Here is a 57,671-nt window from a genome sequence, read left to right on the forward strand (position 1 = left end):
AACGTGCCGAGTCGTTTATCTATGAAATCCAGGTGCGGAATAACCGTAAGGTTGGCGTTTCTATAAGGATTCAGGACCAGCTTCCCATTTCCCAGGAAAAGGATATCGTAGTGGAAGCTTCTGATGTATCCGGGGCCAATCTTGATGCACCTTCGGGGAGGTTGCAGTGGTTAAAGTCGCTGGCCCCTGGCGAAACGGCGCGGTATCGTATAGCGTTTGAGGTTAAGTATCCCAAAAATAAGTCGGTTCAGATTCGTAAGAACCGCGTGGTGCGGACGCCCCGATATCGTCGCTAAAAAGCCTCAGTAGAAAATACTGAGGCTTATATCCGGGTTACTCAATCGTAGTCTTAATTGTTCCCAGAAAAGAGATTGACGTCTCGACGAAGTCTCCTGGTTTGAGGTATTTATCTTCGCGTATCTGTTCTTTCAAATGCTCTTGCATGACGTAGGGGAGGAGTTGATGCGAAAAAAATCTGAAGGTGAGAAAGTATTTAGATGCAGTCTTTACTTTAAACCCCGTGGTTGGTTTTTTAAAGATTACTCCGGCTGGAGTGCCTGTGATGATAATGCTGTTTGCAGGGATGCAGTTATTCTCGAGCAATCCTACGTTTTTATTGTGACAAGGCCATGTCCGGTTTTTTGAGGCAAGTGTTTCTTCTATTATTTTGTTGATACTCCAGACCATGTCCTTTGCAGATCCGCTTTGCCGTATCACGCCATTGACGTGGAGGTCTAATTTTAATTCTGCTACGAACGATTGCCAATCTTTGGGAACAACAATATAGGGCCCTGTAGGCAGGAAACCTTTCATGCTTTTTGCATTGGGAAAGCCTTTGCCATTCTTAACGTTTTTAACATCCAGCTCCCGCATGAGTGTTGCCCGTTCGGAGTAGTCGTTTACAACCAGGAAACCAATTCGTTGGTCGGGAAGATTCGAGGTGGAGCAAACTGCATCCGGGAACACGAGCCCCAGCTCTACTTCATGATCCAGAAGCCATCCGCGGGTATATTTCAGGTGATGAATGGCTGGATCGGTATCCACTATTTTGGGAAACAAAAACGGCGCATCTACACTTGTTTCTTCACCGTGTTCGTCATAGTTTATACCGATCGCGATGTGTTTATCGCCCTCGATGGCGGGAAGCAGTGCCTCGTATGGAATCGTAACCCTGTCTTTACTTGCGCGGATGATCGCCACAACCTCATCATACGTTAATGTTTGAATTACTTCGAGCGCGGGCTGGTCAAACCGGTTTAATTCAACGCTTAAATCAATTCCGGTGAGCGTTTTTCCGTCATCATCCAGCACGGCAAGAATATGTGCCTGCCCGTTTTTAGTAAACCTGCTCAGTGTCAGTGCTTCCTCCGGGGCTTTTAGGTTTTGTATTTTTCCTGTTTTGGCTGCGTAAACATCCGAAAAGCATAGAATAGCACAGGTGATCAGGCTCATGAATGTTTGATTCATCATGTTTATGTTTGAAGAGTTGTAATTGAAAAATCTAAATAGATGCGGGCCAATGGCGGTTAGTTGTCCAACTACCGGAATACACGGTAGCTGAGCGCAAGCTTGAAATTGGCTCCTTTTGAAAACTCAGGATTTAACGGATCGGGCTCGTAGCCAATAGGAACGAAGTCAACTTTAAGGTCTGTCTTATCCCGTTGATGATTAATGTCCTCATGGCGTATAAAGCTGTAGCTTACCGTTGCGCGCAAGGCGAGCGAAGGGGTGAGGTATCGTTCGAAGAATAATCCTGGCTGGGCCGTATTGTGTGATAGATATTGCCGGTTCTTTAGTTTGTAGCTTGTGTTTACCGCTTCCAGTGTAAATCCTGCATAATTCTTTTGATTTAGCCTGTAGGCTATCGTCAGATCGCGGGGAGCATCTCCGAATATTCGCCACTTCTCGTTTACCGTCCAATCCAGGCCTACCAGGGCGATGATCTGTGGGCCGTACCATTGATCCCGGAATCCCAGGGTGGCCCTCCAGGTCAATCCGGGTCTTTTGGAATAGGCTGCCTGTACAATGCCGCCTAATTTGATATCCGTAAAGGATACATCGTCAAAATCGGAATTGAGCGCTGGTAGAAATAGGTAGCGCATGGTAAGCTTGCTATTGACTTTCTGCGTAAGTCCGATCGTTGGCTGTATGCCGTACACATTTTTAATGGCAAACGCCGGGTGCATTCCGCTGAAATTTAATACTTCGAAGCCTGCCCCGATGATCAGGTACTTTGATTTGTCTTTCGCGAGAAACACCGGGAAGCCCGTGTTAAACCGCCATGTATTGAGTGTGAACGACTCGTCGGGATCAACATCTTTAACGGTTACGGGTGAGCGCTCATAATTGATATTCATTCCTTCGATATATCCCTGTGCGGATGCTAATTCCGGTATGAGCAGGAGTATCATAAAGATCATGGATAGGTAGGTTTTATGCCGGGGAAGCAGGTTGGTACTCCCCGGGAGAGGCCCGGAATTTCGTTTCTTAATTTTCATGGATAAATGATTAAATTATTATCTGGAACAAAAGTATCTCCCCGGTTTCCAGAAGTGATTGATAATTATCAATAACCACATTGGGGCACGGCTATTTACCAGCGGCGCAGTCGTCTGGAGGTGGGTTGCGGGTATTGCTTATGATTTTTTTCTTATACCTTTGCCATAGATGACCAATCAGGAATCCATTTCATTGATCGAAGGTTACGTTCGACAAGTTGTCTCGCCGAATGCCGAGGAATGGGAGGCATTTCGTGGCATTCTTAGCCCCAGGCGAATACGCAAGAAGGAGCTGATATTAAAACAAGGGCAGGTTTGCACATTCATTGCCTTTGTCACAGAGGGTTTCTTACGGGAGTATAATTTTCTGCACGACAAGGATGTGACCGTTGACTTTATTTCTCCCAGTCATTTTGTGACGGACTATCCCAGCTTTCTTTTGCAATCACCCTCCGTCCAATATATTGAAGCGCTGACGGATGTGGAATGTCTCGTCTTTAAGAGAGACGATATACATCGTTTATATGATCAGTACAAGACCTGGGAACGTTTTGGTCGGCTAATAGCCGAACGGATATTTTGTAATGCAGAGGCCAGGCGAAAGAACATTATTAGTAAGAGCGCGGAGGATCTATATCATGACTTTGTGCGGGAGTACCCGCATGTCGTCCAGCACGTTCCTCAGTATTATATTGCGTCTTATTTAGGATTGTCGCCAGAGCATTTGAGCAGGATACGGAGGAAGGTGTAGGGAACAAGGTCATATTCAAAGCGTATAATTTAATGCACAAAATTCATTTAGTTAAATCGTTGCTGATATCCGACTTTCCTTCCGGATCATCCATCAACTATTACGAGGGAAAATTCTATCTTATTGGTGACGACTCCCGGAATGTCCTTGTGATGAATAGCGACTATGCCCCCCTTGGCGCCATTCATTTATTTGACTATGCGGAGCAAAGAATCGCGAAGCGGGAAAAAGTCGACCTGGAAGGCTCTGCGATTGTTCGCGTGGGTGACACGGATAATTTGCTGATTGTAGGATCGGGCTCAAGGAAAAACAGGAAGCGGATCATACTGATACCCCTTACTCAAGCTGGTTTAGAAATTGGCAGTATGCAGCATGCCATTTATAAGACAAAAGATTTCTTAAAACGGATTGAAGCCGCCGGCGTTGCAGAGATCAATCTGGAAGGCGTTACCCTGGTACATAACAACCTCGTACTGGGAAACCGCGGTAATCGATCAACTCAGGATAATCATTTGATCGTGACCGATACGAACTTTTGGGAAAATCAAGGCAATGCAAATCTGCTCATCAAACGGCTGATAATGCCGGTCAATCATACAAACGTTGTATTGGGCGTATCGGAACTATGCTACATCCGGGAAAACGATACTTTACTGATTTCGTTTACGAGTGAGAATACGGACAATGCCTACGATGATGGGGAAATTGGCGATAGCTACATCGCCTGGATCTCACATGCTTCAGCCCAGCTTCACAAAAATGAGATCATAGTAGACGAGCTGCTCAACTTGTCCACAATAGCGGACGCATTTAAGCGTCAAAAGGTTGAAGGCATGTGTTATCAAATGTCGGGTGCTGATTTCATGCTTCATTTGGTTTCAGACAACGACAACGGTGAGAGTAGGCTGTTTCAAATACTGCTGAATTTTTAACGCGGCGTTGACGTTTTGATCCCCCCATTTTGCCATCCACGGAACATTTAGAGACACGGGAAACTTCTATTTTGTTTTTTGTGAATAACTGAATGATTTTTCGGGTCATGAGTACCCGACACAATCTACCTGCGGCAATCGCCGCCGTATTTTTACTTCAAATAGTCATCTTCCCATCGATGGCACAGATAACCTGGCCATCGGGTCAGCTTCTCCCTTCTTTTCCGAAGAGCGCACAGACGCAGGACTTTATTATCCTTCGCGAAACGCGGGCGAAGCGAAAGGTAGGGGACTCGGTAGGCATTCAGCAAAACGGTTCTTCTGCCGAGATGTATTTATTTGCTTCTTTAAAAGGTATCGTGAACCGGACACAGCCGCGAATCTTCTCATACGAGGGGAATGCGGATGCTGAAGGTCCTTATACCTGGCTACAGTCTCTGGGGCTTCGCTGGACCGAACCAGCGGATAAGTGGACATTGATAACGAAATACCGGAGCGAGCTGGCGGGCCTGATCGTTTATGACCCTTCCCAGATCCATACTGTTAACCTGGCAACTGTGCTCGCGAAAGATCGTCGCGCGCTGATCGCTTCGCCGTCGTTGATTTCACGGTTAACGGCAGCGCCGTATAACTTGCCGATCTTGCTGGATTTGCGTGGGAAATTCACCGGTAAGCTGCACGTATACCAAACACTCTTCGATACCTATTGGTCCGGTCTTGACCATCGTCTGCTGATCGGGCTCAACCCGGAGGTTCATAAGGCCTCCTTACGTGAATATGCCACGGCGCTGGGCGCGGCCGTGATCTGGCTTGATCCGAAGGTAGCCGACGAAAGTACCTTGCTCAACAGCTTCCTGTCGTCTATGGCACCGGGAGCGTGCTTTATGGGTTGGTGGCCCGAAGAAGAACCCGGCGTAACCCGGGCTTCTACGTACGGTATCGCCACCGTTGCCAGTGACTTTGCGACCAACCTCACTGTGCACAGTGGCATGCCCAGGACTGTTAACATAAAACCCATACCGGCCAAGCCTGCGCTGCAAAACAAGCTTTATGTGGCCTTTATACTGAGCGATGGCGACAACCTACAATATGTCGAGCACCACATGCGAAAGCTTTGGAGCAGTCCTGACCGTGGTACTGTGCCGATCGGATGGACGTTATCGCCCGCGATGCTCGATGCCATGCCCGGTGCGCTGAACTACTACTGGCAAAGCGCTACGGCCAACGACAACCTGATCTCCGGTCCTTCGGGCTATGGTTATGCGTATCCCAACAACTGGCCTGCCCATTCCTTAGACCAATTCGTCGCCAAAAGCGAAGATTACAATCGCCGCGCTGGTCTGCGGGTTACAACGATTTGGAACACCATTAAAGGCCCCATAAATCAGAACGTAGGTGAGAGCTTTGCCCGCCACGCACCGACGCTACTCGGCTTAACCGGACAGAACACCGGGGGCGGGCTTACTGTATACAATCAAAGCCTGCCCGGCATGGCCCTCTCGTGTAACTATTGCACGAATGAACAGGCTATGAAGGACCACATAGCGTCAGCGTCCTCCGGATGGAATGGAACTTCGCCTCGCTTCATTATTATCCAGGCGCAACCCTGGCAGGGCGTCACGCCAACAAGCTTTAAGAATGTGGCAAGCTCACTCGGTGCAGATTATGTGTTGGTGCGGCCGGATCAGATCTTTCAGTTGATTCGCGAGGCGAATGGACTGTCTATTACCCCGGGCACCAAGCCCTCGGGAAAATGATAGCGGAGTTAGCACCATCGTGAAGAAGTCAACCCATTGTTGGGTTGACTTCTCAATATTGCTTTACAACCAACAAGGACTAACTTATTGAACCCTGCAGGAGGATACCTGGTCATTGGCATTTGGACTTAGTGTGCCAAAGTTAGGTGTATCGGATGTTCTGGTCCAGGAAGTGCCAGAGAAGTTGTCATTCGAGTACATGATGAGCGTTCGCCCTGCGGGTACTCGAACAGATGATGCCCAATCGTTCGGCACACCCCTTGCATTGAGTTGAGATAGTGTATAGTTACCAATCGGTAAGCTCTGGCTTGCGGCTCCGCCATAATTATAATCCTGGTAGAATACTACGCCACCGCTACCGCCGATGATCGTTGGCGTTGGCCGTGTTGCAGTAAGTGCAATTTGACCTTTCAACATTCGGCCGCCATCCCCTGTAAGTCTGAGATAATAATCAGAAGAACAAGGTGTGCCATCTTCATCCAGTGCTAAATATCCCGAACCAGCGGGAATCATGGAGGCATTTTCGGCCGTTTTAGCAATCTGATTGCCTTCGTTGTATTCATCAAACATGGATATATAAATCCCCTGGGCGCCAACGCGTACGGCATTGTAAAACATGCGCCACATCAAATCGCCGTGGGCTCGTTGATGAATTAACAGATCGCCCGGTAATACGCAGGGCTGATAGTCAATGTTGTGCGAATTGCAATAAGCCTGATCGCCCACCATGTAATTATTGTAAACATTGTCAGCATCCGAAACATTGCCGACAGCGCCAATCAGCCACGGGGAAATCATATTGAGCGCATTGTAAAAAGGTAGGAATTGAGGATCTGTTGTACGCCACTCACGCCGTACGCCGCCGATGACGTAACACCCTTGCGATTTAAACCAATTTACGATGTCGAGGCTTGCCGCAGGAGTAGCCGGATGCGCAGCATCATTCAATCCCAATCCCCAGATACATACCACCGGAAGTCCATTCTGCCGGGCGTAAGCGGACGAGCTGGTATGTGTTTGCATTTTGTTCGTCCAATCTGTTTTGATCTCTGACTGGACATTTGTCCAACCGGTGGCATCATACATAATGTAAAACTTGCGTCCATACGTCTCGGCAGCAGCTCTTACCCGGGTGGTCACGCCGTCGCGGGTAGGGCCTTCCGCTGTGTTAGGATTAAAACGTTGCAACGCGGCACAGTCAATGTTGTTTTGTTGCATCCATAGAAAATGTGTATTGACAGTTTGCTGGTTCCAGTTGGAATATAGCCGCGCTGGTTGGCCGCCGTTTAGATTGGGATACCCTGTCTGATAGGTTGTTGTATACTCCCTTACATCAGGCCATGCTTTGAGCCCCTTATTACTGTTGGATGGAGCTTGCCCCCAATTCAAGGCCCAATGCCACCATGCGTTAATCGGCGACCCATCACCTTGCGCGGCAAACCATCCTTGATAGCCCACTGTAATTTTACCGACGACATCTCCGGGAGGCGAGGCTGCGGCAGTCCCCATTCCTTCTGCATGGGCTACTGTTTCTTCACTGGAAACAGAATCCTTTTTAATGTGATCTTCTGAGCAGTTACTGAATACGAACATGATGGCAATGACAAGAAGGTGCTTCATATTGAACCGAACGGCATTGCTTACAAACTGGCTTTGATTTTTTGTCTTCATTACGAGATTGGTTTTAGATTGCATAATGGAGCGGATCGTATCATGTGCGCATCATGATCGACTCACTCAGAAATAAGCCACAAGTGGCTTATGCTAACGTTTGCATAATGAATAAATGTAAGTGGCCCTACTTAATAACTACTTAATTATGGCTTAATTAGCGTTCGGCGGTAGAAGCCTCATGAGATCGTTACGCCTGAATTTGTTCAGACGCCTGCTATAGATACGTAGATACCTTAGAATTAAGGTGGTGTTTTTCTGAAATCATATTGAGATGCAGTCCGTCTCGCAGCGAGCAGGTCTTAGTGCGCCACATACTCCTCGTCATGGGGTATCGTAACGACAAAGCGCGTCCACGCTCCAAACTCGGAGTCGACGTCAATTTCGCCATAGAGCCTGTTTACCGTTTCATGTACGATGTATAGACCGAGCCCCGAGCCCTGTGAGCGGTTGGTTGCGCGGAAAAACATTTCGAAGATCCGGTTCAGGTGCTTCTTTTGTATGCCGATGCCGTTGTCGCGGATTTTCAGCCTCCAGAATGCCGTCTCGCGTTCGAAACCAAGCTGAATAGTGTTTGTGTCCTTGTCTGGATCCCTGTATTTAATAGCGTTGCTGATCAGGTTGTCAAAAATGATTTTGAGACGGCGCGGATCGCTGTATACAATTTGCTGCGGAGGAATGTCCACCTGGAAAATAACAGATTCGGCTCCTGGCATAAATTTGACGTCGGCGATGCATTCCTGTATCAGGTCGTGAATGTTAACTGCTTCATGGGTGATCTCGAATCTCGTATTACGGGAATGCTGAATCATGCTTTGTATGACGTTCTCGAGTTTCCCAACGCTGATCTCGATATGGTTTAAGTATAGCGACAGCTCTTCACCCGGTTTCTCAAGCCGCGCCAGGTCTACGAGACCGAGCACCGATTTGAGCGGCGCGACCAGGTCGTGCGACGCGCTATAGACAAAAGCATCGAGCTCTTTTATCGTTTTGCCAAGTTGTACGATGGTCTCGTTGAGTTTTTCCGTACGCTGCTGTACCTGGCTTTCCAGCGACTCGTTGATGTGCTGTAATTCTTGCTGCGTTTCTTCCAGCAAGACGTATTGTGAAGCAATCATTTCTTTTTGCGCCGAGACCTCTTCATTCTGTTGTAGGAGCTCTTCATTTTGGGCAGCCAGGTGGTTGTTCTGATCGGTTATCTCACGACTTTGTTCTTTCACGAGGTGCTCAAGTTCTTTTTTGCGCGCCTGGAGCCAGCGCACGCGATACCTATAAAAAACGTAGACGAGCAATATGATGGTGCCCAGAAACAAAAGCCGGAAGTAGAGGCTTTGCCACCAGGGAGTGAGCACGTGAATGGTGATGGTTGCCGGTGGCCCCCAAGCCCGACCGTTGTACGACGCGCGTACACGCAAGGTATAGCGGCCGGGGTCGAGGTTCGTGAACGTCAGGCTGTGACCCATGGCGGATATCCACGTGGTGTCGAAGCCGTCAACCTTGTAGCTGTACCGGATACGGTCGGGAGCGACGTAATTCAGTGCCGAATAGGTGAAGGTGATAAAATGCGAGTCGCGATAGGGCAGTGTTATCGCATCGGCCTCGGTAATACTTTGGGGCAGTAGCCTGCTTCCAGGCCTCACACGGCTGTTTGCCAGCAGCAGGTCCGTAAAGGCGACATGCAAATCGGCATGGTTGAAATCGAAAGGCTCCGCGGTAAAGATGTTGAAACCATTGGAGCCACCAAACATGTACTGACCGTCCCGGAGCCTGATCGACGCGCGGCGATTAAATACAATCCCCTGTACGCCATAGTTAGCGTCGAATGTGGTGAAGGCAGTATCGGACAGATTAAAATGGATAAGCCCTTTGTTTGTACTTAACCAGAGGTTGTGATTGTCTTCCTTTTCAATAGACAGGATCACATTGTTCGGAAGCCCGTCGGGTTCATCCAGTGCAGATAACCGTCGGTTTTTTATGTCGTAACGAAGCAGCCCGTTGCCAAAGGTTCCGATCCAAATGCTGTTGCCGTCTTGTAACATGGCTTTTATGCGTAGGTTTCGTACTCCGGGCAATTGCGTGCGTATTTCGAACACACTGTCGGTAGCGGGGTGGTATACGGTGAGGCTTCCATAGGAGCCGACCCAGAGCGTGGAGTCGGTGGCGAACAGTATGCTTTGTACCTGGCCATTCACGAAGATCTTCCGGATATTTCCGGGGGGAAGGTTGTTGAGACTATAGAAAATTTTTCGGGTGGCATCGAACTGGTTGATACCACGGTCGGTTCCAACCCACAGGTTTCCCGAAGGGTCTTTGGCCAGGGTCCAAATGATATTGTCCGATAGTGACGTATTGTTTCCGGGTATGTGGCGATACTGTCGCCATTGGCCTTGCGGGTTTCGGTGGATCAACCCCTCCTGAAATGTTCCGACCCACAACCCGGTTTCGTCCGCGAGGAGAGAGATCACGACCTTTACATTTTCGAACGGCGCGGGTAGTGCTATGCGGTTAACGATACCGTCTTTGAAGCTGTGCAGTCCGCCACCGTCCGTTCCGATCCATACGGTGCCGTCGGCACTTTCGGCCATGGCAGTGACAGAGTTGTTCAGAAGAGAACTATTATTGCCGAATTCTTTTTTATACCAGCGGAATTGTATCGGCATACGTCCACTATAACTAATGCCGCCGTTATAGGTTCCAAGCCAGGCGCTGCCTTCCGGCTCTATGTATATGGACCGTATGGTGTTGGCGCTGATGCTGCGCTCGTCGAATTCGGAATAGACGCAGGTTTGTATGTTTTTTCCAGCTGCGGTAATGATGTTGAGACCACCGCCATCGGTTCCAATCCACAGGGTGTGTTGCTTCGTTTCAACAATGGCCCATACGTTGTCGTTGTTGAGTGCCCCGTTGTCGCGGTTGAAACCCTGCAGGGCATGTGTGCGCCGATCTATTTTGCCAAGGCCCTTGCCTTCGGTTCCATACCAAATCGCCTCGGCCGTGATGGTTATTGCGCGTACGTTGTAAGTAGAGTCCGCGACTGTGGATAGAACGTTTGTTTTAAGGTTTAGTAACTGAAGGCCGCTGCCGAGCGTGCCCAGGAGCAGGCTATCACCGAGCTGTTTAATTGTCCAAACAACCATCTTGTTCAGTCCCGGATGCTCCACGTCGTGAATGGTCTGGGTGGTGAGATCGAAATAGCGTACTCCCCCTACGCCTGCGGCCAGCCAGAGACGGTTTGTTTTTCTGTCGGTAATGGCATTGACGTATATCGTACCGGGCCGGTTAGGGAGATTGTAGCTCTTAAACGTCTCGGTATGACGGTCAAAGTAGTTCAGCCCGTCAACAGTTCCGACCCACAGGTTTCCGCGCGGGTCTTCCTGTACGAAATGGACGACGTTGTGACTCAGGGATGTGGTGTCGCCGGGCACATGCCGGTAAACCCGGAATTCGTTGCCGTCATACCGGTTAAGCCCGTCTTCGGTGGCGAACCAGACAAAACCTTTCGTATCCCGGCAGACGTCGTTTATGGTGGCCTGGGACAGGCCTTTGTCGACCGATATCCGTTTGAAGAAAAGTTGAGCGGCTGACTCCTGAACCTGCGCGGGGGAACTGATATAGACGGCTAACAGGCAAAGTATCCAGGGGGCTATTCTTGGCATTTTCAGTTTCGTTCACTCGTTTAGATCATTTAAGATAATGAAAAAGATTTAAGATAGAGAATGGTACTTTTGCAATTGCGCCTACGGAGTCGACGAAAAATAAAAGCCTGCAAGGTCGATCTTGAAGGCCGGGAGGAGGAGTGGTTTCGCGAAACTTTCGTCTTATCTTTGCGTGTAGCGTCGTGCATGAGCACTAGCAGTAGAAATATTTATGAGAGTTTTATTGGTTTTATTCGTTTTTGTCGCTTCTACTGCGAGCGGTCAGCAACTCGAGCAAGTGAGAGCGGCGGTGAAAAAGATTCAGACCGAAAAACAAGCGAAAGCATATCTCGCTGGCAAAGGCGCGCCAGCCGGTCAGGTCCTGGAGATCAACGCTGCTTCTGATACGACAGAATCTGATCGCGAGCTGATTGCCCTGCCGTTGGGCGAAATCATCGAGTTTCCAGCAGAGCACCAGCAAACACACTATTTTTACAAATCCATTGAGCATAAATCGATTACATCTTTTCGTGTTCAATACATTTTTTTAGATCATACTAAAATTTCGCTGCGGCAGGTCGACAGCTTGCGTACCGTCATACTCAATCGGATTCAGGCTGGCGAAGATTTTGATGTGTTAGCCCGTACATTCTCCATGGATGGCAACAATAAAAAAGGTGGTGATTTGGGATGGTTTCAGGAGGGCATGATGGATAAGTCCTTCGAAGAACGTGTAAGAAAACATCAACCCGGCGAGGTGTACACAGTCGATATTCCAGAAAGTAAATGGTACTACATCGTGAAAAATACGCACCCGCCTCGGATTGATAAAAAGGTGATATTACTATACCTGGAGGTAATGCTATAGGTCCGCTATCCGTATAGTTGATTTTTAGGCGACACTCTCTTTGTTAGGCACGCTGAGGTCGGCACTGCGATCGTAGGCCCGCACACGCAGATTACCGGTCGCGGGGTTGGCCGTCTGCCTGTACAATCGCCGGAGAAGTGTAATGAGTTTGTTGCCCATAATAGGGGTTAATGGTGAACGATTAACTGCGCTCATGAAATAGATTGGATTACTTATTTGGGGTCTTTAAAATTGTAAGGCTACCGGTTACATTTTTGTCAGCATCGCTGATCTTCAACTCGAAAAAGTATACGCCCGCGGCGAGGTCAGCGCCCGTGAAATCATTCTGGTAAAGAGGTGAATAAAATACTTCCTGACCCCATCGATTCAGTATTTTCAGGCTGGCCGGGTATAGGAACGGCTCAACAAAGAGTTGGTCATTGTCGCCGTCGTGATTAGGAGTGATAGCATTGGTAACGAATAGTTCCTGTACTTCTACCGGGTATTGATAGGTAGTTCCACAACCCTTTTCATCAAAGCCTGTCAGCTGGACCACATAGGTGCCGGGATTCGTGAACGCATGTGACGGATTCTCCTCGTCGGTGGTGGAGCCATCTCCAAAATCCCAGGTGAAACCAGTTCCTGCTGACGATGTGTTCATGAACCCAACAGGGCCATTGGTTAATAAAGCCTGTCCGGCGGGAGTCGTTTGTCCGGCAATTGCGAGAGAAAAGTTTATATCCTTGCCACTGACCAGGTCTGATCGACCGGGTTGAGTGGTGTATGTTTCTACGAGTGTGTAGCTCGCTGTTTCAATGGAGACGGTATAATTTCCGGGCGTTGTTACGGTAATGGCAGGCGTTGTTGCGCCGGTGCTCCAGGTATAGGTGGCGCTCGTGAGGTTTCGGGTGGCGTCCAGTGTTGCCTGTCCGCAGAAGCTTACAGGCTCGTTGGCAAGCACTTGAAGCTGCACCGGGTTTCGCTGCAGGGTAAGGTCTGTAACAAGGGTGCTGGTAATGGTCGCGGAGTAACTGCCGGCCTGTGTGGCAGAAAGATCATTCAGCGTGAGGCTGGCACCGGTGACGTCGGGCAGCGGTGCACCGTCTTTAAACCAATGGTAGCTGTTTGCTGTGCCGCCTACTTCGCTTTTAAGGATCAGCCGCGAGCCGGCTTTGGCCGTAATGGTTTGGATATCGTAAACCGGTTTTTGCGGGGTGTATAGAAATGCTTTGCCTTGATTGCGTAGCGCCAGGTTCGGCTCTATATCTTCGAATGTTAGACGATTGTTTGCGATCGACACGAGGGAAAGACGAGTCATAGTCGTCAGGTCCGGTAATTGGTCGAAGTTGTTATCATCCACGACCAGGCGTTCGAACTTTGTTAACTGGGTCAGCTCAGCGGGTATTGCCCCTTCAAACCCACTGGAGGCAGCGATGATCTGCTCCAGCGCAGCAGCGTTGCCGATGGCGGTTGGTATGACACTGCCGGTAAGTTTGGTGTTGAGTAAAACTAACAAGCGCAACTTGGGGAGGCTGAGAATGGATTCGGGAAGGGGACCTTCCAGGCTGTCGTTTAGGACCAGTAAAAGGAATTCCAGCTTGCGTAAGTTTCCGAGTTCGTTGGGTATGGTGCCGGAAAGTTTGGTGCCGGAAATCGACAGCGACTCCAGGTTTGTCAGTGCACCGAACTGTGTAGGGATGCTTCCCCGTATATTGTTTCCCGAGAGAAAGAAGCGACGTAAACTAACGAGATTCGCGATGGACGTCGGAAGAGGTCCTGATAATCCGGGATTTTGCAGGTATAACGCTTTCAGCGAGGTGAGCGAGCCGATCGCCGCCGGAAGGGTACCGGTTAGCTCGTTATTGTCTAGGCCCACCGTGTCGACACGATTTCCTACGGTACCGACGCCATACCAGGTGCTCACGGGGCCTTGTAGCCAATTTGTACTGTTGTTCCAGCCTGCGCCGTTCGTTGCATTATAAAGCGCCACCAGCGCGAGTGAATCCTGCTCGATAATTTGAGAGGAAGCCGTGCCGGTGATACAAGCCCAAAAACCAACGACAATAAAAAAAGAATACTTTGACATTAAAAAACAGGATTTACGGTAAAAAGGTAGCGAGGAAAACCTCGCTACCGTTCACTTACTTTATTGAATGATAATTTTTTGATGAATGCTTCGTGGTGTGCCCTGTATGATCAGGTGATAGACTCCGGGACTGATACCTTGAACGTTCAGGATATAGTTGTTGCCGGAGGCTTTCTTCCGCACGACCTCTTTACCCGCCATATCCAGGAGTATGAGTTGGTTCATAGTACCTTCTCCAAGTTCGATGTTTAGTTGATCGGAAACCGGGTTGGGTGAAATCGAAACACTTTTTGATTCTGTTTCCGCTATGCTGGGGCCGGCCTGCCGACCCGTGGGGCAAGAGCAGCCCGTATCACCCGAAAATATTTTTTGACTGGAACATCCGTTGGTTTTATCGGTTACGATCAGTTTCAACGCCTGCCTTAATAAGCAAGGATCGCTATCGAAATAGAAATTTCCAGTGACACCTGTTACGAGGACATCATTCAGATACCACTGGTAGGTGTAGTTGCCGCTGGGAGCATTTACGAATCGGGAGAAACAAGGATCTCCTGCCCGTATAACATTGGCCAGGTTGGGAGCATTTCCATAGGTAATGGTGAATCCATCGCTTGTATTAACACAATTAGCGGCCGATGTAATTTTCACGGTCAGCGGGTTCGGTAACGGTGTCGTGGGAGTAGCGGCTGCTATTTGTATCCGTACCTGGTTGGTGTTCTGTCCATTTAGTATTTGATACCTTCCGGCATGATTGACGGGCAAAACCCACTCGAAGGTCGCTCCGGCTATCGCTGGAACAGCGAAGTTTACGGCGGCAGTAGTCGTGGGCGAAATACAGTCACTACCGGCGGAGACAAGCGTAATAGGTCCCGGTTTTGGCGGATTGATATTCGCCGTAAAGCTCAGCGCGTGGCTGGTCGTACATCCGGACGCGGTGGCCATCACCGATATGGTTACCGGGCCTGTTCCGGCTGTAACGGTCACTTGTCGTGAATTCGGAACGGTAGAAAATGTCCATCCATTTATGGGAGAGGAGATACTCCAGAGATAGCCTTCGGCAAAGTCAACGACATTAGACGCCAGGATATATTGCTGGCCCGCGGTGTAGCATAAAGATCCGCCATTGACCAACGGAGTTCCGACTACTCCAAAAGTTGATGTAACTTGTTGGGGCATAGCCGGCCCGATCGGTACTTCCAGCGTGCTTGTTACGGGAGTACCCGTTCCGCAGTTCCCGACAATCTCCGCCGTGACCAGGAAGCGGCTGCCATTGGCTACACCGGTAAAATTGGGAATATACCGAATGGTAGCGCCGTTCACATTGGCCGGACTTTCGGGAACCCAGTTGGCCGGCGTGAGCGCTCCATTAGCCGCTTTTACCTGGACGTTCCAGTTGTAGGTATTGTCGCCACCGGCCACGGTGAATTGAACGGGCTCTGGATTGCCAAAGCTTAAGCATCCCTGACCTACAAGAAGCGGGGCGGTGGAAGGATACCGGTTGATATCGAGGGTCGCCAGCTCATCGCCGCAGCCGTCGTTTGTAGCTCTGACGGTGATGGTTCCGGGGCTGGTATTGGCCATACGGATCACGACTTCGGTGTTGTCGGGTCCATTGGTACTGAGGATTTCCCAGGCTGCCGGAATGATCCACTCATACTGAAAATCCGATGACGGATTATTCAGGACGCGAAAGGTTTCTGTCGTCGTGTTATTCTCAGGCAAGCAGAACGTAGTACTTGCCGTATAGCCATTGGAGGCTGTGCCTATCTGGGCAGCCGGTGCCGGCGCACGCAATACGCGGGTATAGGTAAGCCCGGGATTACAGGCCGGGCCCAGTAGTAGCGACACGGTAATGTCTGTTGAATTGTCCAGCACCCTAAACGCGATGGCACTGCCATCACCGCTGAGAAATTCCCGACGAAGCTTGTTGGTGGGGAAACTCCACTGATATTGCCCGGGGTCCCAGCGTCCCAGCACCGGAGGTACCGCCAATACGAGGAGGTTGTCTTCGCCCAGCACATCGTCACTGGTACAGTCCGCACCGGTTATTTCGATCGCGGCACGTTCAGTAGCCGATAATGTCTTTCGTATCATAAATGAACGGGTCGGAGAGGAGCAGAACTCACCGGAGCAATCGTTGGTTACCGTTACACGGATAACAGACGTACCGGCGTTGAGTGAATTGACCGTAACCGTCGGACTGGTCCGGGTGGAAGCAACGATTTGTGTATTCTCACCTCCCTGCACCATGACCCAGCTATATTCGACATTGCCGGCACGGGGGTCTACAGCGATGGAGAATTGAGCGCTTCCGTTGGACGCGATACAAGCGCTTCCCGTAATGGCGGGAGCCACCAGCGTGTTGAGGTTTGTCACGCTCACTTTCACGGAGTCAATGATTTGACTGTTGTTGGGGTCGGCGACATATATTGTGCCGCTGCCGAAGGAAGCCTTTACCTGAAAGGTCGAGGCCGCCGTGACAAGAATAGGAACTTCCTTACCGTTGGAAGGATCTACGATCATTGCTCCTCCGTTGACGGAGGCGACGTAATTACCGGTGTACGTAACAGTTACCGTTGCCGTCGACTTGCAGTCCAGTACAGTCGATGTTTGATTGCCAGGAAACCTGGCCGTGATGACGGGGGGTTGTTGTGCCCACGTAGGAATTATTCCTGCCATGAGTAGCACGCTAAGTAGAATTAGCCTTTTCATAATAAATTGGTTAGGGGTTGTGTAAGAGAACGTTAGGAATATATCATGTGAATGCCATGTTGACTTTTTTATGACAGGTATCTTTTGAAATAGCTAAAAACCTCCCCGTAGCAAGATTACACCAACTTTATAGCTAGTTCTGTTTTAACTTAGTTATAGGATATTGAAAATATAGTATTCAGTAACTGTCTTTTTTTGATAACTGATTAGCGCAATAAATTTAGGGATAACTTTGTTTTATCAAAATAATATCCTTGGTTTTTTAGTAAAATAAATTTTGGGGAAATATATAGTATAATACCTTTCGGACTGGTTGTTCTTATTTTACATATAACGTGACATTTTATAGTATATTCGGTCACTTTTTGTGACTTTTGAGCATGTATGCTAATAACATTAGCTTCTATCGTTAATTAAATACTCGATGATTGTCAATTGTTTAAATCGTTTTTGGTGTATGAAGCCAATCGTTCCCTGTTTGTTCGTTTCGGCTCTGTTGGTTATCAGCTTATTTCCCATTTCAGCGCATTGTCAGCAACACCCCGTCATCAGCAGCTATATGAAGCAGCCGTTGTTGCTAAGCCCCGCTGCAGTAGGAATAGACTCCAGTACACACCTGGACGTCACGCATCGTTCGCAATGGCGCAAATATGACAACTTTTCAGATGGCAAAAGCGGTCCAGCCAGCCAGTTGCAAATGGTAACGGCATCTATGCAGCTTCGCGATAGTGCCGGGGGCCTGGGCTTACTGGTGTACCGGGACGAGGCGGGTCCGCTACAAACATTCGATATGAAGGTTTCGTATGGGTATCATATACGATATACTAAAAAGGGAACCATCGGGTTGGGCGCCGGCGTAGGAGTACGGGCCAAGACGATGGATTACAATGACTATATTGTTAAACATCCGGATGATGCCCTGCTGGGAGAAGGAGCTGTCACTCAAATAAAGCCCGATCTTTCGTTGGGGGTATGGCTTAATCATGAGAAATATTACTTTGGCGGCAGTTATGCTCATTTTCTCGGTGCCGATTACGACCAGGTAAACGTTCAGGATGAAGCATTAATCACGATTACCGGGGGATATCATTTTCAGCTAGATAAGAATTGGAAAGTTACGCCGGGCTTTCTGCTGATGAATGAAGCATCGCAAACCACTTTCGCAATTCATACACTGGGAACATATCGGGATTTGTTTGAAGGAGGTATTTCGTACAGGCATGAGGAGGCTTTTTCCGTGCTCATGGGAACACGGTTACTGAAGGATCGTTCGTTGCGATTGGTACTGGCAACGGACATGATTACAGAAAACAAGGGGGCGAAAGGTAATGCTTCTTTTGAAGTGATATTGGGGTACAGGTTTCTTTGATTCCCGATAAGAATGAAGTGCCCAAAGTCAGTATTGTTATAGATCGATCATTTTCATATCCCAAGCCAGTAATCCGAATGTGGATTATTTTTTTTCATGATGACGTTGCTCTTGTCATAATCTTTTTCGAAGAAGCCATCACTGTCATAGTGGAATATTCCTTTTTCAAAGCATATGATGAATGAATCGATCATTGCCTCCAACGAATCAAAATAGCTTGTTGGTTCCAGGATCTGGAGCGACGGGCAGTAAATGAATATCTTGCCAAAGCCCTTTGATGTTTTTTCGAGATCGATCAGAAAGCTGTCGTCTGAAATACAGGGAAATAGTTTTTTTTAAGTTCGAAATCGGTGCGATTGTAGATCGTAACACTATCCTGCAAGGGGAGAAGAACTCCTCCGATACCGAACAACAACATGCCGGTCGGTATGTCGTCATATCTAAGACCATTTCGCCATTGATACAATGTAACAAGGTCGTCAGTTGGCGTGAGGCCGGTTGTCGCGAATCGCCTATGGATCTCTTCTTTTGCAAGACCAGGTAGGAGATATTTAATAACCGGAGCTTTTATTAGCTCCAGTTGTTTTTCAAATGCAGTAAGTTTTGCTGTAATGCTCATCCTTCCAAATCATTCCATGGGTTTGAACTACTAGGTGTATCGAAGCAAGGTATATAAATCGGGAACCAGAATAAAGTCGGAAGGCAGGTCAAATTGTCATTGAATACGACGTGTTCGGGTAAACCCATCAGTGCCGCGCCGGACTCGCCGGTGTGGTCGATGGGGGAATTGGAATGGCATTTTCCCGTGCTTCCGGCGGCTACCGTTCAACACAGTTCCGGCGGGCGCGGTGCCCCGCCATCTGGTTGCGTTATCGGAGTACCGACCTTCCGTTCATGGAACCGGATTGTTTCGGGCGGCCTGGTGGATTTTATTTTGTTATCTTGGCCATTGGGAGACATCATACCCAAGCCGAAATATGAAAACAACGCTCGCGCCGGCCGCCCGCTGGCAAACCGTGTGCCTACCTGCCTTTTGTACAGGCATCATGCTTTTACTGGCAGGTTGTCAGGACAAAGAGCACGGCGGGGACGCCGGTAAACGGATTCGCCGGATGGATCCGCAGGAGACAGCGCAACTGGCAAAGGTCATCGAGGCGCAGGTGACACCGCAGATCGCCGACGGCCTCACGCTGCGGCTATGGGGCGTGGATTCGCTGGTGGCAGACCCTGTGTCGATCGACGTCGACGATCAAGGTCGGTTGTATTACACCCGCACCAACCGCCAGAAACATTCGGAATTCGATATCCGCGCGCACCGCGATTGGGAGATTGAATCTATCCAGCTGCAAAGTGTGGAGGATAAGCTCGCGTTTTTTAAACGTGTTCTGGCGCCGGAAAACAGCCAGAAGAACGAATGGCTGGCCGATCTCAACGGCGACGGGTCACACGACTGGCACGACATGACGGTGGAAAAAGAGCATGTTTACCGGCTGGAAGATGTATCGGGCGACGGTGTGGCCGACCTTTCGCAGCGGATGGTAGAGGACTTCAATGAAGTAATAACCGACGCGGCAGGCGGTGTACTGAAGTACGGCGACGACCTGTTTGTGGGCATTGGCCCGGATCTCTGGCGGATAAAAGACAAGGATGGCGACGGCCTGGCCGACGAGAAGACGTCGCTCTCGCACGGTTACGGGATTCACCCGGGTTTTTCGGGGCACGGTATGTCGGGCCTTGAAGTGGGACCGGAAGGGAAGATATACTGGCAGATCGGCGACATCGGCTTTAGCGGTAAAGGTTCCGACGGCCGGAAATGGGAGCATCCCAACAGCGGTGTGATCGTGCGGTCCAACCCGGACGGCAGCGATTTCGAAGTGTTTGCTTACGGCAACCGGAATACACACGAATTTGTCTTCGACGAATACGGCAACCTCATCAGTGTGGATAACGATGGCGATCATCCCGGTGAAAGCGAGCGCCTGGTATATATCGTCGACGGCTCGGATACCGGCTGGCGCATCAATTGGCAATTCGGCAAATACCGCGACCCCGAAAACAATACGTACAAGGTATGGATGGACGAGAAGATGTATGTGCCGCGGTTCGAAGGTCAGGCGGCCTACATTCTTCCACCGATTCAGAACTTCGTGAACGGCCCCACAGGAATGTTATACAACCCAGGCCTGGCGTTGAGCCCTGCCTGGAAGAATACCTTTTTTGTCGGCGAGTTTGTCGGTAACCCGGCCCGCTCGGGCATTCACGCCTTCAAGCTCAAGCCGAAGGGCGCAACGTTCGAGCTGGCGGAAAGCAGGATGATTCTCGGCGGTATCCTGGCCACAGGAATTGACTTCGGTCCGGATGGCGCCATGTACCTCGCCGACTGGATAAACGGCTGGGACACGAAGGACTACGGCCGTGTATGGAAGCTCGACGCCGAAGGCGGAGATACACCGGCACGCCGAGAAGTGAAGACACTGCTCGGTGACGACTTTACAACGTACGACGATGAGCGGCTCAGCGCCTTGTTGAAAAATGAAGACATGCGTATTCGCCAGAAGGCCCAGTTTGCGTTAGCTGCCCGGGGTGACGCCGGTATACGCGTATTTCAGGCAAACATTGCGCAGACGGCCAACCAGCTGGCACGTGTCAACGCTATCTGGGGCATCAGCCAGTTTGCGCGAAAAGATATGCAGCACGCTAAGCTGCTGTTACCGCTGTTAAAAGATAATGATCCTGAAATCCGCGCGCAGGCTGCGAAGTGGTTGGGGGATGTAAAATACAAGGAGGCCGGTGAAGTCCTGTTGCCTCTGCTGAAAGACGACTACAGTCGTGCCCGGTTCTTTGCCGCCGAGGCGCTCGGCAAAATTGCCTACGCGCCGGCAATCAACCCGATCATCGAGCTCTTACGAACTAACAACGATGAAGACGCGTACCTGCGCCATGCCGGGAGCCTCGCGCTGGCGCGCATAGGTCGAGCTGAGCCGGTGGCGGCGCTGTCGACCGATGCTTCACGCGCTGTGCGTATCGCGGCGGTGGTGGCGTTGCGCCGGATGCGCGATCCTTCCATTACCAGATTCCTGACAGATCACGACGAGTATATTGTCACCGAAGTAGCCCGGGCCATCAATGACGATCTTTCCATCGAACAGGCGCTGCCCGCGCTAGGCGATGTGCTGGCAACGACAGCCTTTACGAACGAGGCATTGCTGCGCCGCGCGATCGGTGCGAACCTGCGCGTCGGCACGGACAAAAGCATGCAAAACCTGATCGACTACGCAGGCAAAGCGGGTGCGCCGGCAGCGATGCGGGCCGAAGCGCTTGCGGCGCTCGGGACCTGGGCCAAACCTTCGGTACTCGATCGGGTGGACGGCCGGTATCGGGGTGAAGTGAAACGCGACCCTGCTCCTGTAAAAGCGAAAACATCCGGAACACTTGCTCGGCTGACCTCGGATAAAGAGCCAGACGTACGACGGGCAGCCGTAAAAGCCATTGGCAAGCTCCACATTGAAACCGCGTCTGCACAATTGCTGGCCAGGCTGAAAACAGACAACCAGGCCGGCGTACGCGTAGAAGCGCTCCTGGCGCTGGCGACGCTCGACGATAAACAGATTGGCGATGCTATCCGCATAGCGCTTGCCGACAAAGACAAAAGCGTGCGGGTAACAGGCTTGGACCTGTTGCCGAAAATGAATATACCGCGGGAACTGATGGTGTCGTTGCTTAGCGATGTGATCAATACCAAAACGCCGGAAGAAAAACAGGCGGCGCTGGTTACGCTCGGCGCGCTGCCCTTAGAGCATACGCAAAAGGTCTTCGACCAACTGCTTGTGAAACGTGCCGGGGGAAAACTGCCACCGGAAGTATACCTGGAGCTGGAAGAGGCGATTGACAGTACACACTCGCAGTCACTCATTGCGCAGTTAAAAAAGATCAGCACGACATCATCACCCGATACATTAAAAGCCTTGTTTGCCGGCAGCCTGCTCGGCGGAGATCCGGAACGTGGCTCACGCGTCTTCTTCAGTCATCAGACGGCCCAGTGTATCCGCTGCCATTCGTACGACGACATGGGGGGCACGGCAGGACCCCGTCTGAACGGTGTCGCCACACGCCTGACCCGCGCGCAGCTCCTAGAGGCGCTCGTCACGCCGAGCACACGCCTGGCACCGGGCTTCGCTACGGTGAATGTCGAATTGAAGGACGGCAAAAAAGTAAGCGGTATCTTACAAGGTGAAAAGGCCGAAGATATTACGGTGAAGGTGGGCAACAAACCCGATACGGTAATCCGTAAAGATCAGATCGTAAAACGCACCAATGCGGCCTCCAGCATGCCCCCCATGGGGCTGTTACTGACAAAGCGGGAGATCCGGGACGTGGTTAGTTTTCTGGCTACGTTAAAAGAAGAGAAATAAAAAACAGGCCTGGAGGCACGTGGTTCTGGTTTTTCTGTATTCGCCGTCCGTTTTTGAGTCATGGTATCTCGAATTCGTACAGGCCGATTTAAGAAATCCTTTGTTCCAGCGTAATTGTCAGGGGCTTTGCATGGCATCGTTCTTGCCGACAGATTACCGAGCAAAGCCTCAAACACCTAATCCTGCTTGCCATGTTTAAGAACTACTTTAAGATCGCGCTGAGAAACCTGGTGCACAACAAAAGCTTTTCAAGCATTAATATCATTGGGCTCTCCATCGGTATGACGTGCTGCCTGATCATCTTTCAGTACGTTTCTTTTGAATCCGGTTTTGATAGCTTTCACGAAAAGAAGGATGATCTATATCGCGTGACCCAGACCTATGTGCGCAAGGGCGAGGTTATGGGTACGGGCGCTTATACAGCACAGGCTTTGATGACCGCGCTCCAGGAAGGTGTACCCGAGATTGTAAACGTCACCCGCGTTCATCCCGAAAATGCCATTGTATCAAGTACTGTCGCACCCGACAGGGTGTTCGAGGAAGATAGAGCGCTGTATGTCGACGCGGCTTTTCTCCAGATGTTTTCATTCCCGATGGCATCGGGCAATGCAGGACGTGACCTTCGTCCGGGAACAGTACTGCTGTCGGAAACTGCCGCAAGAAAATATTTTGACGGGCTCTCGGCGGTAGGTCAGACGCTGGAGGTAACAGGGAATGTTGAGAAAAGTTTCACCGTGTCGGGTGTCTTCCGCGACGTTCCGTCCAACTCTCATCTGCAGTTTGATATGCTGCTTCCCATGGAGGACTTGCTAAAGACTGAAGATTATGCGCACGAACCGGAGGGTGGCTGGAGCTGGAACAACTTCACCACGTACATTGAGCTTCATCCCGGTGCAGACCGGGCGGTAGTGGATGGCAAGATGACCGAAGTATATATAAAGCATCGCGGTGAGTTTCTGCGGCAGCAGGGTGCGTCGGCAGCCTTCCGCGGTCAACCACTTTCCGACATTCACCTCAATTCGGAAATTAACGGGACTGACAACATTGTAACCGGAAGCTATAAAACCGTGTATTTCTTCCTGGTGATTGGCCTGATCACGCTCGTGATTGCACTCGTGAATTATATTAACCTTGCTACGGCCCGCGCACTAAATCGCTCACGCGAGGTGGGAGTGCGTAAGGCTGTTGGCGCAAAACGTCAGCAGCTCATTATCCAGTTTCTGTGCGAATCGGCCTTCACCAATGTGTGTGCGCTATTGATTGCTCTGGCCCTTACCTCGATGCTTCTACCTATGGTGAATAGCATCGCCGACGTGCAGCTGGCTGTTGAGCAGTGGCTTGAGCCTCCTTTTCTGCTGGCGATTGGCGCCACCCTGCTTTCAGGCACCCTGCTTGCAGGGCTTTATCCGGCTTTTGTGTTATCATCGTTCCGTCCTGCCACCGTGCTGAAAGGCAAAGGCTCCTCTGTATCAGCGCACGTTTGGTTACGCAAAGGCTTAGTGATTACCCAGTTTTCTGCGTGCATTGTATTGATTGCAGGGACAGCAATTGTATATAATCAGCTGGACTTCATGCGTAGCCTGGATCTCGGGCTCAAACTGGAACAGGTGATTGCTGTTCAGGCACCGCGTGTACTCAGCGAAGGCGTCGACCGCCCGTCAGCCATGCAAACATTTCTTACGCAAATCCGGGAGATGCCCGGCGTTGAACAGACGGCAATGTCATCAACCCTGCCGGGCAAAGGCTTTAATTGGAACGGTGCTTCCATCCGGAATGCAACGGAGGATCCTGCCGCTGCATTGCGGGGTGTGGCAACGTATATCGATTCAGCTTTTGCATCGCTTTACGGGCTACAGCTTGTTGCAGGTAAAGACTTCAGCCAGATCACACTGCAGGAAGATGGTGAAGGTTCACCCTGGCTGGTGATTGTCAACGAAACAACGTCCAAAAATCTGGGTTATGCCAGCGCCGCCAGTGCTGTTGACGAGCTGCTCGACATCGGCGGAAACGAGGCACGGATCATCGGAGTTTATAGGGACTTCAACTGGTCCTCTGCGCACCAGGCGCAACAGAACATCGTGTTCGGCCGAACGCCCGCGGGACGCGAGGTGTCGGTTCGTCTGGCGGCAAGGGATTATGCCGTTGTGATCGATAAGATCCAATCTGTTTATACGTCGATGTTCCCGGGCAATCTGTTTCATTATAGCTTCGTGGACGAAACATTTGATCTTCAGTATCGGAATGATCAGCGTTTTGCAAAGCTGTTTAGCATTTTTGCCGGCATGGCAATCTTTATTGCGTGTCTGGGCCTGTTCGGGCTTGTAGCCTTCACAGCCCAGCAGCGAACAAAGGAAATCGGGATGCGGAAAGTCCTTGGGGCATCGGTGACAGGCATCGTGGCGTTGCTAAGTAAGGACTTCCTCAAGCTGGTGATCGTTGGGTTTGTGCTGGCAGTACCGGTGACCATTTATATTATGAATCAATGGCTTGCCAACTTTGCATATCGGACAGAGATCAGCATTGGCACGTTCGTGCTGTCAGGTGCGCTCGCCCTGCTTATCGCCCTTCTAACTGTGAGCTGGCAGTCCTTTAAGGCTGCTACAGCCAATCCCGTGAAGAGCTTACGTAGCGAGTAAGCTGAAAGCGAGAATCGATTTTAAAAATGCAACTTACGTATATCGTTGACGTGTTAATGTTCAGAAAAACGATGTCTGAAGACGTCGATGCATATAAAACATCTGAGATTTTACAGCCATTACGGGCATCCAAGTATATAGCGCTGGAATGTAGCTGAATTTTTGGCGAGCCCAGTTGGCCGGCGTAAGCGTTCGATTAGTAGCTTTTACCCTGATCAGGGTTTCTTTTAAAAACATATTTACCTTCCTCATATAGTATACTGTGTTGCCAGGTTTGTGCTAAAGATTGCGGCTAAAAAATAGCCAAGTTCTTTCCCGGGCCTTTGGACAGCAACTAAGCCCATGAGCATAAAACGCCATCGGATTTGCATCGATTTGGCGGCAGTTTGCGCTGTTCCCTTGTCCGAAAGGCTAAAAGTCTCCGTGTATCTATGTTTAAAACCGTTGATTTAAAACGTTTGTATAGAATCTTCCGGTGATGGTTAATAGAAGTTTTTTCACTGGAAGTTGAGAACTTTTATAATACATATTCGGGGTGTGAGCATGAAAAGCTGCTCCGCGACGGTAGCTGCATGTTGTATTGCAAAGCCGTTACGATGCTGGGCATTTACGGGCGTGGTGAAAATGTCATCGGCCGGGTGAAACTGTGATTCTTTTGCTATGATGAAAACTAACGTATTGTTGTCGATTTGCTGCCTCTTTCTCTTTTGCCTGGCAGCGCAGGGCCAGCAAATTTCTAAAGAAGAACTCGTTTTTCTAACGCCGGAATGGAAAGGAGAGCGGTATACCGATGGAAGGCCGAAAGTTCCAGATGCGATTCTCGAGCGAATGCAGCTTGTGACGTTGGAAGAAGCGTGGGCGGTGCTTCGCAACGAAAACTACAAACATCAATACGATGACGGATGGGTAATGATCAATCCCGATAGCGTGCTTGTTGGTAGAGCAGTCACGGCTACGTTTATGCCCGGCAGGCCGGACATTCATAAGGTGATTGATGACCGCGGACACAACCGTGATAAGAGGATCAAATCACAAAATTCATGGCCAATCGACCTGCTAACAAAGCGCGATGTATATGTCGTAGACCAATTTGGCGCGCACGAGGACGGCCCGACTATCGGTGACAACCTGGGCAACTCCATTTTTGCGAAGACGGGCAACGGTATCGTGTATAATGGTGCAGTGCGCGATATCAACGGGCTTAAAGAAATCGGATCCTTTACGTCTCTTTTCCGGAGTTACCATCCGTCGCATCACCTGAATGATCCCAAAGGGCAACTCAATACGACGTTGGTTGGTATCAATACGCCGACGCGCATTGGAAAGGCAACGGTCATGGCAGGCGATGTTGTACTGGGAAGAGATGGTGGAGTTGTTTTTATTCCGGCACACCTGGCCGAAAAGGTAGTGAAGACTTCCGAGATCGTACGACTTCGTGATATGTTTGGTCATCAGCGCTTGCGCGAACAGAAGTATACGCCGGGTGAAATTGATTCGCGATGGTCGGACGAAATCGAAAAGGATTTTTCGAAATGGTTAACTAGTAATATCGATACGCTACCGGTGCCCAAAGAACAAATTCAGGAACTGCTAAAGCAACGCACGTGGTAGTGCGCCCTATAAATCTTATATACATGAAAAATATTTCGTCGAGAAGAGCCTTTTTTAAGAAGGCCATTACCACCGGGGCTGCGGTGTCTGCGGCAGGCGCGTTGTTTGGAACTGGCCTGGTGCAGGCGGCAGATCGAAACCCGATGTATTCAAAGCCAGCCGATCTGAAGATTACCGAAGTTCAGTGCGCCTTTATACGATTTGGACATGGGCTCTTCGTGAAAATACACACCAATCAGGGTATCTATGGTTGTGGCGAAGGGGTCGATGCCGTGGCCGGCACCTACCACTTTGTCAAGATGCTTGAGCGAAGATTGAAAGGCAAAAACCCCTTGAATGTACACCGCTTATTCGACGATCTGCGCAAGTCGGGCGTCTTTGAAGGCGCACAATCCGGTATGTTTGTGGCCGTATTGTCGGCCATCGAAACGGCGCTATGGGATATCATGGGAAAGGCGCTCGGCGTTCCGGTATACCAGTTGCTGGGCGGGAAGTTTCGCGACAAAATCCGGGTGTACTGCGATACCGCCTTGTATCAGCAGAATCTGCCAACGCCCGACGATTTTGCGAAGGTGGCGTTAGAGGCTAAGAATATGGGATTTACAGCCATCAAGTTTGATCTTGATCAGCGGAACGATCCCAACAAGTATGATCTGTACAATTGGACGGCCAGCCCCGGAGAACTGACGCGGATGGTTGATCAGGTGACGGCGGCGCGCCAGGCGGTAGGCCCCAATATCGATATATGCTGCGATATGCACGGGCGATATGATACCATCACGGGGCAACAAGTTGCCAGGCGACTGGAGTCGCTTAACCTGATGTGGTTGGAAGAGCCGATTCCGGCGGAGAACCCGGAAGCATACAAAATTATATCCGACGCCACGGCAACGCCCATCTGTGCAGGCGAAAACCTTTTCCTGGCGTATGGTTTCAGAAGGCTGCTCGAGATCGGCGCAGTGGACATCATCATGCCCGACCTCCAGAAAGTCGGCGGATTAGGTGAAGGCCAGCGCATCGCGAATCTGGCTAACCTGTACTATGTTCCTTTCGCGCCACATATGGTTGCCTCATTTTTAGGCGCCATGGCATCGTGCCACGTTTGTGCTTCTGTCCCTAACTTTATGATTTTGGAGTGGCAATCTTACTTTCACACAGACCCGATGTTTAAAGATATCGTTACGTTTGACGGCCCCATGGTCGAGAATGGATTCATTACAGTTTCTGAAAAGCCTGGTATCGGTGTAGATATTAATGTGGAAGGAATGAAGAAGTATGCCACGGAAGGCTACCCATTCTTTAAATAGCAGTATGAATTGCTGGCGGCGACGTTGCGTCAGCTATTTAGATGTAATACGTCTTCGATATATATTTCCATGTTTTGCCGCGGCACTGGGATCGATAACCCTGTGCCGTTTTTTTTGGATATGCCCGTCTAAAACGCCATCGCAATCGTGTGTAATATTCAACGGTGTATGTTATTGGAAGTATGACAGGGGGGTGACCGATATCTTCGTTACCGTGGCCTTGCCGAATGGTCATGTCAATTCTTAACCCTAACCTAGTAAACATGCTAAAACATTACTTAATCGTTTTGATTGGTGCACTTTGTATAGTGTGTCCTCATACGTCAGCCCTCGGCAGCGGATCGCGGGTTGCAGGTTCGTTCCTACCGCCGCCACAGCAGCAAACGATTCGTGGGACTGTAATGGACGAGAACGGCGTTGTTTTTCCCGGTGTCAATGTGGTTGTGCAAGGTACTGCAATCGGTACGGTGACCAACTCCGATGGAATGTATTCACTGGACATTCCCGCAGGAGCAGCAACACTTGTTTTTTCATTTGTCGGATATATCGCGCAGTCGGTGCCGATCGATGGAAAAGCCACTATTGATGTTGCGCTTACCCCCGACGTGGCGTCCTTAGGCGAAGTGGTGATAACCGCGTTAGGTATTCAGAAGGAATCGAAGAAGCTTGGTTACGCCGTTGAAACGGTGCAGATGGATGCACTCCAGAAAAACAGAACAATCAATGTAGGAGAATCGCTGGAAGGTAAAGTTGCCGGACTGGATATCTCGCCGCCGTCTTCGGGGGCTGGAGCCAGTACAAAAATCCGTCTGCGCGGTCAATCTGGCTTCGCAGGGGCGAATAACTCACCGCTTATCGTGATCAACGGTCTTCCCATGGATCAAGGCGCCCAGAGCGCCAATGGCAACGATTCACGCGATCGGGGTGACAATCTTCAGATCGTCAATCCGGACGATATCGAAAGTATGACCGTATTGAAAGGCGCGACGGCGGCGGCGTTATATGGCTCACGTGCGGCAAACGGTGCTGTGATCATCACGACAAAATCAGGCAGGAATAGCCACGGCGTCGGGGTGGAGCTTAATTCTAATTATACGCTCGGTCGGGTCATGGACTTTACCGAATTTCAACACGAGTTTGGGCAAGGTCAATTGGGTAACAGACCGACTACACAAGGCAACGCCGTGTCCACCGGCATGTTGGGCTGGGGCGCAAGGCTGGATGGCGAACCAACGATCAATTTTGATGGCCAAATGAGGCCCTACACGGCCAACCCAAACCGGATCAAAGAATTCTTTCGCGACGCCCGGACATTCGCCAATACGGTGGCAGTCTCAGGGGGTGGCGCCAACGGTAATTTTAGACTTTCCTATTCAAAAACAGATGCTGAAGGGATCACGCCGGATAATACCTATTCCAAGGATATCGCTAACCTCGGGCTTCAACAGAATGTCACCGACCGGCTGAGCGTTGCCGCGAACATCAACTTCTCGCACGAGATCAACAAGAACCCGCCGCAGGTAGGTGTACAAGGACCCGGCGCAGCCAACTTTCTATACCGGATGTCCACCTCGGTTCCGCTGAGCGCATTGGAGGAAAGTGCTGTTGCACCGAATGGTACGGAAACACCAACGTCCGGATTTCAGACAACGCTGATCAATCCGTACTTCCAGATGGGACGGCAGTTCTTTAAGAACAAGAAAGACCGCTTTCTGGGTACGGCCACCGTGCGCTATAAGCTAACAGACTGGTTGTTTATACAAGGACGGTATAACTATGACTATGGTGTAGGGTTGACGGAGTTCAATACCCCCACGGGTATGGGAACATCTACCCCATACAATGCCGCAGGCACCGCTTTCAATGGTACATATGACGCCAACGACGCACAAGGCACGCAGGTGAATACCGATTTCCTGCTGGGCGCAAATAAGGAGTTCGGTAATTTTTCTGTTGACGCCAGCGTCGGGGAAATATCTTCAAACGCAGCAATCGCACGGCTAACCTGAGTGTGCGCGAGTTTACCATACGTGATATTTATTCATTTGCCAATGGTGTCATCAAAACGAACGTCGATGATACGCGGCTTACCGACTATACTATTTCCCGTGACCAGGTCAATTCATTGTACGGGTTGCTGGAGTTGGGGTATAAAGGAATGTTATACTTGAACATTACCGGCAGGCAGGACTGGTTCTCGGTATTAAATCCTGAAAATAACAGCGAGTTTTATCCTTCCGTATCGGGTAGCTTCGTTTTCTCGGAAATTTTGCCTGAGGCCGAGTGGTTGTCGTATGGTAAGCTGCGGGGCTCGTGGGCGCGCGTGGGAAGCGCCAACGGCGTATCTCCTTACGAGGGTACCTTACTTTATGGGTTGGTGCAAAATCAATTTAACGGTCAGACGCTCGGAACCATTCCCAGCACAACCTCTCCGAACCGGTCGCTTACCCCGTTCACGGTGACAGAAAAAGAACTCGGTCTGGAGGCAAGGCTTTTCAACAGTAAAGTCAGGTTGGATATAGCAGCCTATGAAAAAATTACCACGGACCAGATTCTCAATGTCCAGGTTTCCAACGCCTCCGGCTACCTCGATACAAAACGCAATATCGGATCGCTGCAAAATCGCGGCATGGAGCTCATGGTAGAGGTTGTGCCGGTTCAATACACCAATTTTAAATGGACGACTTCTTTTAACACGGCGCTGAATACAACGGAAGTGCTCGCCCTGGCCCCCGGTGTGAACAGGTTTACCGTGCAATCATTTTCCGGCAATGAGTTCATCGGGTCGCTGGTATATGAAGTCGGGCTACCGCTCAATCAGCTTTCCGCCCGCACGTATCAGCGGAATGAGAACGGGCAAATCGTAGTAAATGATAATGGAACGTTGATAGCGACTGCACAAAATGTGAATTTTGGAAGCGCGCTTCCCAAGTGGACGGGCGGCTGGGTGAACACCCTGTCGTATAAAAACCTGAGCTTGATGGTACATGTCGATTTCAAAGCTGGCGGTAAGATCCTTTCTTCAACAGCCTTGAATGGGTTACGACAGGGCCATACCAAAGCGTCCCTGGTGGGCCGACGCGAAGGCGAAACGGGGGTGGTATTCGACGCTGTATATGCCAACGGTGAAAGAAATACCAGCGCGGTGAACCCACAGGACTTTTACACCGGTTACCGCAATGCGCAGATTGCCGATCCATTCATCTTTAAATCAGACTTTGTCAAACTGAGAAATATAATGCTCAGTTATGATTTGACCTCGTGGGTAAAAAACCGCGTGAAGTTTATCCAGGGACTTGCATTGTCAGCGTCTTGCCGTAACGTGGCGATTCTGTATAAAGATCTGGCTGATCTGGATCCGGAAGCGTTTGCGTCTTCCGGTGATAACAGGGTAGGGTATGAGCAGACTTCGCTGCCTACGACGCGTAACTACAGCATTAACCTGAATGTTAAATTCTAAGAAAACTGACTATGAGAAAATATATAATTCTTTTGGTATCTGTGACTATCCTCGGTTTTGGGGGATGTGATAACGGCTTTGAGGAAATGAACAAGAATCCATACGGCGTTACAAAAATTAGCCCGGCATTGCTGTTTGCTAATGCCGTGCGGACCACCCACACCGGGTCGTGGGAAGGCGAGCAGACCATTGTACAACAATTTTTAAATGCCTACGATCTTGGCGCTACTTCCGGGTTTAATTTCAACCTGGATAACAACAATTTCAATAACCTCAAATGGAACGCTAATTATGAAAATACCATTAAGTTACTTGTTCAGGCGATTGCGCTGGCGAAGGAAGAGCCGCAGGCGAACGTGAACCTGATGAGTATGATGCGTATCTGGAAGGCTCACGTGTTTATGACCTTAGTGGATACGTACGGCGATGTGCCATATTACGCTGCCGGCGGAGCGTATATAGAGCAGAATTTTTTTCCTGTATATGATGATGACGAAGAAATATATGAGGATTTATACCGTGAGTTGACGGCAGCATCGATTGCGTTGGATCCCGCGGGCAGCTATGTTCCAGAGGATTTGTTGTATGGGTTTTCTTCGGCCACGCCTGCTGTCACGGCCGACGTTCAGGCAGGAAAATGGAAAAAGCTGGCCAACTCGCTATTGCTGCGGCTGGGCATGCGGTATTCGAAGATCAATCCCGGCAAGGGCAAGGATATTGTCGCTGAGGCCGTCAATACGGGTGTGATGGAAACGAACGCCGACAATGCCTACCTGCGGTTTACTACCGTATATCCCAACCAGCTTAACCAGGGACCACGAACTATTAATCCACGTTACTATTATTTGGCCGAGCCATTCGTTGATCAACTGAAGGCTACAGACGATCCGCGGGCTAAATATATCTGGGGCAAGTATTCCGAGCCGAACGATGCTCCGAATGCAATTCCCGATGTTTCCCCCGCAAACCAGGTCGGCTTCCCCGTGGGGTATAACCAAAATACAATCACGGAGCATCCGGATTACCAGGGAACCGCAGGCCAGGGCTTCAACTACTCGCAGCTCAATTTTAGTGTCGTAGGCAGTGCCATTGCCCCTATACTCTTTGTTACAAACGCACAGACAAAGTTGTTGATGGCAGAGGCTGCTCACCTGGGATGGATCGATGGATCCGCGCAGCAGTATTACGACGAAGGTGTACGCGCAAGCATGGATGAATGGTCGCTTTATCCGAATACGCCGGACGTTGCCATCACACCGGAAGAGCAGGATGATTACCTGTCGCTTCCCGAAGTGGCCTTTAACACGAACGATGCGCTGGAGCTGATCAATACACAATATTGGATCGCAAATGTCGCGAACGGTGCCGAAGCATTTGCCAATTTCAGACGAAGCGGATTTCCAACGCTAACGCCCAATGCAGCCAACGGAGGGCTTGGCGGCGACGGCTTCGCGCGGCGTATGGCCTATCCGGACGATGAAAGTTCGGAGAATGAAACCAGCTATCAGGACGCTGCGCTGGCCATCGGTGGCGACAACCTCACTACCCGCGTGTTTTGGGATAACCCTTAGACGCTTCCTGATGTTCTTACACATGTAATAGTCCTAAAAGCTATAGTATCGGCGGAGTATACGGATTTTTATGATTCCGGCATATTCCGCCTTTATCGTATCAACAACCTATACGGCTGCTTCACATCAGATAGTTGAGGCACAGGACACCCAGAAGCCCGACGACCGATACAATTGATTCCATGACCGTCCAGGAGCGTAGCGTGTCCGTTATTGTCAATCCGAAATACTCTTTAAACAGCCAGAATGCTGTATCGTTGACATGCGAACAAAACAGACTTCCTGCGCCGATGGATAGCACCATGAGATTGGGATCGACTCCCACCTGCAAAGCAAGCGGCGAGAGAATGCCGGCGGCCGTCAGGCCTGCGATTGTGGCCGAGCCAAGCGCTATCCGAAGGCCGGCGGCGACCAGCCATGCGAGGAGCAGGGGAGGTAATGGCCAGCTTTTTAGACCTGTGGCCAGTACGGTGCTCACGCCACTATCGACGAATATCTGCTTTAAAATGCCGGCACTGCCGATGATGAGCAGAATCATCGAAATGTCTTTGACCGCGTCGGCATAGACTGCCATGATCTGGGAAATCTTTTTGCCGCTGCGGATGCCCAGCGTGTACGTGCTGATCACAATTGTCAGCGCCATGGCGATATTGGGGTCTGCAAAAAATGCGAAGATGTTTTGTGCCGAATCATTGGGGCTATATATTTTCTCAAGTACTGTTGCCGTAGCGATGGTGATGACCGGAAGTAACGACGACACAAAACTGTTGACGACACCGGGCAAATCGTCGTCATCGGTTGTTGCACAAAGGCTCACGGTTGGATCAGAGGAGGCGATGCGTTTCAATGATCGGGCAAAAAGCGGGCCGGCAATGATGATCGCCGGAATCGCGATGATAATGCCGTAGCTAAAGGTCGTGGCCATGTCGGCGTGAAACTGCATCACGAGCGCCATGGGCGAAGGATGGGGGGGAAGGAAGCCATGCATGACGGACAGGGAGGCAAGCATGGGAAGGCCGATGTACACCAGCGGAAGCTTATAACGATAGGCTACTGAGAAAATAATCGGCATGAGTAACACAAAACCTACGTTGTAGTATAAGGGTATTCCGACCAGGAAGCCGGTGAATGCCATCGCCCAGACCAGATGACGTGTTCCAAACAGACGCTGCATCGTGTCGGCAATGCGTTGTGCTGCCCCGCTTTCGGCCACGAGCTTACCGAGCATGGCGCCCAGCACAATGACGATCACCAGAGACCCCAGCGTATTGCCTATGCCTGTAGTAACAGATTGTGAAATTCTGCTTAACGGCATTTTTAGCACCACGCCCGAAAGTATGGACACGCCGAGAAACGCCAGGAATGGATTGATCTTGCCCCAGGTTATCAACAAGACTAAGCAGCCCACACAGGCGAACAGAATGAAAAATGTCATCGGTAGGTGGGACTAATGAGAATCGCGTAGCACGCGTGCCCCCGATTTCCCGACGAGAAAATCCAGGTCGGCCCCTTTATCGGCCTGTTGCACATGCTTGATATACAGGTTGGCATAACCGCGGTCCGCGGTCGGCACGGGCTGTTTCCAGTGCTGTCGGCGTTGCGCAAGCTCTTCGTCAGAAACGTGTAGGTGGATCCGCTTTTCTTTGACATTTAATTCAATCAGGTCTCCGTTTTCAACCAGTGCCAGGTTGCCGCCAATCGCCGACTCGGGCGACACGTGCAGCACCACCGTGCCGTAGGCTGTCCCGCTCATGCGACCATCGGAAATCCGTACCATGTCAGTGATACCCTTATCCAGAAGTTTTTTCGGAAGCACCATGTTGCCAACCTCCGGCATGCCCGGATAACCCACTGGCCCTACACTTTTCAGCACCATGACACAGGTTTCGTCTATGTCGAGGTCGGGGTCGTCGACGCGATGGTGATAGTCTTCAATGTTTTCAAAAACCACCGCGCGCCCCGTGTGTTTCATCAACGCAGGTGTGGCCGCAGACGGCTTTAGCACGGCCCCGTTTAGCGCCAGATTGCCTTTCAGTACAACGATGCCGGCTTCTTTGATGATCGGAGTGTCGTAGTCGGCAATGACGTCTTTGTTATAGCAATCGTGACAGCGTTCCAGATTTTCTCGATGTGTTTTACCATTGACCGTTAGCGTATCCAGATGTAAAATGGATTGTAATTCTTTCAGTATGATCGGTAAACCACCAGCATAGTAGAAATCTTCCATCAGGAACCTGCCGGATGGCATGAGGTTTAGCAGTAAAGGGACTTTGCTGCCAACGTTGTCGAAGTCTTGCAGGTTTAACGCAACGCCTATTCGGCCCGCAATGGCCGTGAGATGAATAATGAAATTTGAAGACCCGCCAATGGCGGCGTTTACTTTGATGGCATTTTCAAAAGCTTTGCGTGTAAGAACGGTCGACATCTTCAGGTCTTCTTTCACCATCTGAACAATCCTTCTTCCGGAGAGCTGCGCCAATACCTTTCTACGCGAGTCTGTCGCCGGTATGGCCGCAGCGCCCGGTAAAGTCATGCCCAGGGATTCTGCCATGCAGGCCATGGTTGACGCGGTGCCCATGGTCATACAGTGTCCCGGACTGCGCGACATACAACTTTCAGCGTGCGCATATTCATCGTATGAGATCTTGCCGGTTTTAAGCTCGTCTGTGAGTTGCCACACGGCTGTACCCGAACCGATGTCCCGGCCCTGGTATTTTCCATTCAGCATCGGGCCACCGGGTACAACCAACGTTGGAAGGTCTACGCTGGCTGCGCCCATCATCGTGGACGGTGTTGTTTTATCGCAGCCCGTAAGCAAAACAATTCCGTCGAGAGGATTGCCGCGGATCGATTCTTCGGCGTCCATACTGGCAAGATTCCGGAACAACATGGCGGTTGGTTTCAAGAGGGTTTCCCCAAGCGACATGATTGGGAATTCAAGCGGAAATCCACCGGCCTCGTAAACACCGCGTTTCACCCATTCGGCAATATCACGGAGGTGCGCATTGCAGGGCGTAAGCTCCGACCAGGTGTTACAAATGCCGATGACGGGACGTCCATCAAACATATCTTCCGGGATGCCCTGGTTTTTCATCCAGCTCCGGTAGATGAATCCCATTTTATCTTTTTTACCAAACCATTCGGCACTTCTGTAGCTCATATAGGTATACTTAAGACGCTCGTTACTTTACTGATTCTCGTGTTTGTTCCCCGTTGAGCAGTCGCCAGATGCCCAGGGGATTGTTATCCTGCAGCTCGGCCGGCAAATGTCCTTGCGGCATATTCTGGTAGCATACCGCCCGTGTGAACCGGAATATCGAGGCAGTTCCGACCGATGTACTTCGTCCGTCGGTCGTCGCCGGATAAGGTCCGCCGTGCACCATGGCGTGAGAAACTTCGACGCCGGTAGGGAAGCCGTTGATCACAACCCGTCCGACCTTTTGTTCGAGGATGTCGAGTAATTCGCGGTAATCAGCAAGATCTTCATCCGTTCCATGTACGGTGGCCGTGAGATGTCCCGATAGATTACGTGCGATCGAAAGTACCTCGTTCCGGGAAGCGGCCGAGACGATCATGCTTGTTGGTCCGAACACCTCCTCGGCAAGCGCAGGATGCTCTGCAAATACCGCTCCCGTAGTCTTAAAGAGTATAGGAAGTGCGCAGTTTTGCGTCGGATCGTCTTTTCCACGGGCAAGCACTTCCATTTGACCTTGTGTTATATGCCGGGTAATGGCGTTTGTATACGAACGGAGAATATTTGCTGTTAGCATCGGGCCGCCTGAGATGTTTCCAAACTCAATGGTCAGGTATTTCTGAAATGTGCGGCCGGGCTCATTTTCTTCGTATACCAGCAACCCCGGATTGGTACAAAATTGTCCTGTGCCAAGGGTAACCGACGCAGCGAAGCCCTGCGCTATTTTTTGACTCGTCGCCTGCATCGCTCGCGGCAGAATAAAAACCGGGTTGATACTGCCCATTTCTGCATAGACGGGTATGGGCTCGTGGCGTTGAGCGGCCGCGTCGGACAGTGCTTTGCCGGCTGTGAAAGACCCTGTGAAGCCGACTGCTTTTATGTGTCTGTTTTTAACCAGTTGTATCCCTGTAACGTTTCCGTTACCATGCAGCAAAGAAAATATACCATCGGGCATGTCTGTCGCTTTCGCTGCCCGTACAATGGCTTTTCCCACCAGCTCAGACGTGGCCGGGTGGGCCTCATGCACCTTTACGATGACCGGGCATCCTGCGGCAAAAGCCGCGGCAGTGTCGCCCCCTGCTACCGAAAAGGCCAGGGGGAAATTGCTTGCTCCGAATACGGCAACGGGACCGAGGCCGAGGTGCATCGTGCGCAAATCGGGCTTCGGCAAGGGCGTACGCGCGGGGTTTGCTGTGTCGATGCGGGCGCCCACCCACGAACCTTCGCGCAGCATGCCGGCAAACATCAGCAACTGGTTCACGGTGCGGTCACGCTCACCTTCCAGCCGTGGTTTGGGAAGTGCTGTTTCGAGGTTGCAGATTTCGATGAGCTGGTTACCCAAAGATTTTATTTCAACGGCGATTGCCTCTAAGAATGCTGCCTTTGTGGCTCCCGTTGCTTTGCGATACTGCTGAAATGCTTCCGAGGCTTTTTCGCACGCATGGTTCAGTTCGTCGGCTGTGGCCTTGGCGAAATGATAGGGCAACGGCGCGCCGGTAGCCGGATTAGCGGACTGGAAAAATTCGGTTCCCTTTCCACTTTCTTTAAATCCAATGAGTTGGTTTCCTTCGATAGGGATCATAGCGATGGCCGTCACGCGACGGTATTTTCTAGTGTACCGATATGCTCGATTGTTATGCTGATCACGTCCTGCGCGAGCAGTGTGAAATTATCTGGCGGAACAATTCCGGTTCCCGTCATTAAATATGTCCCGTGCGGAAAGCTGACTTCGCGAAACAGGTATTCTGCCAATTCGGTATGCTTTCGTTTCATTCTGTCGATGGAAATCTCATTTGTGAAAACGGTTTTACCGTGGCGGTTGATGGAGATGCTGATTTTTGTGCCGGAATCGATCGGCTTTTCAGATACAAAAAGGCAGGGGCCAATGGCGGCGGCACCGTCGTATGATTTTGCCTGCGGCAGGTAGAGTGGATTCTCACCCTCGATATCGCGCGAAGACATATCATTGCCGATAGTATATCCCTCGATGGTGCCGGCCGTACAGATGAAGAGTGTTAATTCCGGTTCGGGGACATTCCATTTTGAATCTTTTCGAATACGTACCGGTTGATTTGGTCCGACGGTTCGATAGGCGGGAGCTTTGAAGAAAAGCTCGGGGCGATCGGCTTCGTAAACGCGCGCGTAGAAGTCGCCGCCGCCCGCGTCCTTCGATTCTTCCATGCGGGCTTCGCGACTGCGCAGGTAGGTAACGCCGGAAGCCCATACTTCCTGACTGCCGATGGGCGCGACGGAGCTTGCCTGGCAACGTGCGGCGAGTGATGAATCGGATTGTAGTCGGTCGATTTCACGTAGGATTTCTGCATAGAGGTTGGAGCGGTTAACGAAGGTGTCCCAGTTCGCTTCGGTTGAACGATAGTGATGATGCTGGTGCTCGACGATTATTTCTGTTGGCGTTTTGTATACTCTCATGTCGCGTTATGTTAGGGTATAGGTATGGAAGTTTTCAGCATATTAGACGTCATGGGTAAATGTGTGTCGGGCTGACCGCCGCCGATACTAAGTTCCAGCGGCCCGGAGGTGCCGGGCGGAATTTTCACCATGAGTGCTATGGACTGCGTTTCGCCAATGTTAAGATGTACTCGTTTGTAGGCCACCAGCGAACGGAACGGATGGCCGGTTTTGCGGGTAAGGTCTTTTGTGGAGGCATATACCTGCACGACTTCGTCGCCGTCGAAACCGCCGGTGTTCTGCACGCGCGCCGAAACCTGAATGCTATCGGTGCCGGGGATACGTGCTGCGTGCAAATCTGTGTATAAAAACGTGGTGTAACTCAGTCCATACCCAAACGGATAGAGCGGTGTCCCTTTGTAGTAGCGGTAGGTTTGGTTTGTGATGTTATAGTCGTCGAAGGGAGGGAGGTCGCGTGTGGATTTGTAGAATGTTATAGGTAATCGCCCTGCCGGATTATAGTCGCCAAACAGCACGTCGGCCAGTGCCTGCCCCGAGGCCTGGCCCGGATACCAGGCTTCCACAATTGCCGGCACGTGATCGTTTTCCCACGTCACGGCGAGGGCGCTGCCATTGAGCAAGACCAGTACGATAGGTTTGCCTAACGCGTGGATGGCCTTGATGAGGTTCTGCTGCGACTGGGGAAGATCGATGCGGGTTCGGTCGCCACCCCGAAAGCCGTCTATCATAACATCCATCTCTTCGCCTTCCATACGCGGGGTGAGCCCCATGCACATTACTACCACATCCGCCTGACGGGCAGCTTCGACGGCATCGGGCAGGAGGTTGGGCTTGGGTGCCGCCCAGACCAGTTGCAGCTGGGCGTCGGCAAATGTTTCGATCGCTTCCACCACCACTTTATACTTCCTGCCCGCTTTCAGCTTCATAGGGGAAGTTTTTCGCAAGCGTGGATCGCCGTATTCATCGCGAAAGTGATAGATCGTTTTTGTTACGAGGCTATCATCAATGTATAACTTTGTGTTGCACGTCGAAATAAACCCGAGCTGGTACGTGCCGGAATGGTGCGGAATGATGGCGCCGGTCCACCGCACACTAAAGTTGTCGTCGTCCATGTCTTTGCGCGGGGCGTTGTCTGACCAGTTGGCGTCCAGGGTCGAATCGACTTCCGTATACAGGGGCTTTCCCGCCAACGTTATATTGTTGTAGTATGCGGCCTGCAGCCCCGGTGTATTTTCGTTCGTAAAGAGTACCGTAGTGGGTACGGTGTAAAACATAGGCATGCCGTCGGCCAATTCAGATCCTTGCGCAAACAACACGCGCGTTTGGCGGGAGACCTTTTCTTTAATGCCTTGCAGGGGCGTGACGGCACGCGAAGGTACGCCATTGTAGTTGCCCAGCAGCATGAGCCATTGATCGGCGTTGGGGCCAATAACAGCGATCGTGCCCGGATCTTTTTTCAAGGGAAGTATGCTTTTATCGTCTTTGAGCAATACTATTGATTTACGTGCCGCATCCAGCGCCAGTGCCCGATGCTCTTTACTGTCGACAACGGAGTAGGGTATCTGCGCATACCTCACGTTTTCAACTGGGTCGAACATTCCCAACTTGAACCGCGCTTTGAAAAGTCTTCTTACGGCGGTGTTTATATGCTCTTCGGTAATGAGTTTCTTCGCGACAGCTTCTTTAAGGTGCAGATAGACGTTGCCACATTCTAAGTCCGTTCCGGCGATGACGGCGAGGCTTGCCGCCTCGTCGGGCGTTGGTACAATTTTATGATGCTTGTAGATGTCTGTGATCGCCTCACAATCGGAAACGATGTAGCCGTCGAAGCCCCATTCGTTTCGCAGAATGTCATCCAGCAAGTGCGTGCTGCCACAGCAGGCGTCGCCATTGTACCGGTTGTAAGCGCACATGAGCGAATACGGTCTGCCGAGGCGAACGGCCATTTCAAACTGGGGCAAATAGGTATGCCGCAGGTCATGTTCGTTGGTGACGGCGTTAAACACATGCCGCGCTGGCTCAGGGCCGCTGTGTACGGCAAAGTGCTTTATGGTGGCAACGGTTTTCAGGTAGTGAGGATCGTCTCCTTGCAGCCCTTTAATGAAGTTAACCGCCAGAGTTCCCGTGAGGTAGGGGTCTTCTCCATAGGTCTCTTGTCCGCGCCCCCAGCGGGGGTCGCGAAAAATGTTTATATTCGGTGACCACAGGGTTAGCCCCTGGTATATAAATCGTTTGTCGTTTCGGGCAAAGTGGTGGTGTTTTGCACGTGCTTCGTCGGCGATAACCGTTGATACCTCATGCAGCAGGGCTTCGTCCCAGGTTGCGCCGAGGCCGATGGACTGTGGAAATACCGTGGCCAATCCGGCCCGGGCTACGCCGTGCAGGCCTTCGGACCACCAGTTATAGCGCGGTATATGCAGCCGTTCAATAGCCGGCGCATCGTGTACCATCTGGCTGATTTTCTCCTCCAGCGTCATGCGTCCAACAAGGTCGTTAACCCGTTCGTTTATGGGCAGCGCGATATCCAGGTACGGCAATATGGCATCATGTTTTTCTACAGAGCAGTCGGTGCCGATGAGAGCCAATGCTGATATAAAACACGCTTCGAATGCCTTTCGTCCGTAGCGGAGCCAATTCTTCATACAATAATATCCAGTTCGTCAGCCGTTTCTCGAATGCCGGGCACAATTTGCAAAATGAGTGCCTTGGCAACCCTGCAAGCTGTATAGTCTTGACGATTCAAACTTCCAATAAACGACGGTGTTGAATTTTAAACACGTTTGCGGGATCGATGTAAAGCATAAACTTTGGGTCTTTTTTGTTTTTATATCCGTGTGCTTTTTACAGCTTTGTTAAAATGCGGGATAGGGCGGCCGGTGTGCCCGGCCATGTGTGGTTGATACTATCGATCTGCTTATTGCCATGAACCAGTTTTTTTTACATCGCGGAAATTCAACGGAACTGGAGGGATTTAGTCACATCCACGAGATGGGCATTCGAAAAAATACCAGCATTCAGCACAATTCACTCTGTTCAACGACTACCGGCAATATTCGCCTTTATTATATCCTGGATGGAAAGTTCGAGTGGTCTATCAATGACCGGAGTCATAGTCTCTACCCAGGCGACCTGGCAGTCATTTTGCCGGGGCAGGCTTTTGGCGGTAGCAAGGAATTTATTGATATAGGCACGTTCTGCTGGATATGCGTGGATGTAAAACAGGACGGCAGTAGCCGCAATATGACGTTGGGCGATTGGAGTGGGTTATCGGAGCATGACAGTATTACGATCAGCAAGATTCTGCATCTCCACGATATTGCGGTACTATCAAAAGTAAAAGAGGCATTTGTCATGCTTCAGGGTATTAAGGATGAGCTGTTTCAGCGAGAGATAGGCTATGTGACACGGGTAAATCACCTCATTGACGATTTGCTGATATTCGTCGCGCGGCAATCGGGCCAACAGCGAAATTTGCGACGGGACTTTCCGGAGACGTTTACCAAGCTGGAGGAAACGTTACGCCGGAACCTGGCGCATCAATGGACAGTGGAAGAGATGGCCGCGCTGATTGGACTTGGAACGACGGCTTTTTCTGAAAAGGTGAAAAACTATACCGGATTTTCTCCGCTGAACTACCTCATTAATATTCGTGTATCCGAGGCGATCAAACTATTAAAAAAGCAGGAGATCAATGTCACCGAGATTGCGTTAGAAACCGGCTTTTATTCATCCCAGCATTTTGCCACGACGTTTAAAAAGCTCACCGGGTATACCCCTGTGGAATTCAGAAAGAAGAAATAGAAACTTAAAATACGCAAAGAAATGGAATGTGTCATTACCGTAGAGCTTGGAACAAACGCGGTGCGTGTCTTTGCCTTTGATTTGAAAGGAAATGTGCTGTCATCGGCGAAGGGTTCTTATCCGACATTTCATATTCAGCCCGATTACAGTGAACAGGATCCTGAACAGATTTTCATCACGATGTTGTATGTGTTGAAAAATATGATCACCGAAACGTTGCACCCCAGGCGCTACGGGGTGCAATCCATCTGTTTTGTTGCCTCGATGCACAGCGTGCTTGCCATCGATGATCAGGGCGTGCCACTGGGAAATGTGATTACCTGGGCCGATAACCGCGGTAAGAAAGAGGCGCAAGAACTAAAGGAGTCTGATTTGGGTAAGGTGCTGTATCGGGCCACGGGCACACCCATCCACCCCATGTCGCCACTGATTAAAATAGCGTGGATGAAAAATAATGACAAATCGCGATTTGCGCGTGCGTCGAAATTTCTGTCGCTGAAGAGTTATATTCTCCAGCAGCTTACAGGGGAGTTTGTTCTCGACTATAGTTTAGCGTCTGCAACGGGGCTACTGAATATTCACACCATGAAGTGGGAGCAGACGGCGCTTGATTTTGCGGGCATCCAGGCAGACCAATTGCCCAGTCTAATGTCTGTGTTTGACGTTCCGGGTAAGCTGAGAAAGGAATATCAAAAGTCGCTGGGATTGGAAAGCAACACGCGGATTATGGTAGGCTCCAGCGACGGTTGCATGGCCACGCTGGGGGCCGGCGTATGGCGGGAAGACAAAGCCACGGTAACAGTCGAAGACAGTGGCGCAGTACGCGTGGTGGGCAAAAAGGTTTTGGACGATGATAAGCAGCGCTTCTTTAACTACCTGCTGGCGGAGAATTATTATATATCGGGAGGCCCTACCAACAACGGAGGAGTTATTTTTGATTGGTTTGCCAAGCAGTTTGGTACGTCCAGCGCTCCGTTTGACACGGAATATATGATGGATAGTCTGATTCAGGAAGCTGCTAATGTTCGGGTGGGATCAGAAGGATTGTTGTTCCTGCCCTATTTGCTGGGCGAGCGCGCGCCGATCTGGAATGCGAATGCCAGAGGATCTTATTTCGGATTAAATATCAAGCACGAGCGACAGCACTTTATACGGGCCACGATTGAAGGGATTTTGTATGAAATATATAGCATCGGTAAAATCTTACAAGAGCATCGGACGATAAACAGTCTATCGATCAACGGCAGTTTTGCCACGATACCGTTCTGCGCCCAGTTGCTGGCAGATATCTTTAATAAGCCTGTAAATATGGCGATGAACGCCAATAGCGCAAGCCGGGGCGCATTTCTGTTGTGTGCGATCGATATGGGAATCTATTCCACATTCGAGCAGGCCGCAGAAAGTACGACGTACCAGGAAACGATTATGCCGCGGGAATCGAATCACGAAACGCACAGCCGCTACTTTCAGATTTTCGAGCGACTTAGCGTGAAGCTAACAGAAGAGTTTGAGGCGCTGGCAGCGCTTCAGCATAACGGGGAGTACTGATGTTGCATTTGATAGTACATGTCATTCTTTCTTCCTGTCGGAATCTCTTCTTAACACTGTGTGTTTCTTTCATCGCCGGCATTGCCTTTTCTGTCGCGGCACAGCCAACGCCGGCACGCAATCCTGTCGTCTTTGCGGATGTGCCCGATATGGCTATTGTGCGGGTAAAAGATGTATACTATATGAGTAGTACGACGATGCACCTGAGCCCGGGTGTACCCATGATGAAGTCGAAAGACCTGGTAAACTGGCAGCTTGTGAACTATGCCTACGATACCCTCGCAGCGATAGATGAGTTGAACCTGGTCAACGGCAAGAGCAGCTACGGCAGGGGATCGTGGGCCAGCAGCTTGCGGTTTCACCGCGGTACCTATTACGTAACGACGTTTGCGCAGACCACGGGGAAAACTTACATTTTTACAACCCGTAACATCGAGAAGGGGCCGTGGAAGGTTTCTTCGTTCAAACCGTCTTATCATGATCACACACTCTTCTTTGATGACGATGGACGCGTGTATCTTATTTACGGGGCCGGTACGCTGCGGCTGGTAGAGCTTACAGCCGATGCTTCGGACGTAAAACCAGGCACGACCGAGCAGGTGATCATCGAGAATGCCAGCGCACCGGCGGGGCCGGATATAGGCCTGAAAGCAGAGGGCTCGCAATTATTTAAAGTGCACGGCAAGTACTACCTCTTTAACATCACCTGGCCGAAAGGAGGCATACGCACGGTGGTGATCCATCGTGCCGACAACATAACGGGGCCGTACGAAGGACGCCTTGCATTACAAGACCTTGGCGTGGCACAAGGCGGGCTGATCGATACGCCCGACGGCAACTGGTATGCCTATTTGTTCCGCGACTATGGTGCCGTGGGACGGATCCCTTACTTGGTTCCTGTCAGATGGGTGGACGGCTGGCCGGTGCTGGGGCAAAATGGCAAGGTGCCCGAGAAACTCAACCTTCCTCCAAGCCGTGGCCTTATACCCGGCATCGTTGCTTCCGATGAGTTCAGCAGGAGAAAACACGATCGACCGCTTCCACTGGTCTGGCAGTGGAATCACAACCCAGAGAATACGCTTTGGTCTCTTACAGCGAGGCCTGGCTATCTGCGTCTCAAAACGGGTAGGATAGATACTTCTTTTCTTCAGGCCCGGAACACCCTCACGCAGCGTGCGATCGGCCCGGAGTGCTCCGGCATGATCTCTCTCGATGTATCCAACATGAAGGATGGTGATTTCGCTGGCCTGGCGATGCTGCAAAAGCGATATGGACTTGTGGGGGTGAAGATGAACAATGGTGCGAAAAGTATTGTCATGGTCAACGCTGAAACGGAAAGTCCGGTTGAAATAGCCCGCCTGCCGCTCAGGCTTAATACCGTCTTCCTGAAAATCGATTGTGTCTTCAAGGAACTGAACGATACCGCATCATTTTTTTATAGCCTGGACGGAGAGTCGTGGATGACGATCGGGACGCAGCTTAAAATGACCTATACATTGCCTCATTTTATGGGATACCGTTATGGAATGTTTTATTATGCAAGCCAATATGTGGGCGGAAGCGTTGATTTTGATTTTTTCAGAATACAGGGCGGTGGCGCGGAAAACTAGAAATCGTTCCACTATACAGGAGTTCGGATAATCAATTTCAGCTATCCGATTTTAGGACAAACCTACCATCTATCGATGCCTCTTTAGATATAGCCGTTTGGTATATGCGAATACCCCGTCCCATATGCCAACGCAAGCTTTCCATGCTTCATCTTCAATAAAAAACGTTTTATGTGTTGACCTCGATCTCTTGGTATAGTACATACCATCTCTTATGTCCTGTTGGTTTTTGACAATGTGTATTACTGAAGGAGTAATCGGAAGCTTGCGGTTTCATTTATTTTCACCCACCATGCAAACGTTTGAAAAAACTCTTGCTAATAAGTATGAACATAGATACATTTATCTAACCAAACGCTAAACCATGGCACGGCTGATACTTCTATCATACGTGAACACATCCATTATTGCTCATAGAGGTGTCGAAGGGAAGGTGAGATTTAAAGAGCACCCTGGATCCATCCGTGCCGGGAATGTAGACCATCGCTCCGATGTGCGAACACTTCCTCGGGGCACATATATCATACAGTTAAACGCCTCGCAAAGAAGCGAGTCCACCACTTCATAACACCGATAATGAGAAACTTTCAATTTGTTATTCGTTCGATCACCGTCCTTTTCTTTTTTACGGCAAAAGCCTGGGCAGGCCCAGACAATATCGCTTCGCAGGCTACCATTACCGCATCAACATATCTGGGAGAGTCCTATACGCCGGCCAATGTGGCGGACGGGATCATTCACATTGACGGCCAGGGCGAGTGGGCCTGCCAGGGCGACACCACCGACTGGGGGTATGTACGGTTTCCATGGCTTCAGCTGGAGTGGAAGTCACCGCAGCGGGTGAACCGCATGGTACTCTACGACCGGGAGGCATCACGCAACCACATCGCCACCTGCAAGCTGCTCTTCAGCGACGGCAGTACACTCTGGGTGAACCAGATCCCCAACGACGGTACTGGCAAAGCGGTCGAGTTCCAAACAAAAACAATCGTATGGGTTAAGATCGTTGTCACAGACGGTACCGGCCGGGACCTCGGGTTCTCGGAGATCGAGGTCTTTCCCTCCGCCGATCAATTCACCGACTATGTATCGATGGTGGATCCCTATATCGAGACGAACCGGGGCCGCTACTTTTTTTTCATTACCGGAGGTCGCCCGTTTGGGATGACGGGCGCCGCGCCGCATACCCGCAACAAGAATCAGGGCGGTGGCGGCTATAACTATAATGAGGCGCATATCCTCGGCTTCGGCCAGGTTGCCTGCTGGATGCTCTCGGGCCTGGAGATCATGCCGGCCAACAGGGAGGTGAACCCTTCCGGCGGTGAACAGGCGTGGAAGTCGCGCTTCACGCATGCGGAAGAAATTGTTCAGCCCGGCTACCACCGGGTATACCTGCAGGATCCGCGCACGTGGGTAGAGCTAACCGCAACGGAACGTGTAAGCTTCTACCGGTTCAGGTTTACGGCCGATCAGCAGACGCAATTGCTGACAAACCTGGGCGGGTATCTCTGTGGTACCACGATGGCCAACGCGTCGGTGAAGAAGAACAGTGACAAGGAGTTCGAAGGATCGTTCAGCTCGGTGGACCGCTATTGGGGTGGTCCCAGGGATGTAAAGATCTTCTTCGTGGTGCAGTTCGACAAACCGTACGACCAGCTCAACGGGTGGGTGGGAAATAAACACCACCAGCGTGTCTCCACACTGCAGGGCGATAGCCTCGGACTATCCGCGACCTATACAGTAAAGGCGGGAGAGGTGGTGCAGATGAAGATCGGTATTTCCTATACCAGCATCGACAACGCACGCGATAATCTACAGAAAGAATGTGCGGGCTGGAATTTTGACGCGGTGCGTCAGGAATCCAAAGCGGTTTGGAACGAGTGGCTTGGAAAAATAGACGTGCAAGGAGGCCGCACGGACCAGCGCGTGAAATTCTATACCGACTTGTGGCACGTGCTGCTGGGCCGGCACAAGATCAACGACATCTCGGGCGACTATCCCGACCGTACGCAGGGAAAGCGCGAAGAAACTTTTACCGATGCCGTTTTCAAAGTCAAAACGCTGCCGAAGAATGCCGACGGCAGCTTGCGCTACAACATGTATAATTCAGACGCCTTCTGGCTGTCGCACTGGAACCTCAATATTCTGTGGGGCCTGGCGTGGCCCGGCATACAAGACGAGATGTCGGCGTCGATGCTGCAGTATGCAGACAATGGCTACCGACTACCACGCGGTCCTTCGGGTGGCGGATATTCGTACATCATGACGAGCTGCCCTACCACCAACCTCATTGTGAGTACGTACATGAAGGGCATGCTCACGAAAGCCGATCCGAAACATGCTTTTGAAATTCTGAAGCGCAATCACCTTCCCGGCGGCATGCTGGGGTCTTCGGACGACATCAACTTCTATACGAAGCATGGCTGGTGGCGTAACAACGCGGGCATCACCGTGGAAGCGGCCTTTCAGGATTGGGCCATCGCCCAGATGGCGCTACGCCTCGGCAGGAAGAAAGACTACACCTTCTTTATGAACCGCTCGCAGGGATGGAAGAAGTGCTACGACCCGCAGCAGAAGCTGCTGTTTCCGAAAGACGATAGCGGGAACTTTGTGCATCGCAACCCGCTGAGCGGACAGGGGTGGGTGGAAGCGAATGCGTGGCAGGCTACGTGGGGCGTATCGCATGACATCAAAGGACTTGCCGCGCTCATGGGAGGCAACGATACGCTGTGCCACAAGCTGAACCATGCTTTCGAGAAGGCAAGCGCCAGCGACTTTGTATTCGCTTACAACGACGGCTATGTGAGCTACGCCAACCAGCCCGGTTGCTCCAATGCCCATGTATTCAACTACGCGGGCAAGCCCTGGCTTACGCAACAGTGGGTAAGACGGGTAAAGGAGCAGGCGTACGGCGGCACCACGCCCGACCTCGGCTACGGTGGACATGACGAAGACCAGGGGCAGATGGGCGGCGTGAGCGCGCTCATGGCCATGGGGCTGTTCAGCCTGCAGGGTAATGAATCGGTTGTTCCCACCTACGAGATCACAAGCCCTGTCTTCGACCGGATCACCATCCGGCTCGATCCGAAGTACTACCCGGGAAAGCAGTTCGTGATCACCGCGCACAATAACTCTCCGGAGAACATGTACATACAGCGCGCGTCGCTGAACGGCAAACCGCAACAGCGCTTCTGGTTCACGCACGAGGAGTATGCAAAAGGTGGAGCGCTGGAGATCTGGCTGGGAGACAAACCGAATACGTCATGGGGAACAGAAGAATAATGAACGTAACGCATTTTATGAAAGCAATATAAAAGTCTTAACCAATCAATTATGAACAGAAAATTCTACCGCATTTTTTATCGGTTGTTGCTACTGTTAAGTATGGTGTTGGGGGGCTCCTTCGAAGTGTTTCCGGAAGGAATGGTTCAGGAGAGGCTTGTGAGCGGAAAGGTGATCGCATCGTCGGGTGAACCGCTGCCGGGTGTCAGTGTGTTGATAAAAGGCACCACCCAGGGTACCGTTTCGGATGCCGACGGTAGTTATACCATGAATGTCGGTCCGGGCGCTGTACTGGTCTTTTCTTTCATCGGGTATTCACAGGAAGAGGTCACCGTAGGTACACAGACTACCGTGAACGTTACGCTGACGCCGTCGCTGGAGACGTTGTCGGAAGTGGTGGTGATCGGTTACGGTACGGTAAAGAAAACGGACCTTACCGGGTCCGTGGCGTCGGTGAAAGCAGAAGAGATCATGGCGGTACCTACTACATCGTTCGACCAGGCGTTGCAAGGCCGGGCCGCGGGCGTTCAGGTCATGCAGACATCAGGCGCGCCGGGAGCCGAAGCATCCATCCGCATCCGCGGCATTAGTTCCATCCTCGCGGGAAATGAACCTTTATATGTCATTGACGGCATGCTGGTGAACAGCAATACGTCAGAAGTGACCAACGGCACCATTGGAAGCGCGCCCCGCATCGGTCCGCTGGCCGCTATCAACCCGAACGACATCGAGTCCATCGAGATTCTGAAAGACGCTTCCGCCACAGCGATATACGGCGCGCGCGGCGCCAACGGCGTGGTACTGATCACCACCAAGCACGGAAAGAAGGGAACGAGCGCTGTGACGGTGGATAGCTACTATGGTGTACAACAATCATCGAAATATATCGATCTGCTCAACGCACAGCAATTTGCCGAGTTCGTCAATGAGGCACGTGTCAACGGTGGCCAGGCGCCGGAATATGTCAACCCATCCACGCTGGGCGAGGGTACGGACTGGCAGAAGGAAATGCTTCGCACGGCGCCCATTCAGAGCCACCAGGTAGGGGTTTCCGGCGGAAGCGAAAGGACCACGTACAACATTTCCGGAGGTTATTTCGGCCAGCAGGGGATCGTGATCAACTCCGACTTCTCGCGGTATAATTTTCGCTCGAACATTACGACCGAAGTGACTAAAAAGCTCAGCATCGGCGCCAACATTGCGTATGCCTATACGCGGGGAAATTCGGTGAACACCGGGCTGCAACAGATCACGCCGGGGGTAATCGGCGGCGCGCTGGGCATGAACCCCATCCTCCCGGTATATGATCCTTCGGTGCGCGGGAAATATACCTATGAGAACGACCGGGGCATCGTGATTGGCAACCCTGTGGCCGAAGCGAAGGAGCATAAGGCCTATAGCACCGCCACCCGCGTGCTGGGCAACGTCGAGGTGCGCTACAAGATCCTGCCGTCGCTGGAGCTCAAGAGCACGTTTGGTATTGACGGCATTTCGTCCCGGGATAGAACGTTCGCGCCGGACTTCCTGAAATCGGCAGCAGGCTCCAAGGGCGAAGCAAGTGTGGCAAATCTCGAAGCCCTGACGTGGCTTAACGAGAATACAATCACGTTCGACAAGACGATAAACACTAAACATACGATCACGGCGCTGGCGGGATATACGCTGCAGGGATTCAAGAGTGAACGACTCACCGGATATGTCTTCGGTATTTCCGATCCTCGCCTGGGATACCACAGTCTTCGCGGCGCAGCCGAACCGCAACCGCCCCAGGTAGGTGAGGCGACCTGGACCATGCAATCGTACCTGGCGCGCGTTCAGTACTCCCTGAATCGCAAATACCTCGTCACCCTTACCGGACGGGTGGATGGCTCCTCGAAGTTCGGCGCGAATAACAAATACGCGTTCTTCCCGTCGGCGGCCCTTGCCTGGAGGATCGTGGAAGAAAAATGGATGAAGCCTGCGGAGTTCATATCCGAGCTCAAGCTGAGAACATCCCTGGGAATCATCGGAAATCAGGCAATCGATTCGTACCAGTCGCTCGCGCTTGTCGGAGTGTACGGCGAGGGCGTCTTCAACCACGGTGCGACGCTCGACTATTATTCCAGCAGTCAACCTACTGACTATAGCAATCCCAACCTGAAATGGGAGACCACGCGCCAGTTCGACATCGGTATTGACGCGGGGTTTCTAAACGACCGGATCACCCTCACGGCCGATTTGTATCAGAAGTATACCTATGACCTGCTGCTGCGCACGCCCATTCCGTACACGTCGGGCTTCGACTTTACGACACTGAACATCGGCGACCTGAAGAACACCGGGCTCGACATCGACCTTCGCACCGTGAACACTACCGGCAAGCTGAAATGGAGCTCGTCCATTAACTTTTCCACGTATAGCAATAAGATCACCCGGCTGGCGGAGGAAGGAAAAGACGTAAACCTTGGCTCGGGACTCATCCTGCGCGAAGGTCAGCCCCTCGGTACATTTTACGGTCTGCAATTCGACGGCATTTTCCAGACAGACGAAGAAGCGGAATCTTCGGCGGTGCTCAACGGGCAGCATAACATTCCCGCCAACGCGCTCACACGTGCGCGCGCCGGCGACAGGAAGTACAGGAATCTTTCCGCCCCCGATACTGTCATCAACGAAAATGACAGGGCCATTCTCGGTAACGCGCTTCCGGATTTCACCTGGGGGTTCAACAACACGCTCGCGTACGGCAACTTCAGCCTGAGCGTGTTCATCCAGGGATCGCAGGGCAACAAGATGGCGAACTTCAACGCCCTGGCGCTGGAGGACTTCCGCGGGGTGCAGAATATATCCGCGGAGGCGGGATTGAACCGCTGGACTCCGGAGCACCCCGGCAACCGTTTTCCGCGCGCACTGGCCAACCGCACGGTAGATGTGGGCACGTTCTCGTCGGCGTATGTGGAAGACGCTTCGTATGTGCGTATCAAGAATATAACACTCGCGTACAACATTCCCCCCGCGCTACTGGACCGGGCCAAACTCAGGACGCTGCGCATCTACGTAAGCGCCACCAACCTGGCTACGTTCACCAACTATACCGGCTACGACCCCGAAGGAAGCTCCTACGGCATCGCTACTGCCATGCCCGGCGTAGACCAGGGACGCTACCCCATGACGAAGACCTACCTGGTGGGAGTAAACATTGGTTTATAAGACAGTAACCCTTTTCTGATATGAAATTCATCAAACGAAACATAAAGCTCGCCAGTGTATTTCTGCTGCTGGTGTTCCTGGTCCCATCGTGCAAGGATTTTCTGGAAGAAGATCCGCAAAACTTCGTGGCCGTATCGAACTTCTATAAAACGGAGGAGGACGCCGTATCGGCCGTGAACGCCATTTACGGGCACCTGAACTCGCAGAGCGGCGATACGTTCGGCGGCGTATACCACAGCAACTTCTGGATCGCGGTAGGGTTGGCGTCTGATGAGATGCTCAACAACCAGGTGGGCATGACAGATGCCGATCAACTTTCGAACTTCACCTATTCGCCGCAGAATGGAATCGTGACCGATGTTTGGAAGCAGCACTACAAGGCCATCTCGCTGGCCAACATTGCCATCGAGAAGATTCCGGCGATCGACATGGACGCCGCGCTGAGAACGAGACTGGTGAACGAAGCGAAATTCCTTCGGGGCCTGCTGTATTTTAACCTTGAACGGATGTTCGGGAAAATCCCCCTGCTGCTGAAGGTAGAGGAACCTCTCAAACCTACTGCGGCGGAAGTGAACGACATCTACACCCAGATCATCACCGACCTGACCGACGCAGAGGGGCTTCCGGAAGATCAGACAGAAGGCAGGGGCAGAGCTACCCAGGGTGCGGCAAAGGCGCTGCTGGCTAAAGTGTACCTCACCCGCCAGGAGTATAGCACGGCTGCCGCCAAGGCGTTGGAAGTGATTTCCTCTGGAAACTATGCGCTGTGGGATGACTATGTAGATGTATTCAAGATCGGAAACCGCGGCGGCAAGGAAGCGATCTTCAGCGTAGGCTTCGGCGATGCGGGCGGCAAGATCATCTTTTGGGAAAGCGGACAATTTCACACACGTCTGCTTCCCAATGCGCTGGTGAAAGCGGGCATCACCAATAACACCCTGGGATGGCAGGTGCCGACACAGGCGCTGGCCGACGCATACCCGACAGGTGATAAGCGCGACTCCGTGACCGTTTTTAATGCGTTTGACGAGACCGTGGCCGGTACGCCCTACAATGTTCCGTTCGACAAATATTACTTCAGAAAGTATTGGGACGTAACGAATCCCGATGAGTTTACCAACGCGAAAACGGCGCAGGATTTTCCCGTGATCCGCTATCCCGATGTACTGCTGATGTATGCCGAGGCGCTGAACGAGGACAACGGCCCGACCGACGACGCCTATACCTACCTGAACATGGTGCGCCACCGCGCGAACCTGGGCGACGTCTCGGGCCTTACCAAAGACCAGTTCCGCGACGAAGTACTGGAGCAGCGCAGGCTGGAACTGGCGGCGGAAGGTCACCGGTGGTTCGACCTGGTGCGCACCGGAAAGCTGGAGACGCTGGTGCCCCTGGCCAAACCGGGTGTGACGCCGCAGGCGAAGCATTACCTGTTTCCCATTCCGCAACGGGAGCGCGACGTGAATACGAACCTTCCTCAGAACGATTACTAGACCGTGTCAACCTTATATGCCTAAAGCGATGAAAAAGTATCGTCAATACCTACTGGGTCTTATGCTGGCCGCGTGCGCCTGCGCGCTTTCCTGCGAAGACGATTATGAGTCCAATGCAGACAAGCCGGGCCTCGAGCTCACCATTCCGGGACAGAATATCAAGATTGCCGGGTATGGCCAGTACCGCTCGCAGGCGCAGGAAGGCGACGAAGCGGTGGTAGCGGTAAAGCTCCCGTCGGACGTCCGCTCGCTGACTATTACGAAGTCCGTAAACCTGGCCGCGGATACTGACTATGGCACCAAGGGTGTTCTTACCGTAGACGCGTCAGCGCTTTCATCGGGCGGTGAATATACCTTTCGGTACCGGGGCCGGGAAGAAGACATTGACCAGTTGATCGGGTTTGCCTTCCGCGCGGAGACGGCATCCGGCGATGTGATGAGAAGCGATCTCACCCTGGCGGTGGCCGCCGCGCCGCGCATAAACCTTTCCCGCAGAAAGTGGATGTTCACATCGAAGATCTGGGTAAACAAAGCGAACAAAGAAGACATCCTGGAGTGTGAAAAAGATAATTATTATCTGTTCCATGCCGATGGGCTCATGGATTCGTTCTACGGCTCCAACCACGACGGCGGATGCGAGCTGGAGGAATTCAACGACTACGACGCCTGGGAGCTTTCGGAAGACGAGACCACGTTCAAGATGAAATATCACGGCATCTTTACCCCCGATGTGTTTACCACCGATACCTACCGGGTGAAAACACTGACCGTCGACAAGCTCGAGCTGGAGATCCATATCGACCTTTCGTGGGCCGGTGAGAGCAACGACGAGGTGTTTATTTATAAATATGTGGCAGCTCCTAAATAGTAATGTTAAATTGAGTATGATGAAACAGATCACTTTTTGTCGTGTGTTGATCGCGCTGGCCGTGGCCGGAGTAGCGACGTCCTGTCAGCAGAAAAAAGAAGAGCAGAAAGAAACCACCTATACGGTGCATGCCGCGCCGGAATGGACAACGTTGTTCACACGCTCGCAGGGATGGTTCGGCGCCGACGGCATTTACTCCATTCCCCTGAAAGGAAGCGATGCCGGTGCGTCTGGCGATACCGTGCTCTTTGTTTTCAGCGACACCATGTTCGGCCAGGCCGGCGACACCAGCCAATCCGGGGCGCCCGGCCTGGCCATGATCAATAATTCGGTGATGCTGCTGACGGGGAACGAGCCGCAGGAAGGCAACGCGAAATTCATCGTAGGCAAAAACACAACCTCGGTATTCCTGCCGTCCACGCCAAAGGCACAACCCGGCGATTACTACTGGTTGGGCGACGGCGTGGTGGATCATGCAGCGGGAGATAGCCTGTATATCTTCGGATACCTCATTCACAACACGAATGACGGTTCGAAGTTTCCTTTCCGCCACGTAGGGACAACGTTGCTGATCTATCCCCCGCATACCACAGACTTCTCGAAGTCGAAGCAGGTAGACCTGCCGCTCGTATCGCCCAGCGATGACCCCGCGGCTACGGCGTTCGGGGCGGGCGTCTATGCCAATACCCAGGCATCAGGCGCGCCCGATCCGGACGGCTATCTATACATCTATGGCGTTCGCGGAACGAATAATAAGGAATTAATGGCTGCACGAACGAGAGCCGGAACGCTGGCGAAGTTCTCGGCCTGGGAGTTCAAGACATCTAGTGGATGGTCGAAGGATTTGCAGTCGGCCACCGCGCTGGCCGACAGTGTATCGAACGAGATGAGCGTCTCCGCCATCGGCAACGGCCAGTATGCGCTCATCTATCAGCTCGGTGGCATCTTTTCGGAAATCTGCATGCAGATCGGATCTTCGCCGGTCGGACCGTTCGGCCCGAGAAAGGTGATCTGGAATACGTCGCCCGAGCTGACGGAGAAAGATCTCTTCACCTACAACGCAAAAGCTCATCCCGCGCTTTCGAAGCCGGGCGAGCTGCTCATCAGCTACAACATCAACAGCTTCAACTTCCTGGAGCAATTGAAGAAGACACCGAACTTCTATCACCCCCGGTTTATAAAAATAGTCTTTGATAAAAAATAACAGCGCATGAAACGTACGAGCAGTGCCGTTGTGCCTTTCCGGACCCCGGTGGTTTTTTGGGTTGTGATTCCCCTTTTTGTCTTTGATCCAACGGTCAGGGCCGACGTGAAGCTGCCGGCGATCTTTCGCGATTACATGGTACTTCAGCGGAACGCGCCCATTAAAGTGTAAGGGTGGGCTTCGCCGGGATCTGCAGCAACGTCTCAAACCCCGTAGCGGTGCGTTATGCGTGAGACAACAACCCGGCCCACTGGACCTTTACAGCGCCGAGACACTCCCTGCTGTACCGTTCCGTACGGATGACTGGGAGGCACTACCGTCCATACCAAATTCAGACGGGGCAACCGAGATTTTGAATTTAAGTATAAACATAAAATGTAAAGTATGTGTCAACCATCAACCACACAGGATAACATGAAACTCCGGATACTTCTCATACTGATATCAGCCTTCCTGGCTATGACGGCCTCCGCGCAAAAGGGAGGTTTTGACGGCATCGGCACGAACATGGATAACCTCTACAGGCTGTCGGATGCGCTGACGCGTTCGATAAGCCCGGAGAACCCTACCGGCGAAAAAGGCAAAGGCGGCATGGCGAAGGAAGGCACTGCCTCGGGCCCCGCGAAAGATCTCGGTCCGGGATGGAAGATCAACCCGTTCATCCGCATCGCCGCGCATACCACCTATACCCTCGCCGAGATCGATGGTGGCGGCGCCCTGCAGCATATCTGGATGACACCCACCGGCAACTGGCGCTACAGCATTTTGCGCATGTACTGGGACGACGAAAAGGAACCGTCGGTGGAGGTGCCCGTTGGCGATTTTTTTGCCGCCGCGTATGAATACAAGCCAATCACATCGCTCGCGGTGTGCGTCAATCCCGGCAGCGCCTTCAATAGCTACTGGGTAATGCCCTTTCGGAAGAAATGCCGCATCACGATGGAAAACATAGCGGATGAAGAAATGATCCTGTACTATCAGATCGATTACACACGCACGACGGTGCCCGAGGATGCCGCCTATTTCCACGCGCAATTCCGCCGGGTGAACCCCTTGCCCTACAAGGACGTATATACCATCGTCGACGGCATCAAAGGTAAAGGGCACTTTGTCGGCACGTATATGCTCTGGCAGAGCAACAGCAACGGCTGGTGGGGAGAAGGAGAGATCAAGTTCTATATGGATGGCGACACACAGTACCCCACGATCTGCGGCACCGGCACGGAAGACTACTTCTGTGGCTCCTATGCGTTCGCTGTAAAAGACAAGAACGGTCAACAGCAGTACGAAGATTATTCAACTCCGTATGCGGGCTTCCATGCGTTCAAACCGGACGGCACCTTCAAATCTCAGACGATGTTCGGAATGTACCGGTGGCACATCACCGATCCGGTTCGTTTCAATAAGGATTTGAAAATCACGATTCAGGCGCTTGGCTGGCGCAGCGGCATGCGTTACCTGCCGTTGCAAGATGATATATCCTCTGTGGCGTTCTGGTACCAGGCAGAGCCACATGCGCCGTTTCCGAAGATTCACCTACGAGATGGGTTGGAAATCGTACGGTAGAATGAATTGGTGTATATACATATGTAATCATTTCTCGAAAAGGTCGAGAAACTCCTTTTTCCTGGTCGAAGACACCTCCAACTCCTGATTGTTCTTCATCGTGACGTATCCACCTTTTCCTTTGGAATATCGGATCACATAATCTGGATTGATCATGTACGAGCGGTGGATGCGGAGGAAGCGGTGCGGAGTAAGGACTTCTTCGAAATATTTCAAAGTGCGACAGATCAGGAGC

37 protein-coding genes (2 of these 37 cut by a window edge) are annotated in these 57,671 nt (G+C 51.4%); 23 read left to right on the forward strand and 14 right to left on the reverse strand.

The annotated features are described in order from the left end of the window. Positions 1–296, forward strand: the end of a protein-coding gene (locus tag KK062_RS03875; protein ID WP_254082936.1) for a DUF4139 domain-containing protein. 1,294 nt of this gene lie to the left of the window's left edge; 296 of the gene's 1,590 nt are visible here — the last part of the coding sequence; its start codon lies off the left edge, out of view; the stop codon is at positions 294–296. Positions 297–333: 37 nt separating this feature from the next. On the opposite strand, the gene KK062_RS03880 is transcribed toward KK062_RS03875, so the two are convergent. Continuing rightward, positions 334–1,470, reverse strand: coding sequence for a fumarylacetoacetate hydrolase family protein (locus KK062_RS03880; protein ID WP_254082937.1), 1,137 nt, complete (start codon positions 1,468–1,470; stop codon positions 334–336). A gap of 68 nt (positions 1,471–1,538) precedes the next feature. Continuing rightward, a complete protein-coding gene (locus tag KK062_RS03885) occupies positions 1,539–2,420 on the reverse strand; it encodes a DUF6268 family outer membrane beta-barrel protein (protein ID WP_254082938.1) in 882 nt (293 codons plus the stop codon). 247 nt (positions 2,421–2,667) lie between these two features. Between KK062_RS03885 and KK062_RS03890 the strand changes: the two genes are divergently transcribed. The 3 genes from KK062_RS03890 (at position 2,668) to KK062_RS03900 (ending at position 5,938) form a co-directional block, all read left to right on the forward strand. After that, positions 2,668–3,249, forward strand: a complete 582-nt coding sequence (locus KK062_RS03890; protein WP_254082939.1) for a Crp/Fnr family transcriptional regulator — start codon at positions 2,668–2,670, stop codon at positions 3,247–3,249. A 32-nt stretch (positions 3,250–3,281) separates the two neighbouring features. Further along, complete coding sequence (locus KK062_RS03895; protein ID WP_254082940.1) at positions 3,282–4,181, forward strand: DUF6929 family protein; 900 nt, start codon at positions 3,282–3,284, stop codon at positions 4,179–4,181. A 107-nt stretch (positions 4,182–4,288) separates the two neighbouring features. Then, on the forward strand, positions 4,289–5,938 hold the full coding sequence (locus KK062_RS03900; RefSeq protein WP_254082941.1) for a GxGYxYP domain-containing protein: 1,650 nt from the start codon (positions 4,289–4,291) through the stop codon (positions 5,936–5,938). Between the two features lie 84 nt (positions 5,939–6,022). Here the strand turns inward: KK062_RS03900 and KK062_RS03905 are convergent, their stop codons facing one another. Together KK062_RS03905 and KK062_RS03910 are read right to left on the reverse strand one after the other, a co-directional pair. Further along, positions 6,023–7,609, reverse strand: a complete 1,587-nt coding sequence (locus KK062_RS03905; RefSeq protein ID WP_254082942.1) for a hypothetical protein — start codon at positions 7,607–7,609, stop codon at positions 6,023–6,025. A gap of 302 nt (positions 7,610–7,911) precedes the next feature. Continuing rightward, the gene (locus tag KK062_RS03910; RefSeq protein ID WP_254082943.1) at positions 7,912–11,265 is read right to left on the reverse strand and encodes a sensor histidine kinase; all 3,354 of its coding nucleotides are present in this window, start codon (positions 11,263–11,265) and stop codon (positions 7,912–7,914) included. Positions 11,266–11,476: 211 nt separating this feature from the next. Between KK062_RS03910 and KK062_RS03915 the strand changes: the two genes are divergently transcribed. Next, complete coding sequence (locus tag KK062_RS03915) at positions 11,477–12,112, forward strand: peptidylprolyl isomerase (protein WP_254082944.1); 636 nt, start codon at positions 11,477–11,479, stop codon at positions 12,110–12,112. A 24-nt stretch (positions 12,113–12,136) separates the two neighbouring features. On the opposite strand, the gene KK062_RS30675 is transcribed toward KK062_RS03915, so the two are convergent. The 3 genes from KK062_RS30675 to KK062_RS03925 are packed head-to-tail and all read right to left on the reverse strand — an operon-like array spanning position 12,137 to position 16,889. Continuing rightward, positions 12,137–12,271: a hypothetical protein gene (locus tag KK062_RS30675; protein WP_262899147.1), complete on the reverse strand. Its 135-nt coding sequence runs from the start codon at positions 12,269–12,271 to the stop codon at positions 12,137–12,139. Positions 12,272–12,320: 49 nt separating this feature from the next. Then, complete coding sequence (locus KK062_RS03920; RefSeq protein ID WP_254082945.1) at positions 12,321–14,177, reverse strand: leucine-rich repeat domain-containing protein; 1,857 nt, start codon at positions 14,175–14,177, stop codon at positions 12,321–12,323. 60 nt (positions 14,178–14,237) lie between these two features. Further along, complete coding sequence (locus KK062_RS03925; protein WP_254082946.1) at positions 14,238–16,889, reverse strand: PKD-like domain-containing protein; 2,652 nt, start codon at positions 16,887–16,889, stop codon at positions 14,238–14,240. A 457-nt stretch (positions 16,890–17,346) separates the two neighbouring features. On the opposite strand from KK062_RS03925, the gene KK062_RS03930 reads away from it, so the two are divergent. Then, a complete protein-coding gene (locus tag KK062_RS03930; protein WP_254082947.1) occupies positions 17,347–18,258 on the forward strand; it encodes a PorP/SprF family type IX secretion system membrane protein in 912 nt (303 codons plus the stop codon). Positions 18,259–18,553: 295 nt separating this feature from the next. Here the strand turns inward: KK062_RS03930 and KK062_RS03935 are convergent, their stop codons facing one another. Next, entirely contained in the window at positions 18,554–18,877 is a 324-nt protein-coding gene (locus KK062_RS03935) for a hypothetical protein (RefSeq protein ID WP_254082948.1), read from the reverse strand. A gap of 358 nt (positions 18,878–19,235) precedes the next feature. Between KK062_RS03935 and KK062_RS03940 the strand changes: the two genes are divergently transcribed. From KK062_RS03940 to KK062_RS03970, 7 genes are all read left to right on the forward strand, one after another. Further along, entirely contained in the window at positions 19,236–22,670 is a 3,435-nt protein-coding gene (locus tag KK062_RS03940; protein WP_438835845.1) for a HEAT repeat domain-containing protein, read from the forward strand. A gap of 191 nt (positions 22,671–22,861) precedes the next feature. After that, positions 22,862–25,306: an ABC transporter permease gene (locus tag KK062_RS03945; RefSeq protein WP_254082949.1), complete on the forward strand. Its 2,445-nt coding sequence runs from the start codon at positions 22,862–22,864 to the stop codon at positions 25,304–25,306. Positions 25,307–25,969: 663 nt separating this feature from the next. Beyond that, complete coding sequence (locus tag KK062_RS03950; protein ID WP_254083197.1) at positions 25,970–26,917, forward strand: RraA family protein; 948 nt, start codon at positions 25,970–25,972, stop codon at positions 26,915–26,917. A gap of 23 nt (positions 26,918–26,940) precedes the next feature. Beyond that, positions 26,941–28,224, forward strand: coding sequence for a mandelate racemase/muconate lactonizing enzyme family protein (locus KK062_RS03955; RefSeq protein WP_254082950.1), 1,284 nt, complete (start codon positions 26,941–26,943; stop codon positions 28,222–28,224). A 263-nt stretch (positions 28,225–28,487) separates the two neighbouring features. Continuing rightward, positions 28,488–30,233 (forward strand): SusC/RagA family TonB-linked outer membrane protein, encoded by a 1,746-nt coding sequence (locus KK062_RS03960; RefSeq protein ID WP_254082951.1) that lies wholly within the window; start codon positions 28,488–28,490, stop codon positions 30,231–30,233. Between the two features lie 2 nt (positions 30,234–30,235). Continuing rightward, positions 30,236–31,684 carry a SusC/RagA family TonB-linked outer membrane protein gene (locus tag KK062_RS03965; protein WP_254082952.1) on the forward strand — a complete coding sequence of 483 codons (1,449 nt, stop codon included), beginning with the start codon at positions 30,236–30,238 and terminating at the stop codon, positions 31,682–31,684. A gap of 86 nt (positions 31,685–31,770) precedes the next feature. Continuing rightward, a complete protein-coding gene (locus KK062_RS03970) occupies positions 31,771–33,255 on the forward strand; it encodes a SusD/RagB family nutrient-binding outer membrane lipoprotein (protein ID WP_254082953.1) in 1,485 nt (494 codons plus the stop codon). Between the two features lie 121 nt (positions 33,256–33,376). Here KK062_RS03970 and KK062_RS03975 read toward each other — a convergent pair whose 3' ends face one another. From KK062_RS03975 to KK062_RS03995, 5 genes are read right to left on the reverse strand one after another with little or no spacing between them, the layout of a single operon-like run. After that, complete coding sequence (locus KK062_RS03975; protein WP_254082954.1) at positions 33,377–34,690, reverse strand: GntT/GntP/DsdX family permease; 1,314 nt, start codon at positions 34,688–34,690, stop codon at positions 33,377–33,379. A 12-nt stretch (positions 34,691–34,702) separates the two neighbouring features. Then, positions 34,703–36,415: an IlvD/Edd family dehydratase gene (locus tag KK062_RS03980; protein WP_254082955.1), complete on the reverse strand. Its 1,713-nt coding sequence runs from the start codon at positions 36,413–36,415 to the stop codon at positions 34,703–34,705. A 22-nt stretch (positions 36,416–36,437) separates the two neighbouring features. Beyond that, positions 36,438–38,030, reverse strand: a complete 1,593-nt coding sequence (locus KK062_RS03985) for an aldehyde dehydrogenase (NADP(+)) (protein ID WP_254082956.1) — start codon at positions 38,028–38,030, stop codon at positions 36,438–36,440. An 11-nt stretch (positions 38,031–38,041) separates the two neighbouring features. Next, a complete protein-coding gene (locus tag KK062_RS03990; RefSeq protein ID WP_254082957.1) occupies positions 38,042–38,878 on the reverse strand; it encodes a fumarylacetoacetate hydrolase family protein in 837 nt (278 codons plus the stop codon). Between the two features lie 11 nt (positions 38,879–38,889). Beyond that, positions 38,890–41,520 carry a glycoside hydrolase family 3 C-terminal domain-containing protein gene (locus KK062_RS03995; RefSeq protein ID WP_254082958.1) on the reverse strand — a complete coding sequence of 877 codons (2,631 nt, stop codon included), beginning with the start codon at positions 41,518–41,520 and terminating at the stop codon, positions 38,890–38,892. Between the two features lie 280 nt (positions 41,521–41,800). Here KK062_RS03995 and KK062_RS04000 point away from each other — a divergent pair, with 280 nt between their 5' ends. From KK062_RS04000 to KK062_RS04045, 10 genes are all read left to right on the forward strand, one after another. Further along, on the forward strand, positions 41,801–42,679 hold the full coding sequence (locus KK062_RS04000; protein WP_254082959.1) for an AraC family transcriptional regulator: 879 nt from the start codon (positions 41,801–41,803) through the stop codon (positions 42,677–42,679). A gap of 21 nt (positions 42,680–42,700) precedes the next feature. Continuing rightward, positions 42,701–44,227 carry a gluconokinase gene (locus KK062_RS04005; protein ID WP_254082960.1) on the forward strand — a complete coding sequence of 509 codons (1,527 nt, stop codon included), beginning with the start codon at positions 42,701–42,703 and terminating at the stop codon, positions 44,225–44,227. Then, on the forward strand, positions 44,227–45,837 hold the full coding sequence (locus KK062_RS04010) for a glycoside hydrolase family 43 protein (RefSeq protein ID WP_254082961.1): 1,611 nt from the start codon (positions 44,227–44,229) through the stop codon (positions 45,835–45,837). Before KK062_RS04005 ends, KK062_RS04010 begins: the two co-directional genes overlap by 1 nt. Positions 45,838–46,413: 576 nt before the next feature. Beyond that, complete coding sequence (locus KK062_RS04015) at positions 46,414–49,119, forward strand: GH92 family glycosyl hydrolase (protein ID WP_254082962.1); 2,706 nt, start codon at positions 46,414–46,416, stop codon at positions 49,117–49,119. Between the two features lie 51 nt (positions 49,120–49,170). Then, positions 49,171–52,305, forward strand: a complete 3,135-nt coding sequence (locus KK062_RS04020; RefSeq protein ID WP_254082963.1) for a SusC/RagA family TonB-linked outer membrane protein — start codon at positions 49,171–49,173, stop codon at positions 52,303–52,305. A gap of 20 nt (positions 52,306–52,325) precedes the next feature. Further along, entirely contained in the window at positions 52,326–53,798 is a 1,473-nt protein-coding gene (locus KK062_RS04025) for a RagB/SusD family nutrient uptake outer membrane protein (RefSeq protein ID WP_254082964.1), read from the forward strand. A 28-nt stretch (positions 53,799–53,826) separates the two neighbouring features. After that, on the forward strand, positions 53,827–54,666 hold the full coding sequence (locus KK062_RS04030) for a lipocalin-like domain-containing protein (protein WP_254082965.1): 840 nt from the start codon (positions 53,827–53,829) through the stop codon (positions 54,664–54,666). 16 nt (positions 54,667–54,682) lie between these two features. Next, positions 54,683–55,870: a DUF5005 domain-containing protein gene (locus KK062_RS04035; RefSeq protein ID WP_254082966.1), complete on the forward strand. Its 1,188-nt coding sequence runs from the start codon at positions 54,683–54,685 to the stop codon at positions 55,868–55,870. Positions 55,871–55,876: 6 nt separating this feature from the next. After that, positions 55,877–56,041, forward strand: a complete 165-nt coding sequence (locus KK062_RS04040) for a hypothetical protein (protein ID WP_254082967.1) — start codon at positions 55,877–55,879, stop codon at positions 56,039–56,041. A 243-nt stretch (positions 56,042–56,284) separates the two neighbouring features. Beyond that, entirely contained in the window at positions 56,285–57,436 is a 1,152-nt protein-coding gene (locus KK062_RS04045) for a glycoside hydrolase family 172 protein (protein WP_254082968.1), read from the forward strand. 27 nt (positions 57,437–57,463) lie between these two features. Here KK062_RS04045 and KK062_RS04050 read toward each other — a convergent pair whose 3' ends face one another. Then, a protein-coding gene (locus KK062_RS04050) for a LytR/AlgR family response regulator transcription factor (RefSeq protein ID WP_254082969.1) crosses the window boundary here: on the reverse strand, positions 57,464–57,671 show its final stretch. Its footprint extends 527 nt past the window's final position; only the last 208 of its 735 coding nucleotides appear in the window; its start codon lies beyond the right edge, outside the window — the gene reads right to left on this strand; its stop codon occupies positions 57,464–57,466.

Source organism: Dawidia cretensis, assembly GCF_018598175.1.
Taxonomy (GTDB): Bacteria; Bacteroidota; Bacteroidia; order Cytophagales; family Cyclobacteriaceae; genus Ohtaekwangia; species Ohtaekwangia cretensis.

Bases quoted from the DNA above. Each gene is read 5' to 3' on its own strand.
- KK062_RS03880 (WP_254082937.1), bottom strand. From the start codon at position 1,470: ATGATGAATCAAACATTCATGAGCCTGATCACCTGTGCTATTCTATGC.
- KK062_RS03995 (WP_254082958.1), bottom strand. From the start codon at position 41,520: ATGAAGAATTGGCTCCGCTACGGACGAAAGGCATTCGAAGCGTGTTTT.
- KK062_RS03970 (WP_254082953.1), top strand. From the start codon at position 31,771: ATGAACAAGAATCCATACGGCGTTACAAAAATTAGCCCGGCATTGCTG.
- KK062_RS03985 (WP_254082956.1), bottom strand. From the start codon at position 38,030: ATGATCCCTATCGAAGGAAACCAACTCATTGGATTTAAAGAAAGTGGA.
- KK062_RS04010 (WP_254082961.1), top strand. From the start codon at position 44,227: ATGTTGCATTTGATAGTACATGTCATTCTTTCTTCCTGTCGGAATCTC.
- KK062_RS03975 (WP_254082954.1), bottom strand. From the start codon at position 34,690: ATGACATTTTTCATTCTGTTCGCCTGTGTGGGCTGCTTAGTCTTGTTG.
- KK062_RS03955 (WP_254082950.1), top strand. From the start codon at position 26,941: ATGAAAAATATTTCGTCGAGAAGAGCCTTTTTTAAGAAGGCCATTACC.
- KK062_RS04015 (WP_254082962.1), top strand. From the start codon at position 46,414: ATGAGAAACTTTCAATTTGTTATTCGTTCGATCACCGTCCTTTTCTTT.
- KK062_RS04025 (WP_254082964.1), top strand. From the start codon at position 52,326: ATGAAATTCATCAAACGAAACATAAAGCTCGCCAGTGTATTTCTGCTG.
- KK062_RS03990 (WP_254082957.1), bottom strand. From the start codon at position 38,878: ATGAGAGTATACAAAACGCCAACAGAAATAATCGTCGAGCACCAGCAT.
- KK062_RS04040 (WP_254082967.1), top strand. From the start codon at position 55,877: ATGAAACGTACGAGCAGTGCCGTTGTGCCTTTCCGGACCCCGGTGGTT.
- KK062_RS04005 (WP_254082960.1), top strand. From the start codon at position 42,701: ATGGAATGTGTCATTACCGTAGAGCTTGGAACAAACGCGGTGCGTGTC.
- KK062_RS03920 (WP_254082945.1), bottom strand. From the start codon at position 14,177: ATGTCAAAGTATTCTTTTTTTATTGTCGTTGGTTTTTGGGCTTGTATC.
- KK062_RS04020 (WP_254082963.1), top strand. From the start codon at position 49,171: ATGAACAGAAAATTCTACCGCATTTTTTATCGGTTGTTGCTACTGTTA.
- KK062_RS03935 (WP_254082948.1), bottom strand. From the start codon at position 18,877: ATGAGCATTACAGCAAAACTTACTGCATTTGAAAAACAACTGGAGCTA.
- KK062_RS03905 (WP_254082942.1), bottom strand. From the start codon at position 7,609: ATGAAGACAAAAAATCAAAGCCAGTTTGTAAGCAATGCCGTTCGGTTC.
- KK062_RS03930 (WP_254082947.1), top strand. From the start codon at position 17,347: ATGAAGCCAATCGTTCCCTGTTTGTTCGTTTCGGCTCTGTTGGTTATC.
- KK062_RS03900 (WP_254082941.1), top strand. From the start codon at position 4,289: ATGAGTACCCGACACAATCTACCTGCGGCAATCGCCGCCGTATTTTTA.
- KK062_RS04000 (WP_254082959.1), top strand. From the start codon at position 41,801: ATGAACCAGTTTTTTTTACATCGCGGAAATTCAACGGAACTGGAGGGA.
- KK062_RS03895 (WP_254082940.1), top strand. From the start codon at position 3,282: ATGCACAAAATTCATTTAGTTAAATCGTTGCTGATATCCGACTTTCCT.
- KK062_RS03950 (WP_254083197.1), top strand. From the start codon at position 25,970: ATGAAAACTAACGTATTGTTGTCGATTTGCTGCCTCTTTCTCTTTTGC.
- KK062_RS04045 (WP_254082968.1), top strand. From the start codon at position 56,285: ATGAAACTCCGGATACTTCTCATACTGATATCAGCCTTCCTGGCTATG.
- KK062_RS03890 (WP_254082939.1), top strand. From the start codon at position 2,668: ATGACCAATCAGGAATCCATTTCATTGATCGAAGGTTACGTTCGACAA.
- KK062_RS30675 (WP_262899147.1), bottom strand. From the start codon at position 12,271: ATGGGCAACAAACTCATTACACTTCTCCGGCGATTGTACAGGCAGACG.
- KK062_RS04030 (WP_254082965.1), top strand. From the start codon at position 53,827: ATGAAAAAGTATCGTCAATACCTACTGGGTCTTATGCTGGCCGCGTGC.
- KK062_RS03945 (WP_254082949.1), top strand. From the start codon at position 22,862: ATGTTTAAGAACTACTTTAAGATCGCGCTGAGAAACCTGGTGCACAAC.
- KK062_RS04035 (WP_254082966.1), top strand. From the start codon at position 54,683: ATGATGAAACAGATCACTTTTTGTCGTGTGTTGATCGCGCTGGCCGTG.
- KK062_RS03980 (WP_254082955.1), bottom strand. From the start codon at position 36,415: ATGAGCTACAGAAGTGCCGAATGGTTTGGTAAAAAAGATAAAATGGGA.
- KK062_RS03925 (WP_254082946.1), bottom strand. From the start codon at position 16,889: ATGAAAAGGCTAATTCTACTTAGCGTGCTACTCATGGCAGGAATAATT.
- KK062_RS03910 (WP_254082943.1), bottom strand. From the start codon at position 11,265: ATGCCAAGAATAGCCCCCTGGATACTTTGCCTGTTAGCCGTCTATATC.
- KK062_RS03915 (WP_254082944.1), top strand. From the start codon at position 11,477: ATGAGAGTTTTATTGGTTTTATTCGTTTTTGTCGCTTCTACTGCGAGC.
- KK062_RS03885 (WP_254082938.1), bottom strand. From the start codon at position 2,420: ATGATCTTTATGATACTCCTGCTCATACCGGAATTAGCATCCGCACAG.
- KK062_RS03960 (WP_254082951.1), top strand. From the start codon at position 28,488: ATGCTAAAACATTACTTAATCGTTTTGATTGGTGCACTTTGTATAGTG.
- KK062_RS03940 (WP_438835845.1), top strand. From the start codon at position 19,236: ATGAAAACAACGCTCGCGCCGGCCGCCCGCTGGCAAACCGTGTGCCTA.